Source organism: Serratia sp. PAMC26656 (assembly GCF_016469055.2).
Lineage (GTDB): Bacteria > Pseudomonadota > Gammaproteobacteria > Enterobacterales > Enterobacteriaceae > Serratia > Serratia plymuthica.
Window position 1 is genome coordinate 4,045,312 of the sequence record NZ_CP150486.1, and the last position, 57,671, is coordinate 4,102,982.

General features: G+C 56.8%; 54 protein-coding genes (2 of these 54 only partly in view). 25 read left to right on the top strand and 29 right to left on the bottom strand.

The features are described from left to right. The 5 genes from maeB to JEM67_RS20095 all read right to left on the bottom strand — a co-directional run. On the bottom strand, positions 1-1,653 hold the 5' portion of the coding sequence (gene maeB / locus JEM67_RS20075; protein WP_006327110.1) for an NADP-dependent oxaloacetate-decarboxylating malate dehydrogenase. The gene continues 627 nt to the left of window position 1, outside the view; only the first 1,653 of its 2,280 coding nucleotides appear in the window; its start codon is at positions 1,651-1,653; its stop codon lies off the left edge, out of view. A 304-nt stretch (positions 1,654-1,957) separates the two neighbouring features. After that, on the bottom strand, positions 1,958-2,128 hold the full coding sequence (gene lysC / locus JEM67_RS20080) for an Rz1-like lysis system protein LysC (RefSeq protein WP_162470425.1): 171 nt from the start codon (positions 2,126-2,128) through the stop codon (positions 1,958-1,960). Beyond that, positions 2,112-2,495: a DUF2570 family protein gene (locus JEM67_RS20085; RefSeq protein ID WP_013814025.1), complete on the bottom strand. Its 384-nt coding sequence runs from the start codon at positions 2,493-2,495 to the stop codon at positions 2,112-2,114. The genes lysC and JEM67_RS20085 overlap by 17 nt, the downstream gene beginning before the upstream one ends. Next, positions 2,492-2,893 carry a M15 family metallopeptidase gene (locus JEM67_RS20090; RefSeq protein ID WP_199636110.1) on the bottom strand — a complete coding sequence of 134 codons (402 nt, stop codon included), beginning with the start codon at positions 2,891-2,893 and terminating at the stop codon, positions 2,492-2,494. The genes JEM67_RS20085 and JEM67_RS20090 overlap by 4 nt, the downstream gene beginning before the upstream one ends. Then, complete coding sequence (locus JEM67_RS20095) at positions 2,883-3,209, bottom strand: phage holin, lambda family (protein WP_013814027.1); 327 nt, start codon at positions 3,207-3,209, stop codon at positions 2,883-2,885. Before JEM67_RS20095 ends, JEM67_RS20090 begins: the two co-directional genes overlap by 11 nt. Before the next feature lie 297 nt (positions 3,210-3,506). Here JEM67_RS20095 and JEM67_RS20100 point away from each other — a divergent pair, with 297 nt between their 5' ends. Continuing rightward, the gene (locus JEM67_RS20100; protein ID WP_199636109.1) at positions 3,507-5,006 is read left to right on the top strand and encodes a glycosyl hydrolase family 18 protein; all 1,500 of its coding nucleotides are present in this window, start codon (positions 3,507-3,509) and stop codon (positions 5,004-5,006) included. 96 nt (positions 5,007-5,102) lie between these two features. On the opposite strand, the gene JEM67_RS20105 is transcribed toward JEM67_RS20100, so the two are convergent. After that, positions 5,103-6,044 (bottom strand): LysR family transcriptional regulator, encoded by a 942-nt coding sequence (locus tag JEM67_RS20105; RefSeq protein ID WP_199636108.1) that lies wholly within the window; start codon positions 6,042-6,044, stop codon positions 5,103-5,105. A 405-nt stretch (positions 6,045-6,449) separates the two neighbouring features. On the opposite strand from JEM67_RS20105, the gene JEM67_RS20110 reads away from it, so the two are divergent. From JEM67_RS20110 to tkt, 3 genes are all read left to right on the top strand, one after another. Next, entirely contained in the window at positions 6,450-7,043 is a 594-nt protein-coding gene (locus tag JEM67_RS20110; RefSeq protein WP_013814029.1) for a lytic polysaccharide monooxygenase, read from the top strand. A 272-nt stretch (positions 7,044-7,315) separates the two neighbouring features. Continuing rightward, positions 7,316-8,266, top strand: a complete 951-nt coding sequence (gene tal, locus JEM67_RS20115) for a transaldolase (RefSeq protein ID WP_004947767.1) — start codon at positions 7,316-7,318, stop codon at positions 8,264-8,266. A gap of 17 nt (positions 8,267-8,283) precedes the next feature. Continuing rightward, positions 8,284-10,278 (top strand): transketolase, encoded by a 1,995-nt coding sequence (tkt, locus tag JEM67_RS20120; RefSeq protein WP_426406333.1) that lies wholly within the window; start codon positions 8,284-8,286, stop codon positions 10,276-10,278. A gap of 73 nt (positions 10,279-10,351) precedes the next feature. Here tkt and nudK read toward each other — a convergent pair whose 3' ends face one another. The 6 genes from nudK to napF all read right to left on the bottom strand — a co-directional run bounded on the left by nudK (position 10,352) and on the right by napF (position 15,422). After that, complete coding sequence (gene nudK / locus JEM67_RS20125) at positions 10,352-10,927, bottom strand: GDP-mannose pyrophosphatase NudK (protein ID WP_199634653.1); 576 nt, start codon at positions 10,925-10,927, stop codon at positions 10,352-10,354. A 130-nt stretch (positions 10,928-11,057) separates the two neighbouring features. Then, a complete protein-coding gene (napC, locus tag JEM67_RS20130; RefSeq protein ID WP_199634654.1) occupies positions 11,058-11,675 on the bottom strand; it encodes a cytochrome c-type protein NapC in 618 nt (205 codons plus the stop codon). Positions 11,676-11,686: 11 nt separating this feature from the next. Next, positions 11,687-12,136 (bottom strand): nitrate reductase cytochrome c-type subunit, encoded by a 450-nt coding sequence (gene napB, locus JEM67_RS20135; RefSeq protein ID WP_199634655.1) that lies wholly within the window; start codon positions 12,134-12,136, stop codon positions 11,687-11,689. Between the two features lie 52 nt (positions 12,137-12,188). Continuing rightward, positions 12,189-14,675: a nitrate reductase catalytic subunit NapA gene (napA, locus tag JEM67_RS20140; protein ID WP_199634656.1), complete on the bottom strand. Its 2,487-nt coding sequence runs from the start codon at positions 14,673-14,675 to the stop codon at positions 12,189-12,191. Further along, on the bottom strand, positions 14,672-14,935 hold the full coding sequence (napD, locus tag JEM67_RS20145) for a chaperone NapD (protein WP_013814034.1): 264 nt from the start codon (positions 14,933-14,935) through the stop codon (positions 14,672-14,674). The genes napA and napD overlap by 4 nt, the downstream gene beginning before the upstream one ends. After that, complete coding sequence (gene napF / locus JEM67_RS20150; RefSeq protein ID WP_199634657.1) at positions 14,928-15,422, bottom strand: ferredoxin-type protein NapF; 495 nt, start codon at positions 15,420-15,422, stop codon at positions 14,928-14,930. Before napF ends, napD begins: the two co-directional genes overlap by 8 nt. Positions 15,423-15,782: 360 nt before the next feature. Here napF and narQ point away from each other — a divergent pair, with 360 nt between their 5' ends. Together narQ and narL are read left to right on the top strand one after the other, a co-directional pair. Beyond that, positions 15,783-17,465: a nitrate/nitrite two-component system sensor histidine kinase NarQ gene (gene narQ, locus JEM67_RS20155; protein ID WP_199634658.1), complete on the top strand. Its 1,683-nt coding sequence runs from the start codon at positions 15,783-15,785 to the stop codon at positions 17,463-17,465. Positions 17,466-17,615: 150 nt separating this feature from the next. Beyond that, complete coding sequence (gene narL, locus JEM67_RS20160) at positions 17,616-18,248, top strand: two-component system response regulator NarL (RefSeq protein WP_199634659.1); 633 nt, start codon at positions 17,616-17,618, stop codon at positions 18,246-18,248. A gap of 27 nt (positions 18,249-18,275) precedes the next feature. Here narL and JEM67_RS20165 read toward each other — a convergent pair whose 3' ends face one another. Further along, entirely contained in the window at positions 18,276-18,554 is a 279-nt protein-coding gene (locus tag JEM67_RS20165) for a winged helix-turn-helix domain-containing protein (RefSeq protein ID WP_013814038.1), read from the bottom strand. Positions 18,555-18,835: 281 nt separating this feature from the next. On the opposite strand from JEM67_RS20165, the gene acrD reads away from it, so the two are divergent. Continuing rightward, positions 18,836-21,970: a multidrug efflux RND transporter permease AcrD gene (acrD, locus tag JEM67_RS20170; RefSeq protein WP_013814039.1), complete on the top strand. Its 3,135-nt coding sequence runs from the start codon at positions 18,836-18,838 to the stop codon at positions 21,968-21,970. Between the two features lie 243 nt (positions 21,971-22,213). Here acrD and ypfM read toward each other — a convergent pair whose 3' ends face one another. Then, a complete protein-coding gene (gene ypfM / locus JEM67_RS20175; RefSeq protein WP_100396732.1) occupies positions 22,214-22,273 on the bottom strand; it encodes a protein YpfM in 60 nt (19 codons plus the stop codon). Between the two features lie 261 nt (positions 22,274-22,534). Beyond that, positions 22,535-24,574, bottom strand: a complete 2,040-nt coding sequence (locus JEM67_RS20180) for a TonB-dependent receptor domain-containing protein (protein WP_199634660.1) — start codon at positions 24,572-24,574, stop codon at positions 22,535-22,537. A 393-nt stretch (positions 24,575-24,967) separates the two neighbouring features. On the opposite strand from JEM67_RS20180, the gene JEM67_RS20185 reads away from it, so the two are divergent. The 6 genes from JEM67_RS20185 to JEM67_RS20210 all read left to right on the top strand — a co-directional run bounded on the left by JEM67_RS20185 (position 24,968) and on the right by JEM67_RS20210 (position 30,239). Then, positions 24,968-26,038 (top strand): YncE family protein, encoded by a 1,071-nt coding sequence (locus JEM67_RS20185; protein ID WP_199634661.1) that lies wholly within the window; start codon positions 24,968-24,970, stop codon positions 26,036-26,038. 9 nt (positions 26,039-26,047) lie between these two features. Then, complete coding sequence (locus JEM67_RS20190; RefSeq protein ID WP_199634662.1) at positions 26,048-28,219, top strand: TonB-dependent siderophore receptor; 2,172 nt, start codon at positions 26,048-26,050, stop codon at positions 28,217-28,219. Positions 28,220-28,352: 133 nt separating this feature from the next. Further along, positions 28,353-28,832, top strand: a complete 480-nt coding sequence (locus JEM67_RS20195) for a tetratricopeptide repeat protein (protein WP_199634663.1) — start codon at positions 28,353-28,355, stop codon at positions 28,830-28,832. Between the two features lie 9 nt (positions 28,833-28,841). Beyond that, positions 28,842-29,273: a GNAT family N-acetyltransferase gene (locus JEM67_RS20200; protein ID WP_199634664.1), complete on the top strand. Its 432-nt coding sequence runs from the start codon at positions 28,842-28,844 to the stop codon at positions 29,271-29,273. A gap of 17 nt (positions 29,274-29,290) precedes the next feature. Next, a complete protein-coding gene (locus tag JEM67_RS20205; RefSeq protein WP_013814045.1) occupies positions 29,291-29,611 on the top strand; it encodes an isochorismate lyase in 321 nt (106 codons plus the stop codon). 22 nt (positions 29,612-29,633) lie between these two features. Further along, complete coding sequence (locus JEM67_RS20210; protein ID WP_199634665.1) at positions 29,634-30,239, top strand: GNAT family N-acetyltransferase; 606 nt, start codon at positions 29,634-29,636, stop codon at positions 30,237-30,239. Positions 30,240-30,254: 15 nt separating this feature from the next. On the opposite strand, the gene JEM67_RS20215 is transcribed toward JEM67_RS20210, so the two are convergent. Further along, positions 30,255-30,680 (bottom strand): GNAT family N-acetyltransferase, encoded by a 426-nt coding sequence (locus tag JEM67_RS20215; protein WP_013814047.1) that lies wholly within the window; start codon positions 30,678-30,680, stop codon positions 30,255-30,257. Positions 30,681-30,907: 227 nt separating this feature from the next. On the opposite strand from JEM67_RS20215, the gene JEM67_RS20220 reads away from it, so the two are divergent. The 7 genes from JEM67_RS20220 (at position 30,908) to JEM67_RS20250 (ending at position 40,334) form a co-directional block, all read left to right on the top strand. Then, positions 30,908-31,273, top strand: coding sequence for an ArsC family reductase (locus tag JEM67_RS20220; protein WP_013814048.1), 366 nt, complete (start codon positions 30,908-30,910; stop codon positions 31,271-31,273). After that, a complete protein-coding gene (dapE, locus tag JEM67_RS20225) occupies positions 31,270-32,397 on the top strand; it encodes a succinyl-diaminopimelate desuccinylase (RefSeq protein ID WP_199634666.1) in 1,128 nt (375 codons plus the stop codon). The genes JEM67_RS20220 and dapE overlap by 4 nt, the downstream gene beginning before the upstream one ends. Next, on the top strand, positions 32,394-33,068 hold the full coding sequence (locus tag JEM67_RS20230) for a M15 family metallopeptidase (RefSeq protein ID WP_199634667.1): 675 nt from the start codon (positions 32,394-32,396) through the stop codon (positions 33,066-33,068). The genes dapE and JEM67_RS20230 overlap by 4 nt, the downstream gene beginning before the upstream one ends. A gap of 2 nt (positions 33,069-33,070) precedes the next feature. Continuing rightward, positions 33,071-33,262, top strand: coding sequence for a YpfN family protein (locus JEM67_RS20235; RefSeq protein ID WP_004951808.1), 192 nt, complete (start codon positions 33,071-33,073; stop codon positions 33,260-33,262). Between the two features lie 263 nt (positions 33,263-33,525). Continuing rightward, positions 33,526-36,813 carry a DUF2126 domain-containing protein gene (locus tag JEM67_RS20240; RefSeq protein WP_199634668.1) on the top strand — a complete coding sequence of 1,096 codons (3,288 nt, stop codon included), beginning with the start codon at positions 33,526-33,528 and terminating at the stop codon, positions 36,811-36,813. A gap of 105 nt (positions 36,814-36,918) precedes the next feature. Then, positions 36,919-39,411: a circularly permuted type 2 ATP-grasp protein gene (locus JEM67_RS20245; RefSeq protein ID WP_233527527.1), complete on the top strand. Its 2,493-nt coding sequence runs from the start codon at positions 36,919-36,921 to the stop codon at positions 39,409-39,411. Further along, a complete protein-coding gene (locus tag JEM67_RS20250) occupies positions 39,408-40,334 on the top strand; it encodes a transglutaminase family protein (RefSeq protein WP_199634670.1) in 927 nt (308 codons plus the stop codon). Before JEM67_RS20245 ends, JEM67_RS20250 begins: the two co-directional genes overlap by 4 nt. Positions 40,335-40,371: 37 nt before the next feature. Here the strand turns inward: JEM67_RS20250 and ypfH are convergent, their stop codons facing one another. The 6 genes from ypfH to dapA form a co-directional block, all read right to left on the bottom strand. Beyond that, entirely contained in the window at positions 40,372-41,061 is a 690-nt protein-coding gene (gene ypfH, locus JEM67_RS20255) for an esterase (protein ID WP_199634671.1), read from the bottom strand. Between the two features lie 111 nt (positions 41,062-41,172). Continuing rightward, entirely contained in the window at positions 41,173-43,167 is a 1,995-nt protein-coding gene (locus tag JEM67_RS20260) for a tRNA(Met) cytidine acetyltransferase TmcA (RefSeq protein ID WP_199634698.1), read from the bottom strand. 75 nt (positions 43,168-43,242) lie between these two features. Continuing rightward, positions 43,243-44,109 carry a KPN_02809 family neutral zinc metallopeptidase gene (gene ypfJ, locus JEM67_RS20265; protein ID WP_199634672.1) on the bottom strand — a complete coding sequence of 289 codons (867 nt, stop codon included), beginning with the start codon at positions 44,107-44,109 and terminating at the stop codon, positions 43,243-43,245. Positions 44,110-44,282: 173 nt separating this feature from the next. After that, entirely contained in the window at positions 44,283-44,996 is a 714-nt protein-coding gene (gene purC, locus JEM67_RS20270; RefSeq protein ID WP_004951825.1) for a phosphoribosylaminoimidazolesuccinocarboxamide synthase, read from the bottom strand. A 257-nt stretch (positions 44,997-45,253) separates the two neighbouring features. Further along, positions 45,254-46,306: an outer membrane protein assembly factor BamC gene (bamC, locus tag JEM67_RS20275; RefSeq protein WP_199634673.1), complete on the bottom strand. Its 1,053-nt coding sequence runs from the start codon at positions 46,304-46,306 to the stop codon at positions 45,254-45,256. A gap of 16 nt (positions 46,307-46,322) precedes the next feature. Further along, entirely contained in the window at positions 46,323-47,204 is an 882-nt protein-coding gene (gene dapA, locus JEM67_RS20280) for a 4-hydroxy-tetrahydrodipicolinate synthase (RefSeq protein WP_013814058.1), read from the bottom strand. 110 nt (positions 47,205-47,314) lie between these two features. Here dapA and JEM67_RS20285 point away from each other — a divergent pair, with 110 nt between their 5' ends. Beyond that, positions 47,315-47,920: a glycine cleavage system transcriptional repressor gene (locus JEM67_RS20285; RefSeq protein WP_199634699.1), complete on the top strand. Its 606-nt coding sequence runs from the start codon at positions 47,315-47,317 to the stop codon at positions 47,918-47,920. Positions 47,921-47,922: 2 nt separating this feature from the next. Further along, positions 47,923-48,387, top strand: coding sequence for a thioredoxin-dependent thiol peroxidase (bcp, locus tag JEM67_RS20290; RefSeq protein WP_006316879.1), 465 nt, complete (start codon positions 47,923-47,925; stop codon positions 48,385-48,387). A 49-nt stretch (positions 48,388-48,436) separates the two neighbouring features. On the opposite strand, the gene JEM67_RS20295 is transcribed toward bcp, so the two are convergent. Further along, positions 48,437-49,507: an AI-2E family transporter gene (locus tag JEM67_RS20295; protein ID WP_199634674.1), complete on the bottom strand. Its 1,071-nt coding sequence runs from the start codon at positions 49,505-49,507 to the stop codon at positions 48,437-48,439. Positions 49,508-50,112: 605 nt separating this feature from the next. On the opposite strand from JEM67_RS20295, the gene JEM67_RS20300 reads away from it, so the two are divergent. Further along, positions 50,113-51,030, top strand: a complete 918-nt coding sequence (locus JEM67_RS20300) for a bestrophin family protein (protein ID WP_013814061.1) — start codon at positions 50,113-50,115, stop codon at positions 51,028-51,030. Between the two features lie 62 nt (positions 51,031-51,092). Here JEM67_RS20300 and moaE read toward each other — a convergent pair whose 3' ends face one another. The 6 genes from moaE to JEM67_RS20330 form a co-directional block, all read right to left on the bottom strand. Next, entirely contained in the window at positions 51,093-51,542 is a 450-nt protein-coding gene (gene moaE / locus JEM67_RS20305; RefSeq protein ID WP_199634675.1) for a molybdopterin synthase catalytic subunit MoaE, read from the bottom strand. 1 nt (position 51,543) lies between these two features. Then, positions 51,544-51,789, bottom strand: coding sequence for a molybdopterin synthase sulfur carrier subunit (gene moaD / locus JEM67_RS20310; RefSeq protein WP_199634676.1), 246 nt, complete (start codon positions 51,787-51,789; stop codon positions 51,544-51,546). A 39-nt stretch (positions 51,790-51,828) separates the two neighbouring features. Continuing rightward, entirely contained in the window at positions 51,829-52,815 is a 987-nt protein-coding gene (gene moaA / locus JEM67_RS20315) for a GTP 3',8-cyclase MoaA (protein ID WP_199634677.1), read from the bottom strand. A 159-nt stretch (positions 52,816-52,974) separates the two neighbouring features. Then, complete coding sequence (locus tag JEM67_RS20320; protein ID WP_199634678.1) at positions 52,975-53,121, bottom strand: DUF2474 domain-containing protein; 147 nt, start codon at positions 53,119-53,121, stop codon at positions 52,975-52,977. Positions 53,122-53,149: 28 nt separating this feature from the next. Further along, complete coding sequence (gene cydB / locus JEM67_RS20325) at positions 53,150-54,160, bottom strand: cytochrome d ubiquinol oxidase subunit II (protein WP_199634679.1); 1,011 nt, start codon at positions 54,158-54,160, stop codon at positions 53,150-53,152. Between the two features lies 1 nt (position 54,161). Beyond that, positions 54,162-55,571 carry a cytochrome ubiquinol oxidase subunit I gene (locus JEM67_RS20330; RefSeq protein WP_199634680.1) on the bottom strand — a complete coding sequence of 470 codons (1,410 nt, stop codon included), beginning with the start codon at positions 55,569-55,571 and terminating at the stop codon, positions 54,162-54,164. A gap of 629 nt (positions 55,572-56,200) precedes the next feature. On the opposite strand from JEM67_RS20330, the gene JEM67_RS20335 reads away from it, so the two are divergent. Both JEM67_RS20335 and JEM67_RS20340 read left to right on the top strand, forming a co-directional pair. Next, positions 56,201-57,166 (top strand): Dyp-type peroxidase, encoded by a 966-nt coding sequence (locus tag JEM67_RS20335; RefSeq protein ID WP_199634681.1) that lies wholly within the window; start codon positions 56,201-56,203, stop codon positions 57,164-57,166. Between the two features lie 342 nt (positions 57,167-57,508). Continuing rightward, positions 57,509-57,671 carry the start of a hypothetical protein gene (locus JEM67_RS20340; RefSeq protein WP_370576124.1) on the top strand. The gene runs 170 nt beyond the window's last position, so the window shows 163 of its 333 coding nt (coding positions 1-163); the start codon lies at positions 57,509-57,511; its stop codon lies off the right edge, out of view.

A 57,671-nucleotide genomic window follows, 5' to 3' on the forward strand; every position in this document is an offset into this window, starting at 1 on the left:
CGCGTCCGCCTCGCCGCGATGCAGCATGATGGCGGCAATCAGCGTCGGGTTGCCGATCACCGCACGGCGCGCCTGCTCCTGCGAAACGCCGCGACGCTTCATGATCTGGTAATACTCGCCCCAGTATTCGTTGAAACGCGGGTCGGACTCGTTGTTCACCACTTCAAAATCTTTGCCCGGCGTCAGTTGCAGGCCGAGTTTTTGCAACCGCATTTCAATCACGCTCGGGCGGCCGACCAGGATCGGATAAGCCAGCCCCTGCGACACCAGCTCTTGGGTCGCATGCAGCACCCTTTCCTCTTCGCCTTCCGCCAGTACCACACGCTTCATTTCCTTCTTCGCCAGGGCAAAGATCGGCTTCATGAACAGGTTGGTTTTGTAGACGAACTCGGACAGTTTTTCGACGTAGGCGTCAAAGTCTTCGATCGGACGCGTCGCCACACCGGACTCCATCGCCGCTCTGGCCACCGCCGGGGCAATTTTAACGATCAGGCGCGGGTCGAAAGGTTTTGGAATGATGTATTCAGGGCCAAACGACAGGTCCTGATCGCCATAGGCAGAAGCCACCACGTCGTTCTGTTCCGCCAGCGCCAGATCGGCAATCGCATGCACGCAGGCCAGCTTCATCTCTTCGTTAATGGTGGTGGCGCCCACGTCCAGCGCCCCGCGGAAGATGAACGGGAAACACAGCACGTTGTTCACCTGGTTCGGGTAGTCGGAACGGCCGGTACAGATAATGGCGTCCGGACGCACGGCTTTCGCCAGCGGCGGCAGAATTTCCGGTTCCGGGTTGGCCAACGCCATGATCAACGGATCCCTGGCCATGGTTTTCACCATGTCCTGGGTCAGCACGCCCGGGCCGGAACAACCGAGGAAAATATCGGCATTGGGGATCGCATCCCCCAGCGTGCGCTGGCCGTTATCTTCGATGGCATAAGCCGCCTTGGTTTGCTCCATGTTGGCGTCGCGACCCTTGTAGATCACCCCTTTGGAATCGCAAACGGTGATATTTTGCTGACGTAGACCCAGCGCCACCAGCAGGTTCAAACAGGCTATCGACGCCGCACCGGCGCCGGAAACCACCAGTCGCACGTCGGAGATATTCTTTTTCACTACCCGCAGGCCGTTCAGCACTGCGGCGGTGGTAATAATGGCGGTGCCGTGCTGATCGTCATGGAACACCGGGATTTTCATGCGCTCACGCAGTTTTTGCTCGATGTAGAAACACTCCGGCGCCTTGATGTCTTCCAGGTTGATGCCGCCAAAGGTCGGCTCGAGGGAAGCGATGATGTCGATCAGCTTGTCCGGGTTAAGTTCATCCACTTCGATATCGAACACGTCGATACCGGAAAACTTCTTGAACAGAACGCCTTTGCCTTCCATTACCGGCTTACCGGCCAATGCGCCAATGTTACCCAACCCCAGTACCGCCGTGCCGTTGGAAATCACCGCGACCAGGTTGCCGCGAGCGGTGTATTTGTAGGCCGCCAGTGGATCGGCAGCAATTTCCAGGCAAGGGGCTGCAACACCCGGTGAATAGGCCAGCGCCAGATCGCGTTGCGTTGCCAGGGGTTTGGTTGGAGAGACCTGGATCTTCCCTGGGACCGGAAACTGATGGAAATCAAGGGCACTCTGTTTGAGCTGTTCGTCCATTATGGGTTCCTTTGCTTGAGGTTGATGACAAAGTTGTCTTTAAGTTCGAGATACCCGGGCCTAGCGCACCGAGGGGCGCTCCGACGGCCAAGGCCGTTACGACCCCTTCGGCACGCTCTCCCTAATAACAAGCTTTGTCAGCAGTCTGTATGCTTTTTGCTTTTATGTTGAGGTAAGACTTTTAGGCTAGACCAGTATAGTGAGAGAAACGTCACAAACTTTGAAGCGGGCCATAACCTTGATCGAAATAGTTTTATAAAAGCAAAAAAACAGATCCCCTGAACGGGAAATAACAAACCAGCCGTTAATGCAACGGCAGTTTTGCTCGCCAGCCGTTGAGCGTCGCCACCCGACCCGCGCAAATTTGCAACGCGGTCTGCAATGCCAGCGTATAGCTGACGGCATCACCCCAGGTGTCGCCCTGCAGCAGAGGCTGCTCGCAGGGCGTGAAGACGGATTCAGGGGGCAGCAGCATCACGGGCGTCGGTGCCGTCGGCGGTTGGGCGCAGGAGCTCAAGCACAGCGCCAGGCATAGGCTGCCCAGCGCAGGCATCATTTTTAATCGCTTCACGGTATTTCCTCTGGTAAACGTCGCTTTGCCGGCGCAACTGCTGTTCTTGTTGCTGCTGAGCGGCCATCAGCGCACGGTTCTGCGCATCCTGGGTTTGCAGCGTGGCAATAAACCCGGCCTGCTGCGCCAAGGTCTTTTGCTGTTCGGCCCCCTGCTGCCGCGCCAGCGCCAGCCGGTGCGACAGCAGCGAGCTGTAACCGCCGAGGCAAATCGCCACCGCCAACAGCAGCAGCAACCCGCCCTGTATCAGCTTATTCAGCCAACCGCTCATGCCGGGTAATCCTTGAAAGAGAGCTGGAAATGCGGCCCGTCCTTCAGCGTTCGCCACTCGCCGCCCCACTCGACGCTGACTGCGCATTCACGCGCCGCACGGCGCACCGCCACGGCAATTTGCGCGTAGTAATCCCACTCCCAGGACACCACGCCCGCCGGCATCGCCACCACGTCCACCGCGTGACCGGTCAGATGCCGGCTCCTCAGCGTCTGGCTTTTGCCGGTGCGCAGCATGTCACGCTGCCGAGCCATGCTGCGCACGCCTTCGCTGATGGAAAAGGGCACCAGCGAATAATTCAACGCCAACCGCATCACCCGTACCAGATCCGGATGTACACCCATTAAATTGTCCTCACTGCGTGCGGTAAAGCGCGTTTCCTCAATTTCATTTAACATTTTTTAACCCCGTCTTCTTGCCAATGATTTTTTTAATTAATGCGCTAATATAATCAGCGCCCAGAAAGCCAATCAGCACGCTGGCAAGATTCGCCCATTTTAATTCCAAGCCTGCCAACGCCAATGCATCACGCACCGTCCAGGCCAATAACGCGCACATACCTGCATTTAATAACCGACGTCGCATCCCTACGTTGCGATAGGCGCCATGCAAAAGCGCCATAATGCCGGCCAAAATGGCATTCATTGCCGGCTGAAGGTATTCACACGCTCGCTGAATAATTAAGCCAACAGCGTCTGGCTCTAAGCTGGACATAGCTACTCTCCTATTTTTAATTTTAATTAAATGCCAATCACGGCCGGCAGGACATCGGTACAGTCAGAATCTAGTTAAGGATGCTATAACAAAGCAAATGAATAAAAACAGCGTCTATGGTCAAATTCATTCACGCTCAACACTGGCACAACAGCTTCCAGGAATAATGGCTGACACCAGATAAAAAATTCATCTTTACTGTGATTTATTTCGACTTCTCTTTGCCAGGAAAATAAACATTTAATAGCGGCGAGAGAATCACTCTCGATAACAAAACCTCAACTCTGGAGAAATACTATGTCTGCACGCAAAGCGGTAATTGGTTATTATTTTATTCCGACCAACCAAATTAATAACTATACCGAAACCGATACCTCAATCGTGCCTTTCCCGGTGTCCAATATCACGCCGGCCAAGGCCAAACAGCTGACCCACATTAACTTCTCGTTCCTGGACATTAACAGCAATCTGGAGTGCGCCTGGGATCCGGCAACGATAGATGCCAAGGCACGCGACGTGGTCGGTCGGTTGATCGCGCTGAAAGCGCACAACCCCAACCTGCGCATCATGTTCTCCATCGGTGGCTGGTATTATTCCAACGATTTGGGCGTGTCCCACGCCAATTACGTGAATGCGGTGAAAACCCCGGCGGCGCGTACCAAATTCGCACAATCCTGCGTGCGCATCATGAAAGACTATGGCTTCGACGGCGTGGACATTGACTGGGAATACCCGCAGAGCAGCGAGGTGGACGGTTTTGTCGCCGCGCTGCAGGAGATCCGCACTTTGCTGAATCAGCAGACCCAGACCGACGGTCGTCAGGCGCTGCCTTATCAGTTGACCATTGCCGGCGCCGGCGGCGCGTTCTTCCTGTCGCGCTACTACAGCAAGCTGCCGCAGATCGTCGCCTCGCTCGATTACATCAATCTGATGACTTACGATCTGGCTGGCCCATGGGAAAAAATCACCAACCATCAGGCTGCACTGTTTGGCGACAGCGCCGGGCCGACTTTCTATAACGCGCTGCGCGAAGCCAATCTGGGTTGGAGCTGGGAAGAGCTGACCCGCGCCTTCCCGAGCCCGTTCAGCCTGACGGTGGACGCCGCCGTACAGCAACACCTGATGCTGGAAGGCGTGCCAAGCAACAAGATCGTCATGGGCGTGCCGTTCTACGGCCGTGCGTTCAAGGGCGTCAGCGGCAGCAACGGCGGCCAATACAGCAGCCACAGCACGCCGGGGGAAGATCCGTTCCCGGGTACCGATTACTGGCTGGTGGGCTGCGAAGAGTGCATCCGCGACAAGGACCCTCGTATCGCCTCTTACCGCCAACTGGAACAGATGCTGCTCGGCAACTACGGCTATCAGCGCCTGTGGAACGACAAAACCAAAACACCGTACCTGTACCACGCGGCCAACGGCCTGTTCGTGACCTATGACGATGTCGAAAGCTTCAAATACAAGGCGAAGTACATCAAGCAGCAGCAACTGGGCGGCGTGATGTTCTGGCACCTGGGGCAGGACAACCGCAACGGCGATCTGCTGGCCTCGCTGGACCGCTACTTTAACGCTGCCGACTATGACGACAGCCAGCTGGATATGGGTACCGGCCTGCGTTATACCGGCATCGGTCCCGGCAATCTGCCGGTCATGAGCGCGCCGGCGTACGTGGCGGGCACCACCTATCCACAAGGCGCCCTGGTGTCTTATCAGGGCTATGTCTGGCAGACCAAGTGGGGCTTTATCACTTCCGTACCAGGCTCCGACAGCGCCTGGCTGAAAGTGGGCCGCGTAGCTTAACGGCATAAAAAAACCCCGTAGCCTGATGCTGCGGGGTTTCTTACTCTGTTAACCGTTTAATGATCGCATTCCTTTGCCGTTAGCGCATCGCTGCCCTCAGTTATTGCACCAAGGGTAACCCCCATCGCGAATCACTTCGCGCCCCATCAGGCTGAAAACGTCGCTTTTACGCGTCAGGCGTTCATGCCACCAGGTAAAACCGGTCCCCTTGCTGGCCGGGTGCCAGGCCAGCCAAATCATTTCGTCACCTTTTTGCATATCGACAGGCACCGTCACCAGCTCACCGCTCGCCAGCTCTTTTTCGATCAGCGAAGGCGGCAAAAAACCGTGACCGATACCGCGCTTCAACAGCGCCAGCTTGCTCTCGACATCGCAAACCACCAATTGGCGCTGCAACGGCATCGTGCCGTGGTTGCGCTTTGGCAGCTCGTGGCTGCTGTCGGCAATCACCACCACGATGTCATTCAACCGCTGATTTTTATCCACCGGTTTTTTCTGCGCCGCAAAAGGATGCGAAGGCGAAACGCACAGCACGAAATTCAGCTTGCCGAGCATCAGCGTTTTGGCCTGCACGCTGTCCGGGATCTGACCGATGGCGATAATCAAATCCGCCCGGTTGTTCTTCAGGGCGTCCCAGGTACCATTCAGTGCTTCACGCTGTACGGAAATGTTGGCATTTGGGCTGTGCTGGATATAGTCACGGATATCCTGGGTGATAGTTTCCAGTGGAAAGAAATTATCGACGACGATGCGGATATTATTATCGAATTTCGGGATGTTTCTTACCCTACTCTCAAGATCCTGCACCGCATTTAAAATCCAGCTGCCCTCTTGCAACAGGAATTCCCCTTCATCTGTCAGGGTAATCATCGGGCCATTACGATGAAAAAGTTTCACGCAGAGTTTACTTTCAATATTGGAAACCCGGTAAGATATCGCCGAAGGCGTTTTATGCAGCGCCTCCGCCGCCATCGAGAAAGAGCCGGTACTTTTTATGGTGCTGATTATTTTAATCGCATCCAGGGATAATCTAGTCATACTAATTCCTCTTTGACATAAAATAAGAAAAATTGACACTAAATTCCCAGGTAACTGGCGCGTAAAAACGTTCAAGTCAAACAAGAGTAAACAAAACCACAAGCAATATACTCCATATCGGAGAGCGTCATCTGAAAGAGTATTCATCAATCCATTAAGTAAAATTCATCATGATGCTGCGTTTTTAGACAGCAACGTTTAAATAAATTCAATCAAAGAATAAAAGACATTCATCATAATAATTTTAGTTAATAGCCTATAAAACATTCCATCCCAATCCCTGACACGAATGATAAAAATAAAACAAGCCATCAATAATGATGTTTTTTAATTTCGTTAATGACCTCTCATTTTAGTGGTGAAAATACACTCAACTTACAATATAACTTCTGTCCGGAGTGACTTATGAACAATACTTCTCGTACCCTTCTGTCCCTCGGTCTGCTGAGCGCCGCCCTGTTTGGCGTTTCCCAACAGGCTAACGCCCACGGCTATGTCGAAACACCGGCCAGCCGTTCTTACCAGTGCAAGCTGCAACTCAATACCCAGTGCGGCAGCGTGCAGTACGAGCCGCAAAGCGTCGAAGGTCTGAAAGGCTTCCCGCAAAACGGTCCGGTGGACGGCCATATCGCCAGCGCCGACAAGAGCACCTTCTTCGAGCTGGATCAGCAAACGCCAACCCGCTGGAACAAACTCAATCTGCACACCGGCGCCAACTCCTTTACCTGGAGGCTGACCGCCCGCCACAGCACCACCGGCTGGCGTTATTTCATTACCAAGCCAAACTGGGATGCGTCGCAGCCGCTGACCCGTGCCTCCTTTGACCTGACGCCGTTCTGCCAATACAACGACGGCGGCGCGATCCCAGCCGCGCAGGTCACCCACCAGTGCAACATACCGGCAGACCGCAGCGGTTCGCATGTGATCCTCGCCGTGTGGGATGTAGCAGATACCGCCAATGCCTTCTATCAGGCGATTGACGTGAATTTGAGTAAATAATCGGAGGAAGTCCCCTGGGGTTCAGCCGGGCTGAACCCTTTTTATTGCCGTTGCCCCCTCTTCTTCTTGTCGCTCCCCCCACGCCAAAACCGCATTTCCGCAGGTGCAACCCGCAGCCGGCCTGGTTCGGAACGGGATCCATTGTTCTTATCCATCGCAACAATCAGAAAAAGCGCATTTTATTCATCAGGCTTATGATGCAGTGTGTTCACCCTATGATGAAAAAGGTTCTCATTTCCCTACATGTTTGGCACTGATCAAGGAGCGTATAAATGAACCAATTAGATGCACTCAAGCAGCTGACGACGGTTGTGGCCGACAGCGGCGATATTGAATCCATCCGCCAGTTCGAACCCCAGGACGCCACTACCAACCCTTCGCTGATCCTGAAAGCCGCGGCGCTACCGCAATATAAGCCACTGATCGTCGAAGCGCTGAACTATGCCCGCCAACAGGGCGGCAGCAAAGAAACCCAGCTGATTAACGCCGGCGACAAACTGGCGGTCAACATTGGCGTCGAGATCCTGAAAAGTGTGCCGGGCCGTATCTCCACCGAAGTGGACGCCCGTTTGTCGTTCGATCGCGGCATGTGCGTAGCCAAAGCACGCAAACTGATTGGCCTGTATCAGGAACAGGGCATCGACAAGTCCCGCATCCTGATCAAACTGGCATCAACCTGGGAAGGCATCAAAGCCGCCGAGGAACTGGAAAAAGAAGGCATCAACACCAACCTGACGCTGCTGTTCTCCTTCGCCCAGGCTCGCGCCTGTGCCGAAGCCGGCGTGTTCCTGATTTCACCTTTCGTCGGCCGCATCTATGACTGGTACCAGGCCAAGCAGCCTGCCGCCGAGTACGACGCCGAGCAGGATCCGGGCGTGAAATCGGTGCGCACCATTTATGAATACTACAAACAGCACCGCTACCAGACGGTAATCATGGGTGCCAGCTTCCGCAAGGTGGAGCAGATCCTGGCCCTGGCCGGTTGCGATCGTCTGACCATAGCGCCGAACCTGCTGGAACAGCTCAAGCACAGCGAGCAACCGGTCGAGCGTAAACTGACGCCGTCCACCGAAGGTTTCTACCAACCCGCCCCACTGGCCGAAGCCGAATTCCGCTGGCTGCATAATCAGGACGCCATGGCAGTTGAGAAACTGGCCGAAGGTATCCGCCTGTTCGCCGTCGACCAGCAGAAGCTGGAAGACATGCTGGCCGCTGAACTGTAATTATTTTGGAGTTATGAATGTCCTCTCGTAAGCAACTCGCCAACGCCATCCGCGCACTCAGCATGGACGCCGTCCAAAAAGCAAATTCCGGCCATCCGGGCGCACCTATGGGCATGGCGGACATCGCCGAAGTCCTGTGGCGCGACTACATGAACCACAACCCGACCAACCCGCACTGGGCTGACCGCGACCGCTTCGTGCTGTCCAATGGCCACGGCTCCATGTTGATTTACAGCCTGCTGCACCTCACCGGCTACGACCTGCCGATGAGCGAGCTGGAAAACTTCCGTCAGCTGCATTCCAAAACCCCGGGCCACCCCGAGTACGGCTACACCCCTGGCGTCGAAACCACCACCGGCCCGCTGGGCCAGGGCATCGCCAACGCCGTCGGGTTCGCCATTGCCGAACGTACCCTGGGCGCGCAGTTCAACCGCCCGGGCCATGACATCGTCGACCACCACACCTACGCCTTTATGGGTGACGGCTGCATGATGGAAGGCATCTCCCACGAAGTCTGTTCGCTGGCCGGTACCCTCAAGCTCGGCAAACTGACCGCGTTCTACGATGACAACGGCATCTCCATCGACGGTCACGTGGAAGGCTGGTTCACCGACGACACCGCCGAGCGCTTCGAAGCCTACGGCTGGCACGTGGTGCGCCACGTCGACGGCCACAACCCGGACGCCATCAAGGCGGCCATTGAAGAAGCCCGCAAGGTCACCGACAAGCCGTCCCTGCTGATGTGCAAGACCGTGATTGGTTTCGGTTCCCCGAACAAGGCCGGTACCCACGACGTGCACGGCGCTGCGCTGGGCGCCGCCGAAGTGGCCGCCACCCGCGAAGCCCTGGGCTGGAAATACGCCGCCTTTGAAATCCCGCAGGACATCTATGCCCAGTGGGACGCCAAAGAAGCCGGCCAGGCCAAAGAGTCTGCCTGGAACGACAAGTTCGCCGCCTATGCCAGCGCCTTCCCGGAACTGGCTGCCGAGTTCACCCGCCGTGTGAACGGCGAACTGCCGGCCAACTGGAAAGCTGACGCGCAGAAATTCGTTGAGCAGCTGCAGGCCAACCCGGCCAACATCGCCAGCCGTAAGGCCTCGCAGAACGCGCTGGAAGCCTTCGGCAAGGTATTGCCGGAATACCTCGGCGGCTCGGCCGACCTGGCGCCAAGCAACCTGACGATGTGGTCCGGCTCTAAACCGCTCAATGAAGACCTGGCGGGCAACTACATTCACTACGGCGTGCGCGAGTTCGGCATGACCGCCATCACCAACGGCATCGCGCTGCACGGCGGTTTCCTGCCGTACTCCGCGACCTTCCTGATGTTCGTGGAATACGCCCGTAACGCGGTGCGCATGGCGGCGCTGATGAAAATCCGCAACGTGTTCGTTTACACCCACGACTCCATCGGTCTGGGCGAAGACGGCCCGACGCACCAGCCGGTCGAGCAAATCGCCAGCCTGCGCGTGACCCCGAACATGAGCACCTGGCGCCCGTGTGACCAGGTGGAATCGGCGATTGCCTGGCAGTACGGCATCGAGCGCAACGACGGCCCGACCACGCTGATTTTCTCGCGCCAGAACCTGACCCAGCAGCCGCGTAACGCCGAACAACTGGCGAACGTGTACCGCGGCGGCTACGTGCTGAAAGACTGCGCGGGCACGCCGGACGTGATTTTGATTGCGACCGGTTCGGAAGTGGGCATCACGGTGGACGCGGCAGACAAGCTGAGTGCAGCGGGCACGAAAGTGCGCGTGGTGTCGATGCCGTCGACGGACGCGTTCGACAAGCAGGATGCGGCCTACCGTGAATCGGTGCTGCCGGCGGCAGTATCGGCGCGCGTGGCGGTGGAAGCGGGTATCGCGGATTACTGGTACAAGTATGTGGGCCTGAACGGCGCCATCGTGGGTATGACCAGCTTCGGCGAGTCGGCCCCGGCAGACCAGCTGTTCAAAGAGTTCGGTTTCACCGTGGACAACGTGGTGGCCAGGGCACAGGCGCTGCTGAAGTAAGTCACGGCAGGGGGAGGCGCAGGCCGCGCCCTGAACATGATGACGCCAGGCCCGGCAAAGTTGCCGGGCTTTTTTATGCCATAACTTGGTGAATTTGCAGGTATTGCAGCAACATAATGGTTTTACCGTCTTTGATCCTGCCGTCGGCGATCATCGCCACCGCCTCGGTGAACGGCAGCTCCACCACTTCGATATCTTCGTCTTCGATACCGCCGCCGGCGGCACAGCGCTCATCGTCATGGTATTCGGCGATAAAGAAATGCACGATCTCGGTCACGCCGCCCGGCGACATGTAGGCCTCGAAAATCTTCTTCACGTCACCGACCTGAAAACCGGTTTCCTCCACCGCTTCACGGCGCGCGCACTGCTCCGGAGAGTCGGCATCCAGCAGGCCGGCGCAGGCTTCCAGCAGCATGCCGCTGTCGTTGCCGTTGACGTAGGTCGGCATGCGGAACTGATTGGTCAGCACCACCGTACCCTTGGCGCGGTTATACAGCAAAATGGTGGCGCCATTGCCGCGATCGTACACCTCGCGCATCTGCTGAACGGAACCGCCATCCTTGCGCTTCAAATCAAAGGTGTACTTGTGCAGTACATACCAGTTATTCGACAGCAGCTCTTTCTTCACATTCTCAATTTTCGCCGACATGAACCCTTCTTCTTTTCCGTTAGCTGGATCGCAAAAATGATACCGCGATTGAGTCCCCAAGCGACAACGGATTTGCAACAAAAAACCCCGCGGCTCCGGGAGAGCGACGGGGCTATGGATCTTGAAGGGTTTAAAACCCGTTGGGAACGTCGCGCATATCCGGCAGTTTGTGGGCGATGCCCTTATGGCAATCGATACAGGTTTTGCCTTCGGTTATCGCCTTGTCATGCATCTTCGCCGCCACGGTTTTCTGCGCGGTGAAGTCCATATACTCGAAGTTATGGCAGTTACGGCACTCCTGCGAATCGTTGGCCTTCATCCGCGCCCATTCGTTGCTGGCCATCGCCAACCGGTGCTGGTCAAACTTCTGCGGCGTATCGATCAGGCCGAACGCCTTGGCGTACAGCTCCTTGCTGGCCTTCAGTTTGCGCAGCATTTTCGGTGCCCACTCATGCGGTACGTGGCAATCCGGGCAGGTAGCGCGTACGCCGCTGCGGTTGTTGTAATGCACCGTGCCCATGTATTCCTCATACACGTTTTCGCGCATTTCGTGGCAACCGATACAGAACTGCTCGGTATTCGCCGCTTCCATGCCGGTATTAAAACTGCCCCAGAAGATAATCCCGGAACCAAAACCCAGCAGCAACAACGTGCCCAGGGCCAGGCGGCTGGGCCTGCGCCACCAGCGCCACAGCCGCAGCAACGGGCCGGCTTTTTTTTCGGTCGGGGTGTGATCAGGTTCTGCCATAAGGCCTCCGTTTAGCGCCCAAAGCCCGGCATGGGCTGGAAATCATTGCCGACAATCGGCGCCGCGTCGGTTTGCGGCACGTGGCACTGCAGGCAGAAATAACGGCGCGGCGCGACGTCGCTCAGCACCCGGCCATCACGATCCATAAAGTGCGTCGGGCTGATACGCGGCGCGCCTGTGGTGCGGTAATGCTCCACCCCGTGGCACTGCAGGCAGCGGTTGGTGTTTTTGCTGACCTGATAACCGTCCACGCTGTGCGGGATCATCGGCGGCTGATTGACATAGTTCAGCGCCATCCGTTCCTGCTGTTTAGGCGCGGAGATTGGCCCGACGGCGGTGGCGGAGACCTCCGGCGACTGGTTGAGATCGACATCGCCGGCGGCAAAGGCCGGGCCGGCAAAGGCCAGCAACAACGCCGCCGCCCACAGGACAAGCGTCTTTTTCACGACAGGGCTTTTCATTTTTATTCGGCTCCCGGGTAATAAAATGGGTGTTGAACGCACCAAGGCGCACTCACACCTTCTCCAGCTTCACCGCGCATTTCTTGAAATCGACCTCTTTCGATAGCGGATCGGTGGCGTCCAGCGTCAGGGTGTTCACCAACTGCGCGGCATCAAAGAACGGCATATACACCAACCCACGTGGCGGACGATTGCGACCACGGGTTTCGACCGTGCTGATCACCTCGCCACGGCGCGACAACACTTTGACCTTATCGCCACGGCGCAGATTACGGCTCTTGGCATCCAGAGGATGGATAAACAGCACCGCCTCAGGGAAGGCGCGATGCAGCTCCGGCACCCGCCGGGTCATCGAACCGGTATGCCAGTGTTCCAGCACGCGGCCGGTAGACAGCCAAAGGTCGTATTCACCGTCCGGGCTTTCCGCCGCCGGTTCAAACGGCAGCGCGAAGATCACCGCCTTGCCGTCCGGTTTGCCGTAGAAACGCACCGCTTCCCCCGCTTTGACATAAGGATCGGTACCTTCGCGGTAACGCCACAGCGTCTCTTTGCCATCGACCACCGGCCAGCGCAGCCCGCGCGCCTGATGGTACATATCGAACGCCGCCAGATCGTGGCCATGGCCGCGGCCAAAACCGGCATATTCTTCGAACAACCCTTTTTGCAGATAGAAGCCAAAGGCGCGCGCCTCATCGTTGAGCTGGTCCGCCGGGATTTCCGTCAGCGGGTATTTATTCACCTCGCCGTTGGCGAACAGGACGTCGTACAGCGTTTTGCCCCGGTATTGCGGGTTTTGTTCCAGCAGTTGCGCCGGCCACACCTCTTCCACCGTGAATCGCTTGGCGAACTCCACCAGTTGCCACAGATCGGATTTGGCCTCGCCCGGCGCTTTCACCTGCTGGCGCCAGAACTGGGTGCGGCGCTCCGCATTGCCGTAAGCGCCCTCTTTCTCCACCCACATGGCGGTCGGCAGGATCAGGTCGGCGGCCAGAGCGCTGACGGTCGGATAGGGATCCGACACCACCACAAAGTTGCGCGGATCGCGCCAACCCGGCATCCGTTCCTCATTGATGTTCGGCCCGGCCTGCATGTTGTTGTTGCACATCACCCAGTAAGCGTTCAACGTGCCGTCTTTCAGCGCACGGTCCTGCGCTACCGCATGCAGCCCGACTTTTGCCGGAATGATACCGGCCGGCAACTGCCATTTCTGTTCGGCTGTCTGTCGGTGTTTTTCGTTGGTGACCACCATGTCGGCCGGCAGACGGTGGGCAAAGGTACCTACCTCGCGCGCGGTGCCGCAAGCGGAAGGCTGGCCGGTCAACGAGAACGGCCCGCAGCCCGGTTTGGCGATCTTGCCGGTCAACAGATGCAGGTTGTAACACAGGTTATTGGCCCAAACGCCGCGCGTATGCTGGTTGAAACCCATGGTCCAGTACGACACCACCTTGATGTTCGGATCGGCATACAGCTTCGCCAGCGCTTCCAACTGGTCTTTCGGCACGCCGCTCATTTCCGCCGTTTTATCCAGCGTATATTCGGCGACAAAAGCCTTGTACGCCTCAAAGCTCATCGGTTCCGAGGCATCGCTGCCCGGATTCCTGGCCGCTTTTTCCAGCGGGTGGGTCGGGCGCAGGCCGTAACCGATATCCGTCGCCCCCCGGCGGAAATTGACGTGCCGATTGAGGAAATCCTGATCTATCGCGTTGTTTTGAATGATATAGTTGGCGATATAGTTCATGATCGCCAGATCGGTCTGCGGCGTGAACACCATGCCGTTATCCGCCAGTTCGAAGCTGCGGTGCTCATACGTCGACAATACCGATACGTTGACCTTCTCGTTGCTCAGACGGCGATCGGTAATGCGCGACCACAGGATCGGGTGCATTTCCGCCATGTTGGAGCCCCACAGCACGAAGGCGTCAGCCTGCTCGATATCGTCATAGCAGCCCATCGGCTCGTCCATGCCGAAGGTGCGCATAAAACCCACCACAGCCGAAGCCATGCAATGGCGGGCGTTCGGATCCAGGTTATTGGTGCGCAACCCAGCCTTGAACAGTTTGGCGGCGGCATAGCCTTCCCACACCGTCCACTGGCCGGAGCCGAACATGCCCACCGCGTCGGGCCCCTTCTCCTTCAAAGCCTGTTTGAATTTTTCGGCCATGACGTCGAAAGCCTGTTCCCAACTGACGGGGGTAAACTCGCCTTCTTTATGGTACTGACCGGCTTTCATACGCAGCAGCGGCTGGGTCAGGCGATCTTTGCCGTACATGATTTTCGGCAGGAAATAGCCTTTGATGCAGCTCAACCCACGGTTGACCGCCGCATCCGGATCCCCCTGCGAGGCGACGATACGGCCATTTTGGGTACCGACCAGCACACCGCAGCCGGTGCCGCAGAAGCGACAGGGTGCCTTGTCCCATTTGATGGCATCCGCGCTGCCCGCCACCGCCTGCGCTACCGTTGGAATTGTCAGCCCGGCCGCTGCCGCAGCGGCCACCGCGGCGTTAGCCTTCATGAAGTCTCGACGACTGAGTTTCATGGCGTTACCTCACCTTGCAAGTCCTGCTGGTGATAAACCAGCGATACCGCCAGCACGCCGTCCAGATTGCGCACTGACTCAATTTTTTCCAGCAGCGCCTGGGAGCAAGCCGCCTGCATCACTACCACCAGCTTGCCCTGCGGGCGATCCTGCACCGGGATTTCCGTGTCCGCTATCGCCAGCAGCGCCGTGACAAGCCGTGGAATTTTTTCCGGTCGGGCCTGTACCACCAACCCACTTACGTGCCATTCGTTATTCATTGTTTTCGCTCCGAATTAGGGTAACGGCATTCACCGGGCACCCGGCGACACAGGCGCCGCAGCCGTTGCAGGTCGCCGTATCCAGCATGGGCTGCGCCATCTCGCCCAGCCGCGGTCGGAAGCGGATCGCCTGCGGCTCGCAGTTGTCCTGGCAACTGCGGCATTCAACGCCCCTGCGCGCCAGGCAATCGGCGCCAAACGCCGCATAGTGCCGCCAGGGGGTTTCCGCCAGCGGGCGAAACAGCGGCACTTCGCAGGCCTGTGCGCAACGCCCGCAAAACGTGCATTCCGCCCGCTGGAAATCAATCTCGGGAAAGCCACCGCTACCGCCGATCAGCACGCCGGTTTCACAGGCGCGAATGCAGGCCTGGCAGCGGGTGCAACCGGCAATAAAAAGGGATTCTTGATGCGACCACGGGGGGCGGATCGCCGCCGAAGAGAGACGCCATTGTCCGCCGAGCAGCCTGCGCCGCGACAATACGGTCATGCTGTTTATCCTTGAGGTTGCAAACATACCCACACGCCAGTTTGCGGGCAGCGGCTATAGCCTATGGATTTAAAACCCTGAAAAATACGGGGGTAACATAAGAGGAGTCCAAGGGGTATATAATCACTCTTTAGGGGTAAATGCGGGGGTAGCTTGCGCCAGATCAATCTATTACTGTGCTTAAGGGTATTTAGCCGCCCTCTTTTTACTCAATCGCTATCTATTTAATTATACAACGAACGTTTTTTCCGTTGCTTACATCTTGAGATAAAACCCGGCGAATTTTAGTTGCAAAACTTATAATTTTGCTTTCGAATGAAACCTGACGATGCGCATCGCCCGTGAGAAAAGGATCCGTGATTGCTTGTTAAACGTTCAGTGACCGGTAGCCTGGCCAAGGTGCTGTTTTGCATCGTTATTTTGTCCGTTATCTCCACCGGGCTGGCGTTGACCACCGTCGCCGGCAGCCTGCGAGACGCCGAAGCGGTAAATATCGCCGGTTCGCTGCGCATGCAGAGTTATCGGTTGGCTTACGATCTCACCCGGCAGGCTACGGGGCTGGATCAGCATCTGCAGCAATATCAACAATCCCTGCAGGCCCCGGCGCTGCAAAAGCTGGATCGTTTTTACGTGCCTGCCGACGTCCGTGAGAAATACCTGTCGCTGCAGCAAACCTGGCAACGGCTGGCGCGGCAGATCCAGGCCGGACAGTCGGCTGACTATCAGGCCAACGTCGCCGGTTACGTTAACCAGATTGACCATTTCGTTTTAGCGCTGCAACGCTATTCCGAACTCAAGCTGGCCATAGTGGCGACCATCAGCGTGGTGGGTTATATCGCCATTATCGGGCTGGTGCTGTTTTGCATTCGCTTTATGCGCCGCCAGGTCGTGGCACCGCTGAAACACCTGGTGGATGCCAGCCAGCGCGTGCAACAGCGAGATTTTCACCACCCGCAGTTGGATGTTGCGCTGCCGAACGAGTTGGGCGTGCTGTCGCAGGCCTTTGCCGCCATGTCGGACGATCTGGCCAAGCTGTATCAGTCTCTTGAGTTAAAGGTTCAGGAGAAAACCCAGCGTTTGCAACAGGCGAACGAGACGCTCGAAGTACTCTACAACTGCTCACAGGCGCTGAGCGTGCGGCAAATTGGCAGGCAGGCCTTTGAGCAGGTCCTGCACATCGTGCGCCAGAGCGAGCAGTTGCTCTGCATCCGGCTGAACGTGGCGGACAGCCTCAGCGAATGGCAACTGACCAGCGGCACGCCGTCGCCAACGCAGGCCTGGCAACGGCTTACCATCGTTCAGGACGGCAAGCCGCTGGGGGAACTGTGTTGGCAACACCAGGATCAACCGCCGCATCCGCATTTGATGCAAAGCGTGGCTAACATGCTGAGCCGCGGCGTTTATTTCAATCGCGCGCAGAAACAGCACATGCAGTTTTTGCTGATGGACGAACGCGCCACCATCGCCCGCGAGCTGCACGATTCATTGGCCCAGGCGCTGTCGTTTTTGCGCATTCAGTTGACGTTGCTTAAACGCACGCTGGCGGGCGGTTCATCGCAGGCGCAGGAGATCATTAACGATTTTGACCGCGCGCTGGCCGACGCCTACCGCCAGTTGCGCGAGTTGCTGACCACCTTCCGCCTGAACATTCAGGAGGCCGATTTGAACGCCGCGCTGCACCAATTGCTGGCACCATTAAAGGTTCTAACCGGCGCGCGGATTCAGTTACACTGTCGGCTTTCCTCCCAGGCGCTCGATGCCCAACAACAGGTACATGCGTTGCAGATTGTGCGGGAAGCGGTGGTCAACGCCATCAAACATGCCGATGCGCGGGAGATAGTGATCCGTTGCGAAGTCACCACGGGCGGTGATAACGCCATCAGCATTGTCGACGACGGCTGCGGCATCGCCAGCCTGAGTGAGCCGGAAGGTCACTATGGGCTGACCATCATGAGCGAACGCGCTGCGCGACTGGGAGGCACGCTGCTCATCCAGCGAGGTAACCCCAAGGGCACGGAAGTCCGGTTGACTTTTCCGCCATAAATCGGGGCCATTCGCCCCCGTTACGTTTTAGGCGGGGATGAAGGCTATTTCAGGACGTTGATTGCCACTATTTTACAAGAGTCTGTCCCACTGTGAAGCGCGCTGCACAGCGTGTTTGAGTGGCTTTACTCGCTACAGGGAGCATATGTCATGGTGATGAAGAATTACCGAGTATTGATCGTCGACGACCATCCTCTGATGCGCCGCGGCATCAAACAGCTGCTGGGGCTGGACCCGTGGTTTACCGTGGTGGCCGAAGCCAGTGACGGCAACGAGGCCATTGCCCTCGCGTTGCAGCACACGCCGGACGTGATCCTGCTCGATCTGAATATGAAAGGGCTGTCCGGTCTGGACACGTTGAAAGCGCTGCGCAATGAGGCCGTCGATGCGCGCATCATCGTGCTGACGGTTTCCGATTCGCGCAGCGACGTCTATGCGCTGATCGACGCCGGTGCCGACGGTTATCTGCTGAAAGACAGTGAACCGGAACAGCTGCTGGAACATATTCGCGCGGCGTCGGAAGGCCAGAACGTGATCAGCGATGCGGTGGCGGACTATCTGTCATCCCGCAGCGAACAGCACGATCCCTTCGCCGAACTGACCGAACGCGAGCTGGACGTGTTGCAGGAAGTGGCGCGCGGCATGTCAAACAAACAGGTGGCGGCACAGCTGCACATTTCCGAAGAAACGGTGAAAGTGCATATCCGCAACATGCTGCGCAAACTGGACGTCCGTTCACGCGTGGCGGCGACGGTGATGTATCTGGAACACAAGAGTCAATGATGCTTCCCCCGGCATGCCGGGGAAAGTCTATTCGATGGCGGCAAACAGCGCCTGATGATGCTGGTGGATCCAGCTCTTGTTGAGTGGCCCCCAGTTTTCCAACTGGTAAAAACCGTCGTTATTGCGCACGCCCTGCTGCACGAACTGCAACTCCACCCCCAGGCCAGGCAAGGCTTTCAGCACATCTTGCAGCGTACGGCGCGGCCAGCCGGTCAATTCCATCAGACGCGGGACGTTTGGCCGTTCACTGTGGCTGATCAGCCAACACAGATAAAGGCGACGGGCAAATACCGGGTTAATTTCCATGCCAAGCTCCTGCTTTGCGGTGAGTCCTGATTGTTTTCCGGGAACCTTGATCGGCCAGGCCCTTGATAGTCATAAAATTGTCTTAATGACGTTTTTCACTGGCATTGGGACGTCATTGCCGATTTCTACTACCGTTATTTACATTATCTCCTTTTTTTCTCCACGCTTTACTCCCCCTTCGCGAGTAAAGTGCAATAACGCCGGAATCCTTCCCAGCCGCTGGTAAACGCAATCCAGATGCGTCTTAAAGATAGAACAAGTCATAACGAGGTTCGCGCTGCATGGCCAATTTTTTTATTGATCGCCCGATTTTCGCCTGGGTTTTGGCAATTATTCTTTGCCTGACCGGCGCTTTGGCGATCTTTTCCTTACCCGTTGAACAATATCCGGACCTCGCGCCGCCGAACGTTCGCATTAGCGCCACTTACCCTGGCGCCTCTGCGCAAACGCTGGAAAACACCGTTACCCAGATTATCGAACAGAACATGACCGGGCTGGACAACATGATGTACATGTCGTCGCAGAGCACCAACACCGGGCGAGCCACGGTGACGCTGACCTTTGAGGCCGGCACTGATCCCAACGAGGCGATGCAGCAGGTGCAAAACCAACTGCAGGCGGCGATTAAACGGCTGCCGCAGGCGGTGCAAACTCAGGGCGTGACGGTATCAAAATCCGGTGATACCACGCTGATGATGGTGGCGTTCGTTTCGACCGACGGCAGCATGGACAAACAGGATATCGCCGATTATCTGGTGTCCAATCTGCAAGATCCGCTCAGCCGCATCAACGGCGTGGGCAGCATGGACGTTTACGGTTCGCAGTACGCCATGCGCATCTGGCTCGATCCCAACAAGCTGACCAGTTACCAGCTCACTACTGAGGACGTGGTCACTGCCATCAAGTCCCAGAATGCCCAGGTGGCGGTCGGCCAGCTCGGCGGCACGCCGTCCGTCGACAAGCAGGCGCTTAACGCCACCATTAACGCCCAGTCGCAACTGCAGACGCCGGAACAGTTCAAGCAAATCACCCTGCGGGTCAATCAGGACGGTTCGCTGGTGACGCTGGGCGATGTCTCCACCATCGAGCTGGGCGGCGAAAACTATGACTTCCTCAGCCGTTATAACGGCATGCAGGCCGCTGGCATGAACATCAAGCTGGCTTCCGGCGCCAACGAGCTGCAGACCGATCAGTTGGTGAAGGACAAAATCGCCGAGCTGTCGCAGTATTTCCCGCACGGACTGGAGGCGAAGGTTGCCTATGAAACCACCCCGTTCGTTAAGGCCTCCATCAAAGACGTGGTGAAAACCCTGCTGGAAGCCATTGTGCTGGTGTTCTTGGTGATGTACCTGTTCTTGCAGAACTTTCGCGCCACGCTGATCCCCACTATCGCCGTGCCGGTCGTATTGCTGGGCACCTTCGCCATTCTTTCCGCCTTCGGATTCAGCATCAACACCCTGACCATGTTCGCCATGGTGCTGGCGATCGGCCTGCTGGTGGATGACGCCATCGTGGTGGTGGAGAACGTCGAGCGTGTGATGAGCGAAGAGGGCCTCCCGCCGCGCGAGGCCACGCGTAAATCCATGGGGCAGATCCAAGGCGCGCTGGTCGGTATCGCCATGGTGCTGTCGGCGGTGTTTATCCCGATGGCATTCTTCGGCGGCACAACCGGCGCGATTTATCGCCAGTTCTCGATCACCATCGTGTCCTCCATGGTGCTGTCTGTACTGGTGGCAATGATCCTGACCCCTGCCCTGTGCGCCACGCTGCTCAAGCCGCTCGCCAAGGGCCATCACCACGGCAAGCGCGGCTTCTTCGGCTGGTTCAACCGCATGTTCAATCGCAATGCCGATCGCTACGAGCGCGGCGTGGCGCGCGTGCTGCATTTCAGCTTGCGTTATATGGCGATTTATCTGCTGCTGCTCGCCGGCATGGCGCTGCTGTTCATCAAGCTACCGAGCTCGTTTCTGCCGCAGGAAGACCGCGGGGTATTCACCGTACAGGTGCAATTGCCGCCGGGTTCGACCCTGCAACAGACCGCCAAGGTGGTGGAAAAAGTCGAGCACTACTTCCTGACCAAAGAAAAGCAGGATGTGCTGTCGGTGTTCTCCACCATCGGTGCCGGGCCGGGCGGTAACGGGCAGAACGTGGCACGCATGTTTATCCGTTTGAAAGACTGGGACCTGCGCACTTCCGGCGCCAATACCTCTTTCGATATCATCGATCGCGCCACCCATGCGTTCAGCAAGATTAACGAGGCGCGGGTGATTGCCAGCAGCCCACCGGCGATTACCGGCCTGGGCAACTCCGCCGGCTTCGATATGGAGCTGGAAGACCACGCCGGGTTGGGCCACGCCAAGCTGATGGCGGCGCGCGACCAACTGCTGCAACTGGCTGGGGACAACCCGCTGCTGGCTCGCGTTCGCCATAACGGCCTGGACGACAGCCCGCAGTTGCAAATCAATATTGATCAACGCAAGGCGCAGGCGCTCGGCGTGGCCGTCGATGACATCAACAACACGCTGTCCACCGCCTGGGGCTCGACCTATGTCAACGACTTTGTCGATCGCGGCCGGGTGAAAAAGGTGTACGTGCAGGCCGCCGCGCCGTTCCGCATGCTGCCTGGCGATATCGACAAATGGTATGTGCGCAACGGCGCAGGCGGCATGGTGCCGTTCTCGGCCTTCTCGACCTCACATTGGGAATATGGCTCCCCGCGCCTGGAGCGTTACAACGGCAGCTCGGCGGTGGAGATCGTCGGCGAGGCGGCGGAAGGCGTCAGCACCGGCACCGCCATGGCCGAAATGGAGAAAATCGTCAGCCAACTGCCGACCGGCTTCGGCCTGGAATGGACCGCCATGTCCTATCAGGAACGGCTCTCCGGCTCGCAGGCACCTGCGCTGTACGCTATCTCGCTGCTGGTGGTGTTCCTGTGTCTGGCTGCGCTGTACGAGAGTTGGTCAATTCCGTTCTCGGTGATGCTGGTGGTGCCGCTCGGGGTGATTGGCGCCGTCGCCGCGACCTGGCTGCGCGGGCTGGAGAATGACGTTTACTTCCAGGTTGGGTTGCTGACCATCATCGGGTTGTCGGCGAAGAACGCCATTCTGATCGTCGAATTCGCCAACGAGCTGAATCACAAAGGGCAGGATTTGATGTCCGCCACACTGGAAGCCTCACGCATGCGCCTGCGGCCGATTTTGATGACCTCGCTGGCCTTTATCTTCGGCGTATTGCCGATGACCATCAGCAGCGGTGCCGGCTCCGGCAGCCAACATGCGGTCGGCACCGGGGTCATGGGCGGCATGATATCCGCCACCCTGCTGGCGATCTTCTTCGTGCCGCTGTTCTTTGTGCTGGTGCGGCGCCGCTTCCCGGGTAAACCCTTGCCGGTAGCAAACGCGGAAAACGCCGAATAGCAGACATAAAAAAGCAGCATCGGCACACCGATGCTGCTTTATCTTGAACGAGAATGTCGTTCCCAAGGTGTTTTCAAATACCGACAAATAAACCATACCCTATACCCTATGAATTTCACGTTGCGGCTAGGCGGCCAGCTTGCTCATCTCCAGGCGCTTACTCCGGTAAGTAACTGGGGTGAGCCAGTGCAGCCAACAACGCTGCAATTTGAAATGCAACGGGTATTCAGTTTCAGCGCAGTGTCAGTTACCTAACATCTCATCGATGAAGTCTTTCCAGTTTCCTAACTCACGATCAACCATAATACTTTACAACCTCAATTATTAGACGAAGCGAATTCTACGCCTGTTTTTTGAGCAAGTGAAGCCTTTCGGGAACGATGCCGGCCACGGAAACCGGGGTTGGCGCACATTTTCGTATTAATCCTACCTCAGGGTATTTCGGCATATTCCCCGTTGCGATAAGCGTCATCGCTACCGCGTGCAGAAAGCATAAAAGCCGGTGCTGCGCCGCAAAATACCGACCGCTACCGGCAAGCGGCCGGGTCAATCACTCAAAAGCGTTTAGAAGTCCACGCGCAAGCCAAGGTTGTAGCGGCGTCCTTCAAGCTGTGGATATTCGCCCCAACTGGTGGTGCGCTTAGGTGCGGTATCGAAAATGTTATACACGCCGGCCATCACCTGAGTGTGCTTGTCCAGGCGGTAAATGACCCCGGCGTCCAACAGAGCATAAGCGCCATAACGGGTATGGTCGCCGGTATCCTCGTTGCGGCTGCGATAATTGACTTTGGACCACAGGTCCAGCACCGAAGCCGCCGCCCACTTAACGGATAAGTTGGCCATGTGTTTCGGGAAGTCATTCAGCGCATAACCCTTATTGACGCCGTTTTTCTGCTCACTTTTGTTGAAGGTGTAGTTGGCGTTGAAGTTCAGCCGATCCGTGGCCTGCCAATCCGCATTGAGCTCCACGCCGTAAACATTAGCCTTGCCGATATTGAAATATTTATCAATGGATTCAGCGCTGTAACCGTTAACCACGCAAGGGGTATTCTCGCTCGCCTCGCAGATATTGACTTCAGCAATCTTGTCCTTGAAATCGGTATAAAATACCGTGCCGTCCAAAGACAGATCGCGGTTGTTATTCCAGTACAGCCCCAGTTCGGTATTCAGGCTGGTTTCTGGCTTCAGCTCGCTGTTGCCTACCGACAGGTAAGGGTAAGGCGGGTTGCTGCCGCGCGGGGTGATGAATTGATCCGAATTTTCCCGCAGCGACGGTTTTTTATAGCCGGAAGAGACCCCGCCCTTGAGCGCCCAGGCTTCGTCCAGCATCCAGTTGCCGTAAAGTTTCGGGCTGATGTGGGTGCCGAAATAATTATCTCGGTCCATGCGCGCCGAGGTGGTCAGCGAGAAGTCATCGATGTTCCACTGCCCTTCGGCGAACAGCGCCCAACTGTCACGAGAAATTTTCGTCACCGGGTCGATGCCCGGCGCCCGTTTGTTGTCGGCGTAGAAGTCGTCATTGAGCGTTTCGCGGCTGTAGTTGCCGCCGAGAGTCAGGTTGTGCTCGCCGAGGCTCAGCTTGGCCTGGCTGTTCAGAACGTAATTCTCGGTCTGAATATGCTGCGGTGCCAGTTGGGCGCTGTGGTAGGTGGATGCGCCTTTCTCATACTGGAAATAGCTGGTGGTAGCGACGGTATCTTCCGCATACCAGCCCGAGTGGGTCAGGCTGAGTGCGTCGCGATCGAAGTCCCATCCCCAGGGCGTGCCGCCGCCTTTGGCCGAACGACTGCGCTTTTTCTCCCCTTTGGCGAGGTTCAGGTCGAACAGGTTGGTTTCGTTGGCGGCAAAGCCCAATGTCATGTCGAGGGACTTTTTGTTGTTCTTGCTGAAAGCGTTGGGTTTTTCATCTTCGCGGCGATCGAGATAATCTGCCGAAAGGTTTAGCCCCAGCACGTCAGGCACCAGCGGTCCCATCAGGAACAGGTTGGCCTGCTGAGTATTGCCGAAATCCTGATGTTGCTGCAGGAAGCTGTTACCGGCAACGGACCCTATCCATTCCCGCACGCCAAACGGCTTTTTGGTGATCACGTTGACCACGCCGCCAATGGAGTCGGAGCCATACAACGAGGACATCGGGCCGCGGATCACCTCAATGCGTTCAATGGCGGCCAAGGGCGGCAAAAAGCTGGCTTCGGTACCGATATTCTGGCCATACGGGCGCGACTCGCCGGTATTTTGCTTGATACTGTTCACCATGAACGAGGTGTAACTCGAGTCCATGCCGCGGATCATGATATCCCCTGAAACCTCGCTGCCGGCACCGCTGCTGACGAACACCCCGGAGACATCCTGCACCGCTTCGGCGACATCGCGGCTGTTTTGCTTTTCGAAAGATTTTTTATCGATAACCGAGATACTGGCGGGCGCATATTTCTTGTTCTGTTTGAACCCGGAGGCCGTAACCACCAGTTGGTCTTCCTGCGAAGCGCTATTTTCCTTCTCGGCCCCCTCTTCCTGCGCGTAAACCTGAGGCGCGCCCATCAATGCCAGAGCAATGACCGTCGCGATGCTGGAGCGTTTTCCCATGGATTGTTGATAAATCATCACTGTTCCTAATCGAGCCTGTTTCCGGTTGGTGTTGTAGCTCACAAAGCGCCCAATGCGGCAAACGTAGAGCGCGGGTACGACCTTGACCGCCACTGCGCACGGCGCTGTACCCGCTTCTGAATGTTGTATTTTCATTTACAGTTCTTAACAAAAGCCGGGCGAATATAGCGGAGATCCGCCAACAATAAAAACGAAATGAAAATCATTACAATGAATAAACAAGCAAAAAAAAGGCGTAACAAACAGAACAAAAAATTCGATAATTTAAATAAACGTGTTTTATTTCAATAAGTAAAACAAAATCAGATCAATGATTAATTAAATGATATTGATATCAATTATCAATATCATTAGCATCAACAAATCGTAAATTGATGTAAAGGAATGTCTATGTCGATGCACCTGATCGCCCCAACCAAAGGTTTTTCTCTCAGCGCCCTGACGTCTGCCCTGCTGCTGTGGTCTTGCTCAACGCTGGCTGCCGAACTGCCCGAAAGTCATTTTCAGACCAAACCGGTAGGATATGGCCTGTACGAACTGGCTTTTGACGACGAAAACAACACCCTGTTTGCCGCCTCTACGCCGTCATTCGCAAAAGGGAAAAACACCGGTATCGTCTACCGGATCAACCCGGCCACACTGGCCACCGACGCCAATATCCTGACCCAGCGCCGCGCCTTCGCCACCGCGTTGGATGAACAGCGGCATCTGCTGTATATCGGCAATACCGTGGATGGTTCGGTGACGGTGATCGACACCCAGACAGGCAAAGAACTCGCCACTATCCAGCTCGATGAAAGCGTGAAAGAAGACCAGTTCACGCCAACGCGCGAAATGGTGCTCGATAAGAAAAACCAGCGTTTGTATGTCTCCGGCACCGCGAAAAAAGGCGTGTTGTGGGTTATCGATACCGCCAATCGGAAGAAGATCGCCACCCTGAGCAACATGGGCGAATACCCGACCGGCATTGCGCTGGACAGCGAACATGGCCGTCTCTACTGCGTCAACGGTGGTGGCGAACTGATCACCCTGGACACCGCCAGCCACAAAATCCTGAAACGCGTGGTGGTTGAACCCGCCAAGAAACACTTCTTCCTCAACATCAGTCTGGACAGCAAAACCGGCCGCGCTTTCATCACCGATCCCGATCTGCCGAAGGTGCTGGTTGTCGATGTGAATAGCGGGAAAATCCTCCACCAGATTGACGTGATCAATTCCCTGGCGGTGTTGTTCAACCCGGCGCGCAATGAGATCTACATCAGCCACCGTGAAGCCAAGCGCATCAGCATCGTTGACAGCAACAGCTACCAGGTAAAAAACAGCATCACTACCACCGCCTTGCCCAATAGCCTCGCGCTGTCCGCAGACGGCAATACGCTCTTCGCCAGCATCAAGCAGTCCAAGGAAGAGATGGAGAAAAAGCAGGACTACCTGATTAAGATCAACCTTGGCGGACTGTGAGACTTATCCATGGCTAGTTTTATGATTCGCCTTTCCGGGGGAGCGCTGCTGTGCCTCCCGGTCATGGTTGCACAAGCGGCAGGTACCGAGCAGACCGCCCGCACTCAGAAAGAAGACACCCTTGAGGTGGTCGCCTCGCCCTTTAGCGATGACGGCAGTACCGAGAATACCGGCTCCTATACCACCAAACAGATGACCACGGCGACCGGGTTGCCGCTGAGCATCAAGGATACGCCGCAGTCGGTCTCGGTGATAACTCGCCAGCAAATGGACGATCTCAACGCGACTTCGCTGAAGGAAATCCTGCGCTGGTCCACCGGGGTCAGCGAAAGCAATTACGATAGCGAACGCTCCTCGTTCAACTACCGTGGTTTCAGCGTTGATAACTACCAATACGATGGCGTCCCCACCTTCTTTGACTCCGGCTATTCCGGCGGGGAATCCGAGATTGACGCGATCACGCTGGATCACGTGGAGATTGTCAGGGGCGCTGCGGGTTTGCTGAACGGCGTCGGTAATCCGGGCGCCGCCATCAACCTGGTCAGAAAGAAAGCCTCCAGCCTTTCACCTTTTGCCCGAGCCGAACTTTCCGCAGGTTCCTGGGACCGCTACCGGACCACGGTTGATGTCGGGACGCCGCTCAATGACGAAGGCACCGTCAGAGTACGTATCGCCGCGGCCGGCGAACGCGGCCGCTCCTTTATGGAACGGCATCAGGAGCGCAAAGGCACCGTCTACGGCACGCTGGAGGCCGATCTGAGCAGCAATACCCTGTTGCGCCTGGGGGCCGATTATCAGCAAAACAGGCCGAAAGCCTCCACCTGGGGCGGCGCGTTGCCGACAGGCTGGTTCAGCGACGGCAGTGAAATTAACTGGGATCGGCACTATAACGGCGCCTCTGACTGGTCAAGCTGGGATACCACCCTGGCCACTCAGTTTGCCACCCTGGAACATGAGTTCGATAACGACTGGAAAGGCGTGGTCAACTATACCCACAGCCGCCAGGCGTTCGATGCCAAAATGGCGATGAGCCTCGGCGGGCTGATCGATCCGGCAACCTGGGCAGTACAACCTTCAAACCCTTATGCCGGGCGCTATGAAGGCTACCGTGATCAACATGCGATAGACATGAAGTTGAACGGTGACTTCACCCTGCTGGGCCGCAGCCACAAATTTGTGGTGGGTAACTCCTCCGCCTGGCAGCATAGCTACAGCACCTATCGCAGCGCCACTTACTCACAGCAATTCAGCGGTAGCCTGCGGGATTGGAACGGCGGCCAGGGCGAGCCTGAATGGTCGGATAAAATGCCGCAAATGGATTACCGCACGCGGCAGATCGGCATTTACGGCAGCGCCGATTTCTCGCTGACGGATCGACTGGATCTGGTGCTCGGCGCCCGTTTCAACAGCTTTAAAAACACCACGACCACCATCGCGAACAAAGTCACTCCGTTCGTGGGAACCGTCTATAAGCTGACCGAACAGGTTTCCGCCTATGCCAGCTACACCGACATATTCAAGGATCAAAACCTGCTCGACAGCAGTGGCCGCAACCTGGCGCCGATTGAAGGGGTCAACAAAGAAGTGGGAATCAAGGCCGCGCTGCTGGATGACCGGCTCAACGTTTCGCTGTCGGCGTTCCGCATCACACAGGACAACCTTGGGGTGCTGGACGAGAACGCCAGCGATCCGAACTCGCTGGAACAGACCTATCATGAGAGCCAGGGCGCGACCAGCAAAGGGGTCGAGTTCGAACTGAGCGGTGAACTGGCGCAGGGCTGGAACGCCCAGCTCGGCATCACCCATTTCTCACTGAAAGACAAGGACAAGGTTAATCTCAACACCGAGCAGCCACGTACCCGCATCAACCTGTTCACCACCTATCAGTTGACGGGCGCTCTGCGCGATCTGACGCTGGGCGGCGGCGCACGCTGGCAGAGCAGCATTTACGCCAACGTCACCGGGGCCAACAACGGCGAGTTTGTGGACCGCAAGGCCGAGCAAGGATCTTATGTCCTGTTCGATGCGATGGCACGTTACAAACTCACCCCGCAGACCTCAGTGCAGCTTAACCTGAACAACGTTTTTGACGAGAAATACTACTCGCAGGCGAATTTCTACAGCACCCGCAACTATGGCGATCCGCGTAATCTGATGCTGACGCTGAAGCACGAGTTCTGATCGTCCTGCCCTAAAAAACCGGCCCCGGATAACGGGGCCGACCACGTTCTAATGCCTATATTTCTTGTAGGATGAATTCTTCCGTAGTAGCGTGCCAAGGGGAGAAAATCCTCCACTTTTCTGAGGCCATAACATGTCCCCTACGCTGACGATCGAACAATTGAAACAGCTGGGCCGCTATCAGGAAGCGACCGAACTGGCACAGCAACAGTTGCTGCAAAAACCGGAAGAGGCCGCGCTGCACTACCAATTGGCCTGCCTGTACGACGTACAAGGTTTTGAGCAGCAGGCGATCCCCTGCTACCTCTCCGCACTGGCTCGCATTCTGCCGGCGGCCCAGCGGCAGGAGGCCTGGCTTGGTCTGGGCAGCACCTATCGCGCACTCGGGCTGTATCAGCAATCGCTGGCCGCCTTCGACAATGGGCTGGCCGAGTTCCCGCAGGCCAAAGAGCTCACCCTGTTCCGCGCCATGACGCTGTACAACCTGGGGGAAACCAAACAGGCGGTGGCCGATCTGTTGCTTCTGTTGGCGGAAACCTCCTCGTATCGCGACATCAGCAGCTATCAGCGCGCTATCCGTCAATACGCCGCCGATCTGGACCGCATCGGCTAGGAGAGAAGCATGGAGATGGTGACCGACCCAAACCGCTACCGCATCGACTGGTCGCAATTGGCCGCGTTGTTGGCCGCCGCCGGGCTGGGCCAGCGTGATCCGCATCAGCTGCAGCGCGTTTATCAGCACAGCCAGTTTTGCTATTGGGGATACCTCGACGGCGAACTGATGGCCACCGCCCACGCCATCAGCGACATGACCTCGGTCGCTTACCTGGCCGACGTGGCTATCCATCCCCACTATCAGGGCCGCGGTCTGGGCAGGCTGCTGATGGATCGGGTGATGCAGGATTTGGCGCCGCTCGGTAAAGTGTTTATCTATTCGGTGCCCGACAAACTGGAATTCTATAAAAAGTACCACTTCCGCGAGCTGACTACCGGCATGGTCTATGCCGATGGCCCGGCGTTGGATCGCCTGCAACAAAATGGCTATGTGCGCTAAAAAAAGGGAAACCCAGAGTGATTATTGAGAATAAACTTTCTCCGCAAGACTGTGCGGGCATGGGCGATATCCGCGCGGAAATCGACATGCTGGACGAACACATCATTAAACTGATCGCCCAGCGCTTTGCCTACGTGAAGGCCGCCGCCAAATTCAAAACCAGCCCCGATGCGGTGCGGGCCAAAGAGCGCTTCGAAGCCATGCTGCAACAAAGAAGAGCCTGGGCCGATGAGCAGGGCCTAAGCCCAGAAGTGATAGAAAAAATGTATCGCGACCTGGTTAATTATTTTATTGGCGAAGAGATGAAACACTGGTCGCGTGAAAACGGCGAAAAGTGAACGCAAGGGGAAATAGCGGCAAATGTCTGACTCATCCTGGCTTATCGAAACCGAGCTGAAAAGCAAAACCGTCAGCCTGATCCCGCTGCGCAAAGAACATGCGGCGGCGCTGGTGGAGGCGGCCGCTGATGGGCGCCTCTGGGAACTTTGGTTTACTTCGGCGCCCAACGAAAACACCGTCGATGATTATGTCGGTTTCGCCCTGAGCGAACAGACCGCCGGGCGGGCACTGCCGTTTGTCGTGGTGCATAACGACACGCAAAAGATTGTCGGCACCACCCGCATTTGCAATGCCGATAGGCACAACCGCCGCGTTGAAATTGGCTATACCTGGTACGCCAAAAGCCATCAGAGAACCGCCGTCAACACCGAGTGCAAACGCCTGCTGCTCGGTTATGCGTTCGAAGCGCTGGCGGTGATTGCCGTTGAGTTTCGCACCCACTGGCACAATCACGCATCGAGAACGGCTATCGCGCGTTTGGGCGCCAAGCAAGACGGCGTGCTGAGAAACCACCAGAAAAATGCGGATGGCAGCTATCGCGATACGGTGGTTTTCTCGATCATCGACCATGAATGGCCAATGGTTAAAAAAAGCCTGGAGTATAAATTACGCCAGACCAGGGAGTGATTGCCGCGGGTCAGCTCATAAGGTCTTCGACATAAAAATTCGGCTGGTGCCTGCCGGTAGGCAAGGCACTTCGCCAAAGCGCGTCCAACCGTTCAGTTCATAAAACCTCGGTGCCTGGAAGCTGATAGTGTACAGCACTGCGGAAACGCACCCCCTGCGGCGCCCTTCCAGCTCGAAGCGGCGCAGCAGTTCGCTGCCCAGGCCAGCCCCCCGCATTGATTCAGGCAGATAAAACAAATCCACAAACAGCAAGCCCAGCGAAGAGCGCCCGGTAATGCCGCCAAGCACCTCACCGCTGCTCGGGTCTTTCACCGTCACCGCCAGCGGGCGACGATCGCTGCTGCCGGTCACCTCATCGTTATACTGATTCAGCCCTTCCGCGATCAGCGCTTCTATTTTATCGACGGCGTACTCGGTGGTTTCGATACGGTATTTTTCCACATTACTCTCTCCGATAGGATGGCAGGTTGCCGCATTCAGATTAGCAAACATTTGCCACACTGAATGCGGCCTGAATTTTTTCGCCCTTTCCCTGGCTTTCGGACCATTGTACGGTGGAACTCCCCGCCATTTTTCGGCATGCTGGGCGCTGGTTTTTCATTTTACCGCCACGGCGGTTTACCACTGGCGCCATGCCGGTGTTGGGTTGCAGAGAAGGTTCTTATTCCATGACGTTGACCATGTACGGCATCAAAAATTGTGACACCATCAAAAAAGCGCGCCGCTGGCTGGAAGAGCAAGGCGTGACTTATCAATTTCATGACTACCGCGCCGACGGGCTGGATGAACAGCAGTTGCGCGGGTTCGTCGAACGTCTGGGCTGGGAACCGCTGCTGAATACCCGCGGCACCACCTGGCGCAAGCTGGATGAAGCGCAGCGCAACGCCTGCGACAATGCCGATGCGGCCATCGCGCTGATGCTGGCGCAGCCGGCAATCATCAAACGCCCGCTGCTGGACGACGGCAAGGGGCACGCCCTGCTCGGCTTCAGCGCCGAAGGTTACCAGCAATTTATTTCTGAGGTAACAGCATGATTTGCCCGGTTATCGAACTGGCTCAACAGCTCATCAAACGCCCGTCCCTCAGCCCGCACGATGAAGGCTGCCAGGCGCTGATGATTGAACGTCTGGAAGCGATTGGTTTTACCGTTGAGCCGATGCACTTCGGCGACACCCTGAACTTCTGGGCCTGGCGCGGCGAAGGGCAAACGCTGGCGTTTGCCGGCCACACCGACGTGGTGCCGACCGGCGATGAAAAACGTTGGGACAACCCGCCGTTTGAACCCACCATTCGCGACGGCATGCTGTATGGCCGCGGCGCGGCGGACATGAAAGGTTCGCTGGCGGCGATGGTGGTGGCGGCGGAGCGCTTTGTGGCGGCCAACCCGCATCATCAGGGCCGCCTGGCGTTCCTGATCACCTCCGACGAAGAGGCCAGTGCCACTCACGGCACGGTGAAAGTGGTGGAAGCGCTGATGGCGCGCAACGAGCGCCTGGATTATTGCCTGGTCGGCGAGCCGTCCAGCACCGAACGCGTCGGCGACGTGGTGAAAAACGGCCGCCGCGGTTCGATCACCGCTAACCTGCACATTCACGGCATTCAAGGCCACGTCGCCTATCCGCACCTGGCGGATAACCCTGTGCACCGCGCCATGCCTGCGCTCAATGAGCTGGTGGCGACCGAATGGGATCGCGGCAATGAATTCTTCCCACCGACCAGCATGCAGATCGCCAACGTGCAGGCTGGTACCGGCAGCAACAACGTGATCCCGGGCGACCTGTTCGTCCAGTTCAACTTCCGCTTCAGCACCGAGTCAACCGACGCGACGATAAAACAGCGCGTGGAAGAGTTGCTGGAGCGGCATCAGCTGAACTACAGCATCGAATGGCGTTTGTCCGGCCAGCCGTTCCTGACCGCGCGCGGTGCGCTGGTGGACGCGGTGGTTAATGCCGTCGAACACTATTCTGAACTGACGCCGCAGTTGCTGACCACTGGCGGTACCTCAGACGGCCGCTTTATCGCCCAAATGGGTGCGCAGGTGGTCGAGCTGGGGCCGGTCAACGCGACCATCCACAAGGTCAATGAATGCGTGCACGCCGCCGATTTGCAACTGCTGAGCCGCATGTATCAGCGCATCATGGAGCAGTTGGTCGCATGATCACGCCAACCATGCTGACCGGGATCTCGACCGATCATCTGGCGCCGTTGAGCGGTAACCATCGCCTGCAGCCCGCGGCGGTGACCGCGTTCCTCGCCATGCAGCAGGCCGCGTTGGCGGCCGGGTTCGATCTGCAGCCCGCCAGCACATTTCGTGATTTCGATCGGCAACTGGCGATCTGGAATGGCAAATTCTGCGGCGAGCGCCCAGTATTAGATAAAGACAGCCGACCACTCGACATCGAGCCGCTGTCCGCCGCCGAGCGCTGCGAAGCAATCCTGCGCTGGTCCGCCCTGCCGGGTGCCAGCCGCCATCACTGGGGCAGCGATCTGGACGTGTACGACCCTTCTTTGTTACCGGAAGGGCAAAAGCTGCAACTGGAGCCGTGGGAATATGAGGAAGGCGGTTACTTTTATCCGCTCAATCAGTGGATGACGGAACATATGGCAGAATTTGGCTTTTACCGCCCGTTCACCGAAGACGGCGACGGTGTGGCGGTAGAACCCTGGCATCTGAGCTACCGGCCGCTGGCGCAGGAAGCCGAGCATCTGCTGACGCCTGCGCTGCTGCTGGCCGCTTGGCAAAATAAGGACGTTGCCGGTGCCGAATGGCTTGAACGCCATCTGCCCGCGATATTTTCACGTTTTATACGCAGTGAAGGAAAGGAGTAAACATGCAATGGTTAGCTGACTACTGGTGGATTATCCTGCTGATTTTAGCCGGGATGATCATCAGCGGGATCAAAGAACTGCGTCGAGTCGACGTAAAACGTTACCTCGCCGATAAGCCGGAATTGCCGCCACACCGCGATAATAACGCCCAGTGGGACGACGAAGACGACAACTGGCCGAAGAAAAAACCTTAACCGCCTGTGTGCGCCGTCCCCCGAGGGCGGCGCTTCATTTTCGCCTCTTTCCCGCAGAAAAAAGAATCGACTTCTCAAAAAATTGCCTCTAGATTTAACCCTAATTGGTTAACGTGATGGTCATCACACTCCCAGCAGTTAAAACGGTCTGAATACAGACGGGGGTTAACCAAAGCACCACCCTCCACGGTAACGGCTACAGCATGGCATCAGCAGACTGATGTGACCCGATTTCAGATTCCCCTATTCTGAGGCTCGAGCTTATGGCTATTAATATTGCGCTAAACCACGTTACCGAATACCGCTACGACCGACGCATCAACCTGGGTCCCCAAGTCATACGCCTGCGCCCTGCCGCACACAGCCGCACCTCTATTCTGGCTTATTCACTGAAAGTGACCCCGGAAAATCACTTTATCAACTGGCAGCAGGATCCTAACGGCAACTACCTGGCCAGGCTGGTGTTCCCGGAAAAAACCGACCACTTCCGCGTGGAAGTGGATATGCGGGTTGAAATGTCAGTGATTAACCCCTTCGATTTCTTCCTGGAGCCGCAGGCGGAACATATTCCGTTTTGCTATTCGGAAGAGCAGAAAATCGAACTGGCGCCCTATCTGCACTGCCAGCCGCTGACCCCCGAGCTGGAAAGCTACCTGAGCAGCATCCCCGATGAAGCCCAGCGCAGCGCGGAATTCCTGGTGGCGATCAACCAGCAATTGCAGCAGCACATCGGTTACACCATCCGCATGGAGCCTGGCGTGCAGACGCCGGAAGAGACGCTGACCCTGCGCAGCGGTTCGTGTCGCGATTCCGCCTGGCTGTTGGTGCAGATCCTGCGCAACCTCGGGCTGGCCGCTCGCTTCGTGTCCGGTTATCTGATTCAGCTGACGCCGGACGTCAAATCGCTGGATGGCCCGTCGGGGCCGGAGGAAGACTTCACCGATCTGCACGCCTGGACTGAGGTTTACCTGCCCGGTGCCGGTTGGATTGGCCTGGATCCCACCTCCGGGTTGTTTGCCGGTGAAGGGCACATTCCGCTGGCTTGCACGCCGGAACCTTCCAGCGCCGCCCCCATCAGCGGCGCGATTGATGAGTGCGAATGCGAATTTGAGCACCTGATGGCCGTCGCCCGCGTGGACGAAGTGCCGCGCGTGACCAAACCCTACAGCGAGGAACAATGGCAGGCCATCGACGCGCTCGGTTATCAGATTGACCGCGATTTGCAGGCCAACGGCGTTCATCTGACGATGGGCGGCGAGCCGACGTTCGTCGCCGTCGACGATCCTGACGGCGATGAATGGAATACCGACGCTCTGGGGCCAACCAAGCGCCTGCGTGCCGCCGAGCTGTTCCAGCGTATGCGTGAGCGCTACGCCCCCGCCGGGCTGGTGCATTTTGGTCAGGGCAAATGGTACCCCGGCGAGCAACTGCCGCGCTGGTCGCTCAACTGCTTCTGGCGTCGGGACGGCGAGCCGCTGGCCGATCCGGCCATGTTTGCCGATGAACGCGAACCTTCTGCGGTCACCACCGGGCAGGCGGCGGATTTCCTGCAACGCGTCGCGCAGTATCTGGAGGTTTCCGGCCAACATATCTTCCCGGCTTATGAAGACCCGCTCTACTACCTGTGGCGCGAACGGCGTCTGCCGGACAATGTCGACCCGTCTGACTCCCGGCTGGAAGATCCGCTGGAGCGGGCGCGGTTGCACAAGGTGTTTGAACAAGGTCTGGGGGCTATCATCGGCCAGGTTCTGCCACTGGCCAGAGAAGAGAACCAGCCGTGGCAAAGCGGCTCCTGGTTCCTGCGCAGCGAGCACTGCTACCTGCTGCCGGGGGATTCACCGCTGGGTTACCGTTTGCCGCTGGATTCCCAACCCTGGGTGCATAAAAGCGACTATCCCTACATTCACAGCGCCGATCCGCATCAGTCTTTCCCGACGCTGCCGGCCTACCGCCAACTGCTGCAACCGCATTCATCTGCAGCCGACCATGCCCAGCTTCAGCCGGTAACCCAGCGCCCGGAGCAAAAACAGTCAGCGGACTGGATTGCCCGTACTGCGCTGTGCGCCGAGCCGCGCAACGGTATTCTTTATCTGTTCATGCCGCCGACGCGCACGCTGGAAGATTACCTGCAGGTGGTGGAAGCCATTGAGGCCACCTCGCTCTCAATGGGCATTCCGGTGGTACTGGAAGGTTACGAACCGCCTTCTGACCCGCGTCTGACCTGTTTTCGCATCACCCCCGATCCCGGCGTCATCGAAGTCAACATTCAGCCGGCGGCCAGTTGGGGCGAACTGGTGGAGCAGACCACCTTCCTGTACGACGCCGCACGCCAGTCGCGCCTGACTACCGAAAAGTTCATGATCGATGGCCGCCATACCGGCACCGGTGGCGGCAACCATATGGTGATGGGCGGCGCCACCCCGGCGGAAAGCCCGTTCCTGCGCCGCCCGGACGTGCTGCGCAGCCTGATCGGTTATTGGCATAACCACCCGTCGCTTTCCTATCTGTTCTCCGGCTTGTTTATCGGCCCGACCAGCCAGGCACCTCGCATTGACGAGGCGCGTAACGACTCGGTTTATGAAATGGAAATTGCCTTTAGCCGCTTCCCGGAGGCGGGCGAGGAAGCGCAACCCTGGCTTATCGACCGTCTGCTGCGCAACCTGTTGATCGACTCCAGCGGCAATACCCACCGGGCGGAGTTCTGCATCGACAAGCTCTATTCGCCGGATGGCCCCAGCGGCCGCCTTGGGCTGCTGGAACTGCGTGCTTTTGAAATGCCGCCGCATGCCCGGATGTCGCTCACCCAACAGCTATTGCTGCGGGCGTTGCTGGCCCGTTTCTGGCAGCAGCCTTATCAACCGGAGCGGCTGCGCCGTTGGGGCACCGAACTGCACGATCGCTTCATGCTGCCGCACTTTGTGCGCCAGGACTTTAACGACGTACTCGCCGAACTGCGTGAATTTGGCTACCCGTTTGAAGCCACCTGGTTCGACGCACACTTCGCCTTCCGCTTCCCGCAGCATGGCGAATTCTCCGCCGACGGCGTCCAGGTGCAAATCGATCATGCACTGGAACCCTGGCATGTGATGGGCGAAGAAGGTGCAAGCGGTGGAACCGTGCGCTATGTTGACTCATCCGTCGAGCGTCTGCAGATCAGAGTCACCGGGTTTAATGACGATCGCCACCAGGTGACCGTCAACGGCCGCCCGGTGCCGCTGCAACCCACCGGCAACGTCGGCGAGGCGGTCGGCGCCGTTCGCTACCGGGCATGGCAACCCGCAGCCAGCCTGCATCCCACCATTGGCGTACACGCGCCGCTGACCGTGGAACTGGTGGATACCTGGATGCAACGTTCGCTGGGCGGCTGCCAATACCACGTCGCCCATCCGGGCGGACGCAGCCACGATACCCACCCGATCAATGCCTATGAGGCGGAGGGCCGCAGGCTGGCGCGTTTCTTGCAGATGGGTCATACGCCTGGAAAGTTAACCATCGAACCCCAGACGCGCAATCCGAACTTCCCGTTCACGCTCGATTTGCGCTGGAAATAAACGTTCGATACAGGAAGGGCGCAAGTCGGTACCAGGAAGGTGCCGGCCTGCGCCGCAAGGGAGCTGCCGTCGCCAGGCCTCATGGAAAACGGGAACGCAATGCCTATGCCGCAATCACTATTTATCCGCTATCGCCACTCGCAAGCGCACTATGACGAGCTGTTTGCCGGCGAGGCAACCTTTCGCCCGCACTGGCAGCGTTTTGCCGCCGAGCTGGCCGCCTATCCGGACGAACAGCTGCAAAGCCGCCTCAACCACGTGGCGCGCCAAATTTTCGAAAACGGCGTCACCTATAACGTCTACGCCGATCCGCAAGGGGTTAAACGCCCCTGGGAACTGGACCTGTTGCCGCAGATTATTCCCCACGACGAATGGCAGCAGATAGAATCCGGCATTGTCCAGCGTGCAGAACTGATGAACCGTATTCTGGCCGACGTGTACGGCGAGCAGACCCTGCTGCGCGACGGCCTGCTGCCGCCTGCGCTGGTGCATGGGCATGCCGGCTTTTTGCGCCCGGCGCACGGCATTCGCTGCCCGGGCAACGTTTACCTGCATCTGTACGCCGTCGATCTGGCCCGTTCCGCCGATGGCCGCTGGTGGGCGCTGGCCGATCGCGCCCAGGCCCCTTCCGGCGCCGGCTACGCGCTGGAAAATCGCACGGTGATCTCCCGCGCCTTCCCGGAACAGTTCCGGGACCTGAAAGTGCAGCGGCTGAATACCTTTTTCCGCACGCTGCAACAGAGCCTGCGCCACTGGGCGCCGTTCGCCGCCGGTGATGGCGAAGCCCCGCACATCGTGGTGTTGACCCCCGGCCCTTACAATGAAACCTATTTCGAGCATGCCTATCTGGCGCGGCATCTGGGATTCCCGCTGGTAGAAGGCCAGGATCTGATGGTGTCCCAGGGGCGCGTCTGGCTGAAAACCCTGGATGGCCTGCAGCGTGTGCATGTGATTTTACGGCGGCAGGATGATGACTTCTGCGATCCGCTGGAGGCGCGCCCCGACTCTTCGCTGGGTATTCCAGGGCTAATCCAGGCGGCGCGAGAAGGCCAGGTGCTGATCGCCAATGCGCTCGGTTCCAGCCTGATTGAAACCGGCGCGCTGTACGGCTTTCTGCCAAACCTCAGCCAACAGATCCTCGGGCAACCGCTGCTGTTGCCTTCGGTCGCTTCCTGGTGGTGTGGGGAAAGCACCGCAAGGGAAACGGTGCTGGAAAACCTGCCTAACCTGATTGTCAAAGGCGCTTTCCCGCAGTTGCGCATCAGGACCTGCATCGCCGGCGATCTGAGCGCCACCGAGCTGGCTCAGCTAAAGGAACGCATCCGCGCGCGCCCTTACAACTATGTCGCCCAAGAGTTGATCGGCCTGTCGCAGGCGCCGGGTCTGTCCCCGCGCCCGCCCTACCAGTTGCAAAACCATGCCACCTGCTTGCGGGTATTCGCCGTCGCCACCCCGGACGGCTACCGGGTGATGCCCGGCGGCCTGACCCGCATCTCCGGCCCCAACAGCCGCCAGATCGTGACCATGCAGCAGGGCGGCGGCAGCAAGGATACCTGGGTGCTGGCACCGCCTTCCGCGCCACCGCCGCGGCCCGGCGTGCTGAGGCAAGAGTTGCCGCCGACCGGCCACACGCTGTCCACGCGGGTGATTGAAAACTTGTTCTGGCTGGGCCGCTATACCGAACGCTGCGACAACATCGCTCGCCTGCTGCGTACCACCCTCACCCTGCGGCTCGACGAAGACGAAGGCAGCGAACAGCAGCATAAAGCCGTGATAGAGCTTTGCCTCCACTACGGTCTGCTGCCGAACGACGAAGCCTCTCCGCTGGAAGAACTGGCGCCGCAACAGTTGAACACCCTGCTGCTGGAAGCGCTGTTCAACCCGGAAATTCCACAGGGGTTTGCCGGCACGTTGCAGCAACTGCTGCGTATCGGTTTTCAGTTGCGTGAGCGGCTTTCGCTGGACAACTGGCATATCCTCAACCGGCTGGCCAAGGATCTGGAACAGCGCCATCAGGCCCAGCGCTGGAACCTGGCGGAGGCGCTGGCGTTTCTCGATCAGGCGATCGGGCATATGATGGCGCTCTCCGGTTTTGCGCTGGACGGCATGACGCGTGACGTGGGCTGGCGCTTCCTCAGTATTGGCCGTCGGCTGGAACGCCTGCAGCAGGTGACGCATATGCTGACGCTGGTGCTGGACGATGACGAAGTACGCAACGCCGGGCTTGAATGGTGGCTGGAGTTGTGCGACAGCACCATCACCTACCGCGCCAGTTATCCGCAACGGCCGGAGCTGGTCACCGCCCTGCCGCTGTTGTTGACCAGCCAGGAGAATCCGCGCTCGGTGATGTTCCTGCTGAAGGGGCTGGTGGAGTACTTGAAAAAACTGACCGACCAGTTCGGGCCTTTTACCGATCAGGCCATTTTCGATCTGCCGGAGAAAATTGCCGGCCTGGGTAACGCCGGGTTTGCCGGCGGCCCACACCCCTTGTCAGAATCGGTGTCGCAGTTGCAACTGGCGCTGGACCGGCTGTCCGATCAGATTGGCCTGCGCTTCTTCAACCATGGCCCCCACTACAGCACGGGAAACGACGAATGAGCCAGAGCCAAACTCAAACTGCCGGCCAATCTCTCACGCCCACCGACGGAAGCCGCTATAGCGTCAGTCACGTGACCGAATACCAATACAGCCTGCCGGTGCCGCATTCTCGCCAGTTGCTGCGGCTGTCGCCGCGCAATCTGGTCTGGCAACAGTGCCACGCTTCGCGGATCCAGGTAGATCCGCAGCCCGATGAATGGTTTGAACTGGACGATTTTTATGGCAACCACCTGGTGCAATTCGCCCTGCGAACGCCGCATACCCAACTGACCGTGCGGGTGGATTCGCAAGTGCTGGTCTTGCCGCACGCCGCACAGTGGGTGGCGGAAAACAGCCTGTCCTGGGAGCGGGTACGCCAACAGTTGGCCAACGGGGGAACCGAAGTATTGGATCCCATTCAATACCTGTTTCCTTCCACTTTTATTCCCATCGATAACGCACTGAGCCACTACGCCCTGCCGAGCTTTACCCCGGAACGGCCTCTGCTGTCGGCGTTGCTGGATTTTACCGGGCGCATTTTCAACGACTTTACCTTTGATCCGACGGCCACCACCATCGCCACGCCGGTAGAAACTCTGTTGCGGGAGAAGAAAGGCGTTTGTCAGGACTTTGCTCACCTGCAGATTGCCTGCCTGCGTTCGCTGGGGTTGGCGGCACGCTATGTCAGCGGCTATATCCTCACGCAGCCGCCGCCGGGGGAGGAGCGAATGATTGGCGCGGATGCCTCTCACGCCTGGGTGTCGGTTTATTGTCCGCCCTATGGCTGGGTAGATATCGATCCGACCAACAATGTGTTGGCCGATACCCAGCACATTACCGTGGCCTGGGGCCGCGATTTCGGCGATGTCAGCCCGATGCACGGCATTATTTTTGGCGGGGGCGCTCACCAGTTGGACGTTCAGGTTACGGTGATGCCGCAATGACAGCGGGCGCAGCATAGCCACGCCCGTCAGGGGAATATTAACGAAAGGCGATCAAATCGCCACGCTTGCCAAACAACGCTTCATCCCAGTAGCGCTGCGGGATGTAGTAGTGCAGCCGCTCGAGGGCATTATTCATCATGCCTTGATTGATGCCGTGCCCGACGCCCTGCTCCACGTCCAGCGTGAAATCCACGCCGATGGCCTGCAACCGTTCCGCCGCCGCTTTAGCGTGCTGCACGACGATCACCGCATCCTCTTCGCCGTGGATCAAATGCACGACGCTTTCGCCGAAGGCTTGATCCGGCAGGCTGGCAAAGCGCCCGCTGAAGGCCACCACGCGGCCGGCCAGTTTAGCCTCCGCTTTCAGGGCTTCCAGCGCCATGATCGATCCCTGAGAAAAACCGACCAACGCGGTACCGGCGTAACCGACGCCGCTCTGCTGTTGCCAGTAGCGCACGGTTTCGACGAACTGCGGCATCACCTGTGCAATCCGCTCGGCGCGGTTCTCTTCAGTCACGCCCTGAACCGAAAACCACTGGCGGCCGTTGCCGTTATCGAAAGCTACCGGGCCGCCAATGCTGACGACCTGCGCCTGCGGGAAATCTTTGGCGAAGTAGCTGCCGATCTCGCCCATTGCCACCGGGTTATCGCCGACACCGTGAAACAGCAAGATCAGCTGTACCGCCGGTGTTGCCGGGCTTTGGACAACGAAATGCTCATGTTTCATGGTGACTCCTCGTCTTCATCAGATGTCGCCCGGAGGTTCCGGGCCGTTGGCGTCTACTATACGCCGCTGAGAAATCAGGAAAATCGGGTTTTATTGAACAACATTGTCGATTTATTGCAATGATTGCGACTGCGCCCAGTTGCGCCAGCGCAGGCAGTGCTGCGCCTCCAACTGTTCGAGCGCCTGCGCCGCCTCCAGCCGCCAATACCGCAGCAAGGCTTTTTGGCCGCTGAGGCCAAACTGCGTCACGCAGTCTGCCGTCGTTCTTTGCTGTTGCAGATGCCCACGCAGCGCGGGCAGCGGCAGGCCGCTCGCTAACAGTAAACGTTGCAGCGCACCCAGGCTGGCCTCCAGCGGCCGGTGGGCGAAGGAAAAACCGGCCAGTTCACGCCAGTCATCCTCACTCAGTTGCGTATCGCCGTCATCGCCGGTGATCTCCAGTTGCAGATCAACCCGTTGCTGCAACCAGCGCCAATCGCGCGCCAGGTGCTTATGTGCCGCATGCCGCAGCGCTTCCCCCTGCTCGCTCAACGCCAGGATGGCCATGGCGGCATAGCAGCCGCTGCTGGCCTCCGTCTTGCTGCCGATACGCACCAGTTCAAAACCGCAGGATTGCCAAAAACGCCACAGCGGTTCGGTGTAGCCAAAACTGACCGAAAGGAAATCCAGCCCCTGCGCCCGTTGACTCTGCTGCGCGATCAGACTGCGGGCAATGCCCTGTTGGCGCAGAGCGGGCAGCACCGCAATGCGGGTGATGCGGCGCGACCGCAACGTCGGCGCCCACCACTGGCCGCCATGCGCCGCCAGCGACTGAGCCACCAGGTTGCCGCGCGGCCGCCGTCGGCCCGCCCAGACCTCATGCGCCAGTTCGGCGCTCAGGCCCCCTTCATCCACCAGCCACAACGCGCCAACCACGTCGTCTCCCACCTGCGCCACGCCAAAGTGCATGCCGGGCGCATCCATCAGCCGCCGTAGATCGAACGGCGAGGTGCGGTAATGGGCGCTGCTCAGCAGAGCGTAAAAGCGCGTCAATCGTTGAGGATCGGCGCACAGCGCGCTCTGTTCGACCAGACTGACACTGGCGGCCTGCACGGTCGCTCGCCATTCCGGTTGTTCATTGAACAACAGAGCATTATCTATCACCCGTTCCAGCGCATCGCCCGGTGCCCAGCGCATGGGGTGCTGTAAAGCTAACGGCCGGAACGTAGGTAGCCCGGCACAAAATTTCAGCAAAAATCCCCGGCCGGTGCCTTCATAGCCCTGTACCGTGGTAGTCAGCAATACACGGGGGAAATAACTGACCAACCGCTGCAACAGCGGGCCAGGAATAGCCGCAGCCTCGTCCACCAGCAGCCAGCCCACGTTGCTGACGTCATGCTCGCGGCAATGGGCGAGCAGCGCGTCCGGCGCCCAGAACTGCGCGCGCCCCTGTGCCCATTCGCCGGCGACGTCGGTGGCGGCACGGCTCGGCCCGGTCATCCAGCAGGTGAGCGGCGTATTCGCCACCAGCATGCCCGCCAGCGTTGACTTGCCGCGACCACGTGCCGCGGTCAGCACCCAAACGCCCGCCGAGGCATTCAGCAGTTGCTCCAGTAGCCTTTGTTGTTCGGCGGTGGGGTGGCCATCGGGTGCTTGCCAGGGCGGGCGCTCCGGTAATGCCGCCAACGCCAGCGCCTCATCCTGTCGCCAGAGCGTGACTTCACTGTCCGCCGCCAGATGGCGTTGCAGATGACGGATAAAATGCGGGGTGGTGATAGGCTGTGGACAATCGCTCCAGCGCAGGCTGTCGGCATCCGGTTGCTGATGCCATTGACGCCAGGGCGGCGTCAGCAACAACAGCCAACTGCCGGCGCGCAGCGTGCCCGCCAGCGCCGCCAGGGCTTCAACATCCAGGCCCATTGTCGCGTCAAACACCGCATGCAGCCGCTCTTGGCCCAACAGGGTTCGCACCGCGCCGCTCGCCAGAGGTTGCAAGCCGGTGGGCGGGTTTTCTCCCACCCACGGCCAGTCGCCCGGCAGGCTTGCAGCCAGCTGTTGCGCCTGTTGGCGGCACCATTGCGGTTCGCCGCTGAGCACCAGCAGGCGCCTGATGCCCTGCTGCCGCATGAGTTGTTGCATTGCCTGTAGCAAGGCTATGTTCCCACCTAAAAAAATGCCGGAGTCAGGCTCCGGCAGGGTATATCAACGGGATGCGAAGGTGTTGCAGGTGTTCGGATCGCCGCTGTCGAAGCCCTGTTTAAACCAGGTGTAACGCTGTTGCGAGGTGCCGTGGGTGAAGCTGTCCGGCACTACGCGCCCCTGGCCCTGCTGCTGTAAACGGTCGTCGCCGATCGCCTGCGCGGCGTTCAATGCCGCCTGCAAATCCCCCTCTTCCAGCATCTGCTGCTTCTCGGCATATTTGCCCCAAACGCCGGCAAAGCAGTCTGCTTGCAGTTCCATTTTTACCGACAGGCGGTTCACTTCAACCTGGCTGGCGCCCTGTTGCATCTGACGCACTTTAGGCTCAATGCCCAGCAGGTTCTGCACATGGTGGCCAACTTCGTGCGCCACCACATAGGCCTGCGCAAAGTCACCGCCGGCGCCCAGTTTGGTTTTCATATCCTGGTAGAACGACAGATCGATATACACCGTTTTATCGCCCGGGCAATAGAATGGCCCCATCGCCGACTGGCCGGTGCCGCAGTTGGTGCGCGTCACGCCGCGATACATCACCAGTTTGGGCGGTTGATAGGTTTTGCCCATACGCTGGAAAACTTCTTTCCAGTTATCTTCGGTAGAAGCCAGCACTACCGAGGTAAACTTGGCCAACTCATCGTCTTTTGGACTGATGCTGGCGCTCTGTTGCTGAGTTTGCGGGCCAACGTCACCGCCGTTCAACAGCGGTGAGAGATCGATGCCGTAATAGCCGGCCACCAGCACCACCACCAGAATGACGATGCCGCCTTTGCCGCCGATTGGCGCGCGAAAGCCTCCACCGCCACCCAGACCTGAAGACTGCCCGCGACGATCCTCAACATTGTCACTTTCCCGACGCCCTTGCCAACGCATAAGTAAACTCCAGATTAGGTTTTTAATAATCGTAGGAAACTAGCCCACTGATTGCCATTATAAATGGTTAACGATGCGGGAAATGTAGAATTTTTCTGGAAATGCAGGCAGAAGGGAAAATGAATAAATGACGGGGCGTTCCGGCAGGATAGCCCCGTATTGCGGCAGAGCGCTTAGTCCAGTTTCACGCCAATGCGGCGCGCAACTTCTTCGTAGGCTTCAATCAGGCCACCCAGGCTCTGACGGAAACGGTCTTTGTCCATCTTGTCCAGGGTGTTTTTGTCCCACAGGCGGCTGCCGTCCGGTGAGAACTCGTCGCCCAGCACCACTTCGCCGTTGAACAGACCGAACTCCAGCTTGAAGTCGACCAGGATCAGGCCTGCGTCATCAAACAGCTTGCTCAGCACGTCGTTCGCTTTGTAGCTCAGCTCACGCATGCGCGCCAGATGCTCTTTGTTCACCCAGCCGAAAGTTTCGCAGTAGGATTCGTTGACCATCGGATCGTGCATCGCATCGTTTTTCAGGAACAGGTCAAACAGCGGCGGGTTCAGCACCAGGCCTTCTTCAATGCCCAAACGCTTCACCAGCGAACCGGCTGCGCGGTTGCGGATTACGCATTCGACCGGCACCATATCCAGCTTTTTCACCAGCACTTCGTTGTCGGACAGCAGGCGTTCCATTTGCGTCGGAATGCCGGCTTCTTCCAGTTTGCTCATGATGAAATGGTTGAACTTGTTGTTCACCATGCCTTTGCGATCAAACTGCTCGATGCGCTGACCATCCAGTGCTGACGTATCGTTGCGGAACTCTAACACCAGCAGATCGGGGTTTTCGGTGGTGTAGACGGTTTTTGCCTTTCCGCGATACAACTCAGCTATTTTTTGCATCTTATTACTCCAATAAAAGAATACCCTTCATCTTTCAAACGACAGCATTGTTGGCTGCGTGCCCTCACTCCAGTCAATTACTCAAGTAAGCTCCTGAAGATTCACGCACTTGCCGCCTGGCTGTCGCTTGAAATCTATTGGGTATAAAATTTATACAACGAATTCTTTAACAACACACATGGGCATATTGTGCCAAACCTGGAACGCAAACGATACCGTGCAGATAAAACAAAAAGGGGCCGCAGCCCCTTTTTGAGTTATTTAACGCTGGTTTTACTGAACGCAGCCTGGAATGCCGCAACCAACCCGTCGTTTTGCGACTGGGTCAACGGCTTCCCTTTCGGATCGATAAATTGCAGGCTGGTACGGTTGTTCAAATCACCCACCTGCAGTTTGTAATCGCCTTCGGTCAGTTCAGGATCCTTGGCGCCCAACGCATCCCAGTCGCCACCGCTCAGGGATTTGTAAGTCACGGCGACGGTGCCCTGCGGACGGCTGCGGTCACCCACTTTCATCCCCAGTTTTTCCAACGCCGCAGGCAGGCGATCCCACACTACGGTATACGGACCGCGCACGACCAACATCGGCAAGCCGGTGTCATCCGCGCCGCTCTGCACGTCCAGCGCGCCGAAGCGGTTAGCGGTTTGGCTGCTCACCAGGTTGTCCTGCTTGTCCAGACCTTCAACGATAGTGTTCATCATCATGCCGTTGTAGCGCTGCACTTCAGAAGGATCGGTAATCTGCTCTGTTTTGCCCTGCTGCTGCAAACCGACGGTTTTCACCACCAGCGCCTGCTGGTAACCCTGCTGCTGCACGCTGATCTGGTAACGTCCTTCGTACTGGTTGTCTTCATCCAGACGGTTCCATTTCACCCAGTCGGTGGTCAGGGTCTGACCGGCGTCCTGACGTGAGGCAATCGCGATATTTTTCGTCTGCAACATGCTGACGACGCGTGACCACAGGTTCTGGTTTTGCGGGCTGTTTTCCAGCAGCAGCGTACCGCTGTCGCCGGCATATTGCGCGCGTGAACCGCTCAGCAACGCCAACGGCTGCACCGGCGGACGAATATCCAGTTGCTTGCCAACGCCGCCTTTCAGCGTGGTTGCCGGAACATCATAATTCCCGCTCTGCACCGGCAGGATCATACCGGCCGGCGCGTTCAACGGTTTGAGCTCCGACGCGTTGAGATAAGACTCATCGCCGCTGACCTGGCGTTTGTAACGTTGATCGGTGGTACAGGCGGCCAGCATCATAACCAGCGAAATACCCACGACTTTTGCTACCGTCGACTTTTGCAATGAATAAACCATCAAATTTCCCTTAGAGTTACAGCAAACCGGCGCTTTTCAACGCACGCTCAACGATCGGACGAGCAGCGTCAGTCAACGGCGTCATAGGCAGACGCATCGTATCGGTTGCCATCAATCCCAATGCCTTACAGGCCCATTTCACCGGAATTGGGTTTGCTTCTACAAACAAATCCTGATGCAACGGCATCAAGCGCTGATTTAGGCGGCGTGCTTCAGCAAAGTTGCCCTGTGCTGCCAGCGTGCAAAGCTGCGCCATTTCACGCGCCGCCACGTTGGCCGTCACGGAAATCACCCCTTTGCCGCCCAGTTGCATGAAATCCAGACCGCTGGCGTCATCGCCGCTCAGCAAAATGAAATCTTCATCATCAACCAGCACTTGGATCTGACTTACACGGCTTAAGTTCCCTGTTGCCTCTTTAACGGCAACAATATTCTTAATTTTTGCTAAACGCGCAATCACCGGTGGCAGCATGTCACAACCGGTGCGTGAAGGCACGTTATAGAGGATCTGCGGCAGCTCGGTGCTTTCGGCAATCGCCTTGAAGTGCTGGTACAGCCCTTCCTGGGTCGGCTTATTGTAGTAAGGCGTTACCGTCAGGCAACCCACTACGCCGGTATTTTCGAAGCTTTTGGTCAGCGAAATGGCTTCAGCGGTGGCGTTGGAGCCCGTACCGGCGATCACCGGAATGCGGCCTGCGGCCAGTTCCAGCGTCTGTAATACCACTTCAACGTGCTCGTCATGGGCAAGCGTTGCGGACTCGCCGGTCGTCCCTACGGAAACAATGGCCGCGGTCCCACTGGCTACATGATAATCAATCAGTTTTTTTAGGCTCGCACGATCGACAGCACCTTTGTCGTCCATCGGCGTAACCAGTGCAACAATACTTCCCGTAAACATTGGCCGTCCCCTCCACAAACAAGTCACTCATGGTACTTTTGCTACCTATCCAAAAGCAAGCAAACAACAGCGTTGTAAGCGCTTGGCAGGCGGTTTTTTTTATGTTTACCATGGTAACCCCATTGAGCACGACAGGAAGATCCATTTTGCCTAAGCCAGATGAACACTATCTCGTGATTACCGCGCTCGGCGCCGACCGCCCCGGAATCGTTAACGCCATCACTCGCCACGTCAGCAGCTGCGGGTGCAATATCGAAGATAGCCGTCTGGCCATGCTGGGTGAGGAGTTCACTTTCATCATGCTGCTTTCCGGCAGTTGGAACGCGATTACCCTGATTGAATCCACTCTGCCGCAAAAAGGCGCGGAGATGGAGCTGCTGATTGTGATGAAACGCACCACTTCGCATGAAAGGCCGCCGATGCCGGCCACAGTGTGGGTGCAGGTTGAGGTGAAAGACTCGCCGCACATCATTGAGCGCTTCACCGATCTGTTCGACTCCAGCCAGATGAACATTGCCGAGCTGGTGTCCAGAACCCAACCGGCGGAAGGTCACCTGCCGCCGCAGCTTTACATTCAGATCACCGCGCACAGCCCCGGCAACGCGGATGCATCAAATATTGAGCAAGCCTTCCATCACCTATGTACAGAATTGAACGCACAAGGCAGTATTAGCGTTGTTAACTATCCACAGCATGATGAGAAAGATGGAGAGTAGTGATGAGCCCATTGAAAGCCGGTGACACAGCGCCGAAATTTAGTTTGCCTGACCAGGACGGTGAGGAAATTAATTTGGCCGACTTCCAGGGACAGCGAGTGCTTGTTTATTTTTATCCGAAGGCGATGACGCCGGGTTGTACCGTTCAGGCCTGCGGTCTGCGGGATAACATGGATGACTTGAAAAAAGCGGGTGTCGAAGTGCTGGGCATCAGCACGGATAAACCAGAGAAGCTGTCGCGTTTTGCCGAGAAAGAGTTGTTAAATTTCACGCTGTTATCTGATGAGGATCATCAGGTGGCACAGCAGTTCGGCGTTTGGGGTGAAAAAACCTTTATGGGGAAAACCTATGACGGCATTCACCGTATCAGCTTCCTGATTGATACCAAGGGTAAAGTCGAGAAAGTGTTTGATGATTTCAAAACCACCAATCATCACGACATCGTTCTGAGTTACCTGCAGCAATAATTCTCACGAAGCGCAGCGGCCCAGGCCTGCTGCGCTTCGTCATTCGCGCTTATTCCTGTTCCGTGTCCACCCGCAGCTCGTCCGGCCAGGCGTGTATCACCGCCTTCACCAGCGTGGCCAGCGGGATAGCAAAGAACACGCCCCAAAAGCCCCACAGCCCGCCAAAAATGATCACCGACAGGATAATCACCAGCGGATGCAGATTGACCGCCTCGGAGAACAAAATGGGCACCAACAGGTTGCCGTCCAGCGCCTGCACCACCAGATAGGCGACGATCAGCGTCCAGAAATCGGCGCCGACGCCCCATTGGAACATCGCCACCACCACCACAGGAATGGTCACCAACACCGCGCCGATATAAGGGATCAGCACGGAGAAGCCAACCAGCACCGCCAGCAGCAGCGAATAGCGCATATCCAAAATAGCGAACACCAGGTAGGTCGCCACGCCGACGATCACCATCTCGAGCACTTTGCCGCGGATATAGTTGGTGATCTGCTGGTTCATTTCGATCCACACCTGCCCTGCCAGCCCGCGATTGCGCGGCAGCACGCGGCGCACCGCGTTGAGCATTTGCTCTTTGTCCTTCAGCAGGAAGAACATCATCATCGGCACCAGAATCAGGTAAATCGCCAACGTCAGCAGCCCGACCAGTGAAGCCAGCGAGAATTTCACCACCGACTCCCCCATGCCCGACAACCGCCCGCGCAGGTTCTCCGCCATCATATCGATGATGCCGGCATCAACCAGCGCCGGATAACGCTTCGGCAGCGTCGCCGCAAAGTTATAGAACTGATTGAGCATCCCCGGCAGATCGGTCATCAGGTTGATACCCTGCTGCCAGGCGGTCGGCGCCACCACAAACACCAGCAGCATCGCGATGCCGGCGAACATGATCATCACCAGGCTCGCCGCCCAGTTGCGCGAACAGCCGATACGCTGCAGCCGCGCGGTCGGCCACTCCAGCAGATACGCCAGTACGATGGCCACCAGCAGCGGCGTCAAGATACCATGCAGAAAATAGAGAATGAGGAACCCGGCGACCAGAATCACCAGCAGGGCGATAGCCTGCGGATCGGTGAAGCGACGACGGTACCACTGTAATAACATCTCCAGCATCAGAGAGTGCTCCTAGAGGTTTGACTGGCAGGCATTGCGGTTCCTGGGGTTGGTCTTTTTATGAAATGAATGGGGTACAGGTTTGGGCACGCCAACACGCAAAGTACCTGAACGAGCCCGCTGCGCTTCAACACCCAACGGAGTGGATTTTCCGCTCCGGAGAACATCCAACTCACAACATGCTCCATAAGAATACCAGAGCCCAGGACAAGCGTATCCTTAAACCGAGACGAATCGCAATCCGCACATCCCGGCAACGCGCAGGGCATTCCGTTGGCAGACCATACTCTTTATTCTCATTTGGCTTCCGCGCCTCGGCCATTAAACGAAAACGGGGGCGTGCAAACGGCAAGTCATTCAATAACTCTTATTTATCTTAGCATCACAATATTAATTATTTTTTAGACGTATTGATTATTGAATAAATAAATCAGATAATTTAAGCACCGGCTCAGAGAGTCTGAACATCATTGCTCTATGTCATACAGTAAGCATTCACTTGCCAACGAAAAATCTCATACATTGTTACATATTATCGGCCATGATAATTATTCATCACTAAAACAATCACAGCCAAGAGTAAGCTACCAGGGAGTAGTAAACCCATGATTATTCGCCCAAACCAGCACTGGTTTCTCCGCCTGTTTGACTGGCACGGTTCGGTGTTGTCAAAAATCACCTTCCGCCTGTTTTTAAATATCCTCATGTCTATTGTCGCCATCATCATTTACCAATGGTATGAACAACTTGGCATACATCTCACCATTGCCCCCTTCAGCCTGTTGGGGATTGCCATCGCTATTTTTCTGGGTTTTCGCAACAGCGCCAGCTACAGCCGCTTTGTTGAAGCGCGAATGTTATGGGGAACCCTGCTGATAGCGGAGCGCACATTATTGAGACAATTAAAAAACCTGCTTCCGGAAGATAAAAAACATCATGAAGAAATAGCAAAATATCTTATTGCGTTTAGCTGGAGTTTGAAGCACCAATTAAGAAACACCGATCCCACCGCTGACTTATATCGCATTTTACCGAGAGAGGCTTTCTCGGAGATCATCGCCAGCCCAATGCCCACTAACAGAGTCTTGTTATTATTGGGCGATGAGATTGGCAAATTGCGTCTGGCGGGTAAATTAAGCGACGTCACCTATAAAATGCTCGATAATAAACTGGATGAACTCGCACATGTTCTCGGCGGTTGCGAAAGAATAGCCAACACGCCGGTGCCTTTCGCCTACACGCTGATCCTGCAACGCACCGTATATTTATTCTGTTCCTTGCTGCCGTTTGCGCTGGTTTCTGATTTGCATTACATGACGCCGTTCGTTTCCGTGTTTATTTCCTATACCTTTTTATCCTGGGACTCACTGGCCGAAGAGCTGGAAGACCCCTTTGGTACCAGCGCCAATGATCTGCCATTGAATGCCATCTGCAATACCATCGAACGTAATCTGATGGAAATGAACAATCAAAAACCTCTGCCTGCCCTGCTCAAACCCGACCGTTATTTCAATCTGATCTGACGCCGCTCTTCGGCACGGTGTACACCGTGCCGAAGCCTGATGGGAATCAAATGTTCAGATAACTACCAACGTTCAACTGCCGCGCAATCTTTATCCCTTGCGGCAACCCATAGTTCGCCCTGCGGCGTTGATTCCTTTTTCCAGAATGGCGCTTTGGTTTTCAAATAATCCATAATAAATTCTGCGGCAAGAAAGGCGTCGCCTCTATGAGCGCTGCTGACGCCGACCAAAACGATACCATCGCCTGCCCGCATCTCGCCGATACGATGAAACACGACCACCCGCCCCAGTGGCCAACGGCGGCGGGCTTCATCAACAATCTGCGCCAACAACTTTTCGGTCATGCCGGGATAATGTTCCAACGTCAGGGAATTGACATCGCAGCCCAGATTATTATTTCGTACTTTGCCGACGAAAGTGACCACGGCGCCCTCGGTCTCTGAGGCTGATAACCATTGATGTTCCCGTGCGATATCAAAACTCTCGGTGTCGACGATAATTTTGTTTTGCATCTCAGCCCCCGGTGACCGGCGGATAAAAGGCCACTTCATCACCGGCATTCAAGGGGTGATCGAAAGGCACCAGCGTTTGGTTTACCGCAGCCAAAAGTTTATCACCCTCCAGTGCCAGTGCCCAACGGTCGCCTTTTAGCAACAGCGCCTGGCGTAACGTCGCCACCGTGGCGTAGTCGGCAGGGAGTTGCAGATGGTTGCAACCGATCAGCTCACGTACCTGAGCAAAGAATAAAACGTCAATCATGATTCCCCCGTGCTGGCCATGGTCTTTCTCCAGTAAAATTTACCCCCCGATAAACGACAGGTTTTGCGTGATGCCGGTATTCCCCTGATGCAGGAAATGCGTTTGTTTTTTCTGCAATAAACTGTGCGCAATACGCTCTTGCAATGCTTGCTGGCTGCCGTCGGACTGCAACAGGTCACGCAAGGCGACACCGCCGTCACCAAACAGGCACAGGTGCAACTTACCCGTTGCGGAGACCCGCAGCCGGTTACAGCTGGCGCAGAAATTTTTTTCGTACGGCATTATCAGGCCGATTTCCCCCTGATAATCCGGGTGGAAAAACACCTGAGCCGGTCCTGCGCTGCGCTCTCGTTCCCGGCGCTGCCACCCCATGGCGACCAGGCGTTCGCGGATCACCTCTCCCGAAATATGATGCTGGCGGAACAGATCTCGTCCTTCCCCCGTTTCCATCAGTTCGATAAAACGCAGCTGAATCGGGCGGTGCTTAATCCAGTCAAGGAACGTCTGCAGGCTATGATGATTGATCCCGCGCATCAAAACGGTATTGACCTTGACCTTGTCAAACCCCGCGGTAAAGGCGGCGTCAATTCCGTCCATAACTTGCCTGAACTTGTCCTGGCCGGTTATGGCGTGAAACTGGTTGGCGTCCAGGCTGTCCACACTGACGTTAATGGACGTCAGCCCAGCGGCCCGCCAACGCGCCACATCACGCGCCATGCGGTAGCCATTGGTGGTCATGGCAATATTGCTGATTTCCGGGTTTTGTCTGACGGTATCAATGATCTCGACGAAATCTCTGCGCAGTGACGGTTCGCCGCCGGTCAGACGGACCTTTTCCGTGCCGCAGGCGGCAAAAGCCCGCGTAACCCGCCGAATTTCATCCAACGTAAGAAAGCTTTTGTTGTTGCCCCCAGTGGGACGATACCCATCAGGCAAACAGTAGCTGCAACGGAAGTTACACACATCCGTAATGGAGAGCCGCAAATAATAAAACTTACGTTCCCAGGGATCGGTAAATGTCGACATCTGCAATACCTCCCAAATGAGCAGTAACAAGAAATCATCAGGCACTTATGAATTAAGTGTCAGAGCGGAAAACAATGGCGTTGCTGTTGATTGCCCCGAGGCTGACCGAAAAGCAAAGCCAGGCTATCTATTAAGCCCATAGCCTGGCTGCTTACTTTTTCAGTGAGACTTCATGCCGGCTGCGAGCATCAGCAGTTTAAATACCGATGCCACTACGCCGAGGGCCAGCACGCTTGCAGCCCAAATAGCCATCATCCACATCAAGCGCCGCCAAAGGGCCGGGTGGCTGTCTGTCACAGGTTTCATGATATTCGTCTCCTGGCAACGTTATCGATCAATGGTAACCTTCGTCCGGTTTGATTTTTCCGCGGAACACGTAATAGCTCCAGCAGGTGTAAGCCAGAATGACCGGGATTATCAGCAACCCGCCGACCAGCATAAAGCCCTGGCTCTGAGGCGGTGACGCTGCCTGCCAGATGGAGATCGACGGCGGGATGATATTCGGCCAAATGCTGATCCCCAGACCGCTGAAACCCAGAAACATCAAGCCCAGGGTCATCAGGAATGGACCATAGCTGGCCCGGCGGTTATACGCCGCCCGCACGATGCCCCAGGCAAAGGCCAGAACCAACAGCGGCACCGGCAGGAACAAGAAGATATTCGGCGTGGTGAACCAGCGCGCGGCAATATCCTGGTGCGCTAACGGCGTCCAGATGCTGATGATGGCAATGACGGCCAGCAGCACCAGCGTCAAGGGGATCGCCAACTCGGACATCTTGCGGTGCAAGGCCCCTTCCGTTTTCATCATCAGCCAGGTACAGCCCAATAACGCATAGGCGACCACCAGGCCGAGGCCGCAGAACAGCGGGAACGGCGCCAGCCAGCTCAGCGCCGAACCGCTGTAGACGCGGCCGGTGACATCGAAGCCATTCAATATTGCCCCGACGGCAACCCCCTGGCTGAAGGTCGCCAGGATCGAGCCGACAATAAACGCCTTGTCCCAAAACGGACGATGCTCCGGCGTGGCCTTGAAGCGGAATTCAAACGCCACGCCGCGAAAGATCAGGCCAATCAGCATCGCAGTCAGCGGAATGGATAACGCGTCGGTGATAACGGCATAAGCCAGCGGGAAAGCGCCATACAGCGCCGCGCCGCCCAACACCAACCAGGTTTCGTTGCCGTCCCAGACCGGCGCCACGGTGTTGACCATCATGTCGCGCTCGGTGGCATCCTTATTGAACGGAAACAGGATACCAATCCCGAGATCGAAGCCATCCATCACGATATACATCAAGGTGGCGAATACGATGATGGTGAACCAAATAATTGAAAGATCGATGCCCATGTTAGTTTCTCCCTTCCGGCTTGTTCAAAGGATCCTGAACCGCAGACAGCGGACGCGCCGGCGTGCCGTCGGCAACGGCGCCATGCGTATCGTCGCTCCCCGGCCCTTTCTTGATCAGACGCATCAGGTACATATAGCCGACGCCGAACACCGAGCAATACACCGCGATAAAAGCCAGCAGGCTGAAGCTCATGTGCATATCACCGTGCGCGGAAACGGCGTCGCGGGTCCGTTGCACCCCATAGACCACCCAGGGCTGACGACCGATTTCAGTGGTGAACCACCCGGCCAACAACGCAATCAGGCCTGAAGGCCCCATTAACAACGCAAACCACAAAAAAGGACGCGACTGATACAGACGGCCTCTCCAACGCAGCCATGCGCTGACGACGCCAAGCAGAATCATCAGCATGCCCAGACCGGCCATCACGCGGAACGACCAAAAGATGATGGTGGAATTCGGGCGATCTTCCTTAGGGAAGCTTTTCAACGCCGGCACTTGCTTGTCGAGACTGTGCGTCAGGATCAGGCTGCCCAGATAAGGGATTTCCAGCTTGTAGCGGGTTTTTTCCTGTTCCATATCCGGCACGCCGAACAGCACCAGCGGCGTGGCTTCACCCGGCCGGTTCTCCCAATGGCCTTCAATGGCGGCAATTTTCGCCGGTTGATACTCCAGGGTATTCAAGCCGTGAGCATCGCCGATTACCGCTTGAATCGGGGCGACAAACAGCGCCATCCAGAGCGCCATGGAGAACATTTTACGCACCGCCGGTGAATCGTTGCCCCGCAGCAGGTGCCACGCAGCCGATGCCCCGACAAAGAAGGCGCTGGCCAGGAAAGCGGCGGTAGACATGTGCAATAAACGGTAAGGGAATGACGGGTTAAAGATAATTTTCAGCCAGTCGACCGGGACAACAATACCGTTTTCGATCGCATAGCCTTGCGGCGTGTGCATCCAGCTGTTCGAAGCCAGGATCCAAAAGGTTGAGATGAGCGTACCCAGTGCGACCATACAGGTCGCAAAGAAATGCAGCCCGCGCCCTACCCGGTTCCAGCCAAACAGCATAACCCCGAGGAAACCGGCCTCCAGGAAGAAAGCGGTAAGCACTTCATAGGTCAATAAGGGCCCGGTAATGCTGCCGGCGAACTGCGAAAAACCGCTCCAGTTGGTGCCAAACTGGTAAGCCATTACCAGACCTGACACCACCCCCATACCAAAATTGACCGCAAATATCTTCGACCAAAAATGATAAAGCTCGCGGTAGGTGTCATTACGTGTTTTCAGCCACAAACCTTCCAGCACCGCCAGAAAACTCGCGAGCCCGATGGTAATAGCCGGAAAAATAATATGAAAGGAGACAGTAAAGGCAAACTGTATCCTCGCTAAATGGAAGGCATCTAATCCCAACATCGTTCACCCCTGTGTATCACCATTTTGATAAGTTTATAAACCACGAGTTATATTGCTATTCCAGGTCACTGCCCGTTATCCATTAAAAAGCAGGGCCACACTCTTTACATGAGCCGCGCAAAAAATGAGGAAAACCTCATACCGCTCTTTTGTTTTACAATCCCGGTAATTTTTTAGTTTTCTTTTCCTGTCCGTATTTTTAGCTAAACAGGCCTGCGGATGCCCCAAGGGTGAGTTTATGGGCACGAACATGGGAGGAATCAGGATAATTAATTAGCCTCGACACGCCTCAGTCGACGCAGATGATTTTATTTTAAATTTTAACGGTATATCTTCTGAACTTACCACTCCCCTTTTCCTACTAATGATCTCTTGGTTTTTCTCAGTTTCCCTCGCTTTGTGAAGTAATTTTACCTGCCAATAACATTTCGTCAAATTGGTTAATTTTATTGCGCAATAGATACAATCTATCACGCACCTTGTTAAGTTTTGATATGCTATTTGGAATAGGTTGTATCAACATTGACAATGCAAAGTAAAAAAGGTAGCTCTATATTTAATGCGTTTTACATCAGTTATTGTTGCTTTTTAAATATCATATTTAACCTTTACTGGATGGTAGACGACTTATGAGCACGTATTATGATGATTCACAGGCAGTTTTTAGCCCTGTTACGCGCAGTGCCATCTTCATTGTCGCGACAATAACAAATACGCCGGAACACCACGACACCGTACGCAACTGGTGTGCCGACGTGGCGGCAGTGGTGCGTTCGGTAGCGAAAAGATCGCCAGATGGACGACTGTCATGCGTCTGCGGTTTCGGTTCCACCGCCTGGAATACGCTTTTCGGCCTTCCGCGCCCGGCGCAATTGCATCCTTTTCGTGAAATAGGATCCGGTGGCCGTGTCGCCGTCGCTACGCCAGGTGACATTCTGTTACATATTCGTGCCGAAGAAATGGATCTGTGCTTTGAGCTGGCAACCCAGTTGCTGAATAAGCTCGGCGATGCCATCACCGTCGTGGATGAAGTTCAGGGTTTCCGTTATTTCGATCAGCGCGCGATTATCGGCTTTGTCGACGGAACCGAAAACCCTGAGGGCCGCGGAGCCATCGACTTCACCGTGGTGGGTGAGGAAGACCGCGCCTTTGCCGGCGGCAGCTATGCCTTGGTGCAGAAATATCTGCATGATATGAAAGGTTGGAATTCCCTGACCATTGAACAGCAAGAGGGCATTATCGGCCGCCATAAACAATCCAATATTGAGCTGGATGCCGACGTAAAACCTTCCTCATCCCACAGCTCACTCACCACGCTGGAAGACGAGAACGGTAACGAAGTAAAGATCCTGCGCGATAACATGCCGTTTGGCAGACCCGGTATGGGCGAGTTCGGCACCTACTTCATCGGCTATGCCCGCTCCCCGGTGCCGATAGAACAAATGCTTGAAAATATGATTATTGGCCTTCCACCCGGTAATTATGACCGTTTGCTCGACTTCAGCCATGCCGTCACCGGCGGTTTATTCTTTATTCCATCGCTGACGTTATTAGAAGCCTTGTCGACGCGCAGTGTGCCGCCCAATAGTCATTAACGTCACGACTGGCGAAAACATCATTCAAGGATAATTAAAGAGTAACGCATCCAGCATTTTACTGAAAAATGCTGAATGCACCTTATTTCGTCATCTGGCATTGTGGTAACGATGCCTTAACTCACCACCACCAATAAGGAGCTGGCATTAAATTCGTCAACACCATTATTTAATCTGAGAAGATTAAATAAATAACAGACATATCTAAAAACGCCTGTTTTATTGAAGTTAAATCGCTTTAACTTGATAGGAGTTAATTCACCATGCCTATTTTATGTGATATTTGTCATGCTCGCCCGGCTTCTGGCCGTGTGACAGTGATGCAAAATAATTCGTTTAATCGTGAATATCCAGCTGGAGCATTTAACGCGCACGGCAGCGGCTCAGAATATCACCCTCAATATTGCAGATTCTTTGGTGGAACACCTGGTGGACGTGGGCTATCAGCCTGATTTTGGTGCCCGTAAATTGAAACGCCGGATCCGCGAGGAAGTGGAAACCCGAT

Bases quoted from the DNA above. Each gene is read 5' to 3' on its own strand.
- lysC (WP_162470425.1), bottom strand. From the start codon at position 2,128: ATGCTGCTGCCCCCTGAATCCGTCTTCACGCCCTGCGAGCAGCCTCTG.
- JEM67_RS20085 (WP_013814025.1), bottom strand. From the start codon at position 2,495: ATGAGCGGTTGGCTGAATAAGCTGATACAGGGCGGGTTGCTGCTGCTG.
- JEM67_RS20090 (WP_199636110.1), bottom strand. From the start codon at position 2,893: ATGTTAAATGAAATTGAGGAAACGCGCTTTACCGCACGCAGTGAGGAC.
- JEM67_RS20095 (WP_013814027.1), bottom strand. From the start codon at position 3,209: ATGTCCAGCTTAGAGCCAGACGCTGTTGGCTTAATTATTCAGCGAGCG.
- JEM67_RS20100 (WP_199636109.1), top strand. From the start codon at position 3,507: ATGTCTGCACGCAAAGCGGTAATTGGTTATTATTTTATTCCGACCAAC.
- JEM67_RS20105 (WP_199636108.1), bottom strand. From the start codon at position 6,044: ATGACTAGATTATCCCTGGATGCGATTAAAATAATCAGCACCATAAAA.
- JEM67_RS20110 (WP_013814029.1), top strand. From the start codon at position 6,450: ATGAACAATACTTCTCGTACCCTTCTGTCCCTCGGTCTGCTGAGCGCC.
- tal (WP_004947767.1), top strand. From the start codon at position 7,316: ATGAACCAATTAGATGCACTCAAGCAGCTGACGACGGTTGTGGCCGAC.
- tkt (WP_426406333.1), top strand. From the start codon at position 8,284: ATGTCCTCTCGTAAGCAACTCGCCAACGCCATCCGCGCACTCAGCATG.
- nudK (WP_199634653.1), bottom strand. From the start codon at position 10,927: ATGTCGGCGAAAATTGAGAATGTGAAGAAAGAGCTGCTGTCGAATAAC.
- napC (WP_199634654.1), bottom strand. From the start codon at position 11,675: ATGGCAGAACCTGATCACACCCCGACCGAAAAAAAAGCCGGCCCGTTG.
- napB (WP_199634655.1), bottom strand. From the start codon at position 12,136: ATGAAAAGCCCTGTCGTGAAAAAGACGCTTGTCCTGTGGGCGGCGGCG.
- napA (WP_199634656.1), bottom strand. From the start codon at position 14,675: ATGAAACTCAGTCGTCGAGACTTCATGAAGGCTAACGCCGCGGTGGCC.
- napD (WP_013814034.1), bottom strand. From the start codon at position 14,935: ATGAATAACGAATGGCACGTAAGTGGGTTGGTGGTACAGGCCCGACCG.
- napF (WP_199634657.1), bottom strand. From the start codon at position 15,422: ATGACCGTATTGTCGCGGCGCAGGCTGCTCGGCGGACAATGGCGTCTC.
- narL (WP_199634659.1), top strand. From the start codon at position 17,616: ATGGTGATGAAGAATTACCGAGTATTGATCGTCGACGACCATCCTCTG.
- JEM67_RS20165 (WP_013814038.1), bottom strand. From the start codon at position 18,554: ATGGAAATTAACCCGGTATTTGCCCGTCGCCTTTATCTGTGTTGGCTG.
- acrD (WP_013814039.1), top strand. From the start codon at position 18,836: ATGGCCAATTTTTTTATTGATCGCCCGATTTTCGCCTGGGTTTTGGCA.
- JEM67_RS20180 (WP_199634660.1), bottom strand. From the start codon at position 24,574: ATGATTTATCAACAATCCATGGGAAAACGCTCCAGCATCGCGACGGTC.
- JEM67_RS20185 (WP_199634661.1), top strand. From the start codon at position 24,968: ATGTCGATGCACCTGATCGCCCCAACCAAAGGTTTTTCTCTCAGCGCC.
- JEM67_RS20190 (WP_199634662.1), top strand. From the start codon at position 26,048: ATGGCTAGTTTTATGATTCGCCTTTCCGGGGGAGCGCTGCTGTGCCTC.
- JEM67_RS20195 (WP_199634663.1), top strand. From the start codon at position 28,353: ATGTCCCCTACGCTGACGATCGAACAATTGAAACAGCTGGGCCGCTAT.
- JEM67_RS20200 (WP_199634664.1), top strand. From the start codon at position 28,842: ATGGAGATGGTGACCGACCCAAACCGCTACCGCATCGACTGGTCGCAA.
- JEM67_RS20210 (WP_199634665.1), top strand. From the start codon at position 29,634: ATGTCTGACTCATCCTGGCTTATCGAAACCGAGCTGAAAAGCAAAACC.
- JEM67_RS20220 (WP_013814048.1), top strand. From the start codon at position 30,908: ATGACGTTGACCATGTACGGCATCAAAAATTGTGACACCATCAAAAAA.
- dapE (WP_199634666.1), top strand. From the start codon at position 31,270: ATGATTTGCCCGGTTATCGAACTGGCTCAACAGCTCATCAAACGCCCG.
- JEM67_RS20230 (WP_199634667.1), top strand. From the start codon at position 32,394: ATGATCACGCCAACCATGCTGACCGGGATCTCGACCGATCATCTGGCG.
- JEM67_RS20235 (WP_004951808.1), top strand. From the start codon at position 33,071: ATGCAATGGTTAGCTGACTACTGGTGGATTATCCTGCTGATTTTAGCC.
- JEM67_RS20240 (WP_199634668.1), top strand. From the start codon at position 33,526: ATGGCTATTAATATTGCGCTAAACCACGTTACCGAATACCGCTACGAC.
- JEM67_RS20245 (WP_233527527.1), top strand. From the start codon at position 36,919: ATGCCGCAATCACTATTTATCCGCTATCGCCACTCGCAAGCGCACTAT.
- JEM67_RS20250 (WP_199634670.1), top strand. From the start codon at position 39,408: ATGAGCCAGAGCCAAACTCAAACTGCCGGCCAATCTCTCACGCCCACC.
- ypfH (WP_199634671.1), bottom strand. From the start codon at position 41,061: ATGAAACATGAGCATTTCGTTGTCCAAAGCCCGGCAACACCGGCGGTA.
- JEM67_RS20260 (WP_199634698.1), bottom strand. From the start codon at position 43,167: ATGCGGCAGCAGGGCATCAGGCGCCTGCTGGTGCTCAGCGGCGAACCG.
- ypfJ (WP_199634672.1), bottom strand. From the start codon at position 44,109: ATGCGTTGGCAAGGGCGTCGGGAAAGTGACAATGTTGAGGATCGTCGC.
- purC (WP_004951825.1), bottom strand. From the start codon at position 44,996: ATGCAAAAAATAGCTGAGTTGTATCGCGGAAAGGCAAAAACCGTCTAC.
- bamC (WP_199634673.1), bottom strand. From the start codon at position 46,306: ATGGTTTATTCATTGCAAAAGTCGACGGTAGCAAAAGTCGTGGGTATT.
- dapA (WP_013814058.1), bottom strand. From the start codon at position 47,204: ATGTTTACGGGAAGTATTGTTGCACTGGTTACGCCGATGGACGACAAA.
- JEM67_RS20285 (WP_199634699.1), top strand. From the start codon at position 47,315: ATGGTAACCCCATTGAGCACGACAGGAAGATCCATTTTGCCTAAGCCA.
- bcp (WP_006316879.1), top strand. From the start codon at position 47,923: ATGAGCCCATTGAAAGCCGGTGACACAGCGCCGAAATTTAGTTTGCCT.
- JEM67_RS20295 (WP_199634674.1), bottom strand. From the start codon at position 49,507: ATGCTGGAGATGTTATTACAGTGGTACCGTCGTCGCTTCACCGATCCG.
- JEM67_RS20300 (WP_013814061.1), top strand. From the start codon at position 50,113: ATGATTATTCGCCCAAACCAGCACTGGTTTCTCCGCCTGTTTGACTGG.
- moaE (WP_199634675.1), bottom strand. From the start codon at position 51,542: ATGCAAAACAAAATTATCGTCGACACCGAGAGTTTTGATATCGCACGG.
- moaD (WP_199634676.1), bottom strand. From the start codon at position 51,789: ATGATTGACGTTTTATTCTTTGCTCAGGTACGTGAGCTGATCGGTTGC.
- moaA (WP_199634677.1), bottom strand. From the start codon at position 52,815: ATGTCGACATTTACCGATCCCTGGGAACGTAAGTTTTATTATTTGCGG.
- JEM67_RS20320 (WP_199634678.1), bottom strand. From the start codon at position 53,121: ATGAAACCTGTGACAGACAGCCACCCGGCCCTTTGGCGGCGCTTGATG.
- cydB (WP_199634679.1), bottom strand. From the start codon at position 54,160: ATGGGCATCGATCTTTCAATTATTTGGTTCACCATCATCGTATTCGCC.
- JEM67_RS20330 (WP_199634680.1), bottom strand. From the start codon at position 55,571: ATGTTGGGATTAGATGCCTTCCATTTAGCGAGGATACAGTTTGCCTTT.
- JEM67_RS20335 (WP_199634681.1), top strand. From the start codon at position 56,201: ATGAGCACGTATTATGATGATTCACAGGCAGTTTTTAGCCCTGTTACG.